A 57,671-nucleotide genomic window follows, 5' to 3' on the forward strand; every position below is an offset into this window, starting at 1 on the left:
GAGACCAACAATTTCCACACGATCTAAAATAAGAGGTTCCGGCAAAGAACGCTCCGCAAGTGCCCCATAAACAAAGCCCAGCAGGAGACTCGCTGCCAGCAATGGAATCTCCGGACGAAACAGTCTCCCAAAAAAATCACGAGGACGCCAAAAAAGTAGGCGTACCCCTAACAGAATAAGAATCCCAAAAATCCAAAAACGCCCTTGTACCGGAATGTAAGCCCCAGAAAGACCTCCCACCAAGAGAGCCACCGCTCGAATAATCCAAGGATCCCTCATGGTCCAACCGTCACTTGAGACGCCATCTTCTCGAAAGTCTTGGGACCAATACCAGAAACATTCTGTAAATCTTCAGCCTTAGCAAAAAGGCCATGTTCAGTCCGATATTGAATAATACGCGCCGCTAACGCCGGACCAACACCAGACAGTTTGTCCAGTTCAGCCGCTCCAGCAGTATTAATATTTATCTTTCCGCCCTCCGACACCGGAATACCAACCGGTGCAGAAGAAACAACTGGCACCGAACCCACCCCTCCAGGATCACTTGAATTTCCAGCCAGAGCAGGATCAGGAGGAATAACCACAGGCTTAAGCGGAACAGTAATCTTTTGACCATCCTTAAGCCTTTCAGCCGGATTCATACTCTCTAAATTCGCCTCAGGCAACAGTTGAACCTGCTTAAGAGCATCATCCAAACGAGCATCAGGCGCTAAATGAACAAGTCCCGGTTCTTCAACCGCCCCCGCAACATAAACAATAATCTCACGACTTGAATCCGCTTTTTGAACATAGGCATAGGTGCCATGAGGAAGAAAAAGCTTCCAAATAGCCAGAATTACCAACCCAACCAGCACAGACCACCAAGCATAGCGAAGCTTCCCTTCCATCATCCCATGCCCCCTGCCTCTATCAAATCATTATCTCATTAGTCTGCTTCAATTCCTCTTTATTCCTTCTTTTTCCTGCCGCGAAGACTCACTTATCCTGTCGTATTAGGTATTTTTAGAATTATGACTATGGGCTTGCTTGCTATTTACCAAGAAAATAATACTCACCCGCCCCATAAATACTGGCAAAATAAAAAAATCCCTATCTATTTCTAAATACGGATTCCAGTAATCATATGTTTGGAATTAATCTCAATCCCCCAACTCACCCCCCAACCCCTGAACATGAAGGCGCACATGAATGTGCTGTCTCCCTCTTCGTCCTCAGACCAGGACGCAGTGTCTCAAGCGCCCCCGACGTCTCTAACTTAACAGAATAACCAACTTATCCAATCGACCCCATAAACAGGACGGTGCACATCTATGTGCCGTCTCCCTCTCCGTTCTCCGTCCCCAGACCAGGACGCAGTGTCACAAGAGCGCGACGTTTTTACGTAAGCAGCCAAGCAAACTTCCGTTTAAGCGACCGACCCCAAATACGGGGCAGTGTACAAGGATGTACACTGCCGCCAGTGAGCCAGGGACGGCTCATCTGGCATGATAGTCTCCAGTGGAGATTATCGCCGTAGGCGGGTTCTTTAAAATGATACTATCGCCGAAGGATGAACCCCCGCTCCCCAAAGTCAGTCGCTTAAACGGTTAGTTTGCTCTGCGTCGTAAGCACCGAGCGCTTTGTGACACAAGTCCCCTATAATAACTCCGCCGTCCGCGTTGCCAACTCACTCCGCTCCCCACGAATCAACCGAACCTGACCATAAAAAGATTGCCCAGCTAACCGGTGAGCCAAATGGGCCAATCCATTACTCTCTTTATCCAAATAAGGATGATCGATTTGATCCGGATCCCCACAAAGCACAATCTTCGTTCCCTCACCCGCACGAGTAATAATTGTCTTCACCTCATGTGCGGAAAGATTTTGAGCCTCATCAATAATAATAAACTGATTAGGAATACTTCGCCCCCGGATATAAGTCAGTACTTCAATTTCAAGTTGCCTCTTCTTGATTAGAAGATCAATAGCACTCTCAACCACCGACTCACTGCCTCTTTCGCGTTCTTTATCACGCCGAGCCCGCAGTAAAAACTCAAGGTTATCATAAATAGGTTGCATATACGGACGCACTTTCTGATCCTTTTCTCCGGGAAGAAACCCAATATCCTTACCGAAGGGAACAATCGGGCGTGCACAAAGCATTCTAACATAGATTTCAGCGTGAACAGTTTGCTCTAAACCGCTCGCTAAAGCAAGTAACGTCTTCCCGGTACCTGCCGGCCCCATCAAATTAACTAATTTAATCTCTGGATTGTTGAGCATTTCCAGGGCCCAGGATTGCTCTAAATTTTTAGGTCTGATATCCCAAGGACCGAGACCCTTCCCCATTTGATAGACGAGCTTTTCCCCATCCACAGAGGTTACAAGCGGCAGGACACTGCCATCACTTAAAACTGCTTTTACGCATCGGTTTGGAGATAGCGGTGACTTTAATGGAATGTATTTGTTTTGGTAAAGTGCCCCAACATCGTGATCATCTAACGGCAGAGTTAATATCTCCTCCGTAATAGAAGGCAACGCCACTTTGTCATTATGATAATCATCCGTTAAAATCCCTAAAGCATCGGCTTTAACACGCATTGCGATATCTTTAGTGACTAGGATAACAGGGCGTTCTTCCTCCCGCGTTAAACTTAGGGAGACTGCTAAAATCCGATTGTCTGCCAGCCCTAAATCCGAGTTTATGGGCAAAATCTCATTAGAGTAATGATTTAACTCGATTCGAATCCTACCACCGTTTGGTAAGAGCACACCTTTGGAAAGTTGCCCCTTTTCCCGTAAACGATCTAGATAACGAATAGCCTCCCGAGCAGCTAGACCAATATTTTCTAAGAGGCGCTTCTTACTTTCTATTTCCTCTAAAACCACGTAAGGAATAATGACTTCGTTGTCTTGGAATTGAACTATAGCGTTTGGGTCGTGCAGTAATACACTTGAATCGAGTACATATACTTTTTGCAACTATATACACCCCTTCTTCAACTATCTCTTTATACTATATTCCAAATTTTTCTACAATCTCCATTATTGCCCCAGCGATATAGAATCCGAATCTCTCTAATACTATATTCCCTGCCTCACTAACCATTCGCAAAACAAATTTCATGACGCTCAAGCGAATTGGCATAAACCCGAAGACGGCCTCAAGATATCCCGCAGAGAAATATCAAATCGGCATAGTCAATCACACAAGCCGTGCCAAATATCGAACGGTCAAGACTAAAACAAGAATGCGAGAGCTTTCAAACCAAGAACCGCGTCATCCGCTTGGTTAATAAAATTGTAGCATATGGGTGTAAAGAATAACCTATCAATAGGTTAAAAAAATGTTAAGGATAATGAAAACTTGGCTGACGCCCACGAAGACACTGTCTTCGCACGTATTAGCCTTCTTGCAGACACTGTCTTCGCACGTGTTAACTTAGCAGAGAAGCCTCAGGCGAGGCGGCACCCTAGTTGCACTTATGCTAAGAAATTATATAACGCAAGTTTATACTTTCTGATAGTATAAAAAAGGGTCCGTTCTTTGCATTTTAATACAAAGAACGGACCCACCTGTCCAATCTTTATGCCTACTTCCCGTAAAGAAGGCTTTCAGCCTGTTTTATAAGGCTGTCTGGAACAACAACCGATCCACCTAACGCCCGAACCATAGGACGGTTACCTGCATCTCTAAGTTTTGTGAGGTAAGCCTCCGTTGCTGGGGGCAGAGTGCTAAGAGCAGGGTCAATCAGAAGGACTGGATCACCAGTCTTTGCAGCTAATGCACTTCCGGCAATCGCATCTCGATAATCAAACCCATTTGCTAAATAAATGATTTTTGGATTCGTTGAAAACTCGTTAAGGACAACGCCCGCAGTATCAAAGCGATCATTTCCTGCTAAACGTTTAATAGCAGCATTAGGGGCCAACTCTTTAATTTGAGCTTCTACGGACTGGGAAATCACAGACGCTCCGCCAACGATATATACCGTAGAAGGCTGATTACTGGAAATATAAGCTTTCGTTCTATCAGCAAGAGAGTTCTGAGAAACCAAGAGTGTAGGGTACTGTTTTGAACCTACCAGACTGGCAGAACTAAGTGCATCCGGAAAGCTTTCCCCTGAAACTATGACTACAGGCGTTCCTGGCTCTGCATTAGCCTTATCCACTACAGCCATACCTGTTTCGTAACGATCGAACCCGCTTATGCGTTCGATGTTTGCATGTCCGCCCTTAATGAGCTCTGTTTCGAACTCCGTACCAATCGCTACAGTTCCGCCAATAATAAGTATTTTTGTATCAGGTTTCGAATGTTTAGCAATATAATCAAATGCTTCTGAGGATTCTTCAACCGTAGCTCCTACTAGTAAAATCGGAGCATCGAACTTTTTGGACAAGATATTAGAAGATAACGCATCAGTATAGTTGAGACCGGATACTAGGATAATGTTATCGCATTGGCCGCTCTCATACTCTTCAGCAATGGTTCTTGCTGTTTTGTAGCTGTCTTGCCCACCCAAACGCATAGAGCCTTCCACAGTTCCTGCAGGCACCATAGATTTCATCAAATCCATATAATCAAACGAGTTGTTTTCATTTAATACCGGAATTTCAATCTCAACCGGGCGGTTGATTCCTGAAGTAACAGTACTAAAGCTCACCTTCAGATTTAAATTGCCTTTTACCTCTTCAGACGTACTCTCTTGTGACGTCAGATTATTCATCAATTGATTAATCTCGCCTAAATTTACTTCAAGATCAATGATCCCGCTATTTTTAACAACATATCCATTAACAATAGCATATTCTAACTTAATGCCTTGATCACCTAAAAAGGTTACATTGTCAAATTGATCCATAACCTTATTAAATTCAGTTAGAAACTCTTTTTTATTAGCATCAAAATCCTCGAAGGCTTTATCAAATTCGCTTAAGGTGTTTGCATCTTCCGGAAGTTGACTAAGCTCCAGTATCGAATGCATAAACTCCTTAACAAACATCATAGCCTCTTCGTCCTGAGTGAAATTATTGACCGTATATCGGATAAGCTCCTTTAATTGTGCGTCATTGATCTTCACTTCATAAAGTTTTGCCGACTTGCGGCCATCGTTGGTTTCTACATACTGACTTCCCTTGGAAACCACATTGACATCCGGATTAAAGCGTTTAGCATAACTAGTCAAAAAGTCAACCTGTTTTGATTGCATATTTTTAACAAATTCCGTAATCTGATTAAAGTTCATAGGTTCAGATGCACCCATATTAGAGGGATTCATCACCATATATTCCTTACCCGCAAATTGTGGCGGTAAAGATGCTGATGCGATTTGTGGAATTTTAATAATCTCTATGATTTTTGGAGTATCACCGGTCAAATCCGAGTCTACCCAAACAGGCATATTGAAGCTCATACCCTGTAAGTCCAAGTCCATGTCAACTTGTGATTTAGCCACAGTTTTTTCTTTATTAGTGCTGGTTTTAGTATCCAAACTTAGTTTAGCATTATTCATAAATGCCTTAGCCGTATCTACTTGTTGTTGGACATCAGGATCAAAATCCGAGCCACTTAATTGTAAGGTTATGGTTGTCTGCTGCTGCAGAGACGTCACATCTTGCATCTTCATGGAAGCATCAAATAGAACCTGCTGATTCTGACTGCACCCCGTTACTGCCAGCATTAATGTTAATAATCCCACAAGCCAAGTCATTTTCATCTTCGATCTCATTTTTTTCCTCCTTAAAACCACTATTATACATTTATAATTAGTTCTACGATAAAGCTCCAATCCCTCCTTATTCAGGAAATTTTTATTATAGACCAAAAATCCCACCATTACTATATATGCCATAGCCCTGCATCGATAGTATTTAAAAAGGGCAAGCTTGCCTCTGGCAAACTCACCCTTTTAGACTATTTTTTACTTAACAACAATGTTAACCAGCTTTCCCGGTACCGTAATGACTTTCACGATGGTTTTTCCGTGAGTCCATTCAGCAACTTTAGGCTGAGCAAGCACTAGTTTTTCCAAGTCAGCAGCCGAAATTTCCGCAGCCACTTGAATCCGTTCCCGAACTTTCCCGTTCACCTGAAGAATTACCGTCACTTCATCTTGTACGAGAGCCGCTTCATCCACAATAGGCCATGGCTGTAAATGAATGCTCTCTGTATGTCCAAGCTCCTGCCAAAGTTCCTCCGTAATATGCGGAGCAATCGGGGCAAGAAGTATGAGAATCCCTTCCAAAGCCTCTCGACCCACTGCAGCATCCGCTGTCGGTTGCTCCTTATAGATATACAGGGCATTAACCCATTCCATAATAGTACTAATGGCTGTATTAAAGTTGTAGCGCTTTCCGATGTCAACGGTTACCCTCTGGATAGCCATGTGTGTGTGGCGTCGCATTTCTTTACCAACTGCGTCTAATTTTCCCCATCTGTCCGTAGGGTCAGAAGAAGCCGAAGCCTTCTTATCTTGAACCTCTTTTAAAAGTGGCTCATATTGAGCAACCAAGCGCCAAATTCGATTTAGAAAACGATAACACCCTTCAACCCCTTGATCACTCCATTCCAGATCTCTCTCCGGTGGAGCAGCAAACAGAATGAATAAACGGGCCGTATCTGCCCCATATTTCCCAATAATTGCTCCAGGGCTAACGACATTCCCCTTCGATTTAGACATCTTTGAGCCATTCATACAAACCATACCTTGGGTTAGTAGGTTTTGGAAAGGTTCATCCGCTTCCAAGTAGCCAAAATCCCTCAAGCCCTTTGTAAAAAAGCGCGCATATAGCAGATGCAGAATCGCATGCTCTACCCCGCCAACATATTGATCGACATTCATCCACTGATTAACTGCCTTTTTAGAAAAAGCCTCCTCATCATTACGAGGGTCAGTATAACGAAGGAAATACCAAGAAGAACAGGCGAAGGTATCCATTGTATCCGTTTCACGCCGAGCATCGCCCCCGCACTTAGGGCATGTTGTTTCAATAAACGAGGGGGATGTAGCAAGCGGATTTTCCCCTGCTTTAAAGACGACATCAGGCGGCAACATTACCGGCAGCTGTTCTTCCGGAACTGGTAAAGTTCCACAGGAATCACAATAAATCATAGGAATAGGCGCTCCCCAATAACGTTGACGAGAAATCAGCCAATCACGCAGACGGAAATTAACCTTCCGCTGACCAATACCCAGGCGCTCTGCCTCATCGGCAATCCGTTCCAAAGCCTCATCACTGCCGAGTCCATCGAAGGCATCGGAATTAACCATAATCCCTTCCCCTGTGAAAGCCGCTTTGAGCGGTTGATCCTTCGCTTCAGGCGAGCTCCCGGGAGGCACAATAACTGTTTTAATTTCTAAGCTATACTTCCCAGCAAACTCGAAGTCCCTTTCATCATGAGCCGGCACGCCCATGACCGCTCCGGTTCCGTATTCTAGCAGAACATAGTTAGCAATCCAAATAGGCACTTTTTTACCACTCAGCGGATTTAGACAATGTGCCCCGATAAACAGCCCTTCCTTTTCTGCATCCGTAGAAGTTCGGGCAATTTCATTGAGACCTTTCATTTTTTCAATAAAAGCCAACACATCCGCCTCGTAGTCTGTCCCACTCACCAGTTCAAGGACGAGTGGGTGTTCCGGAGCCAAGACCAAATAGCTCACCCCAAAAAGAGTATCAACTCGGGTGGTATATACCGAGATCTTCTCAGGACGCTCTTCCAACGCAAAGTTCACTTCCACGCCTTCAGAACGGCCAATCCAGTTGCGTTGCATAGTTTTAACCTTTTCAGGCCATCCCGGCAACTTATCTAGATCCTGAAGCAAGACATCCGCATAATCCGTGATTTTGAAAAACCACTGTTCCAGACTTTTCTTTGTTACCAGCGTATCACACCGCTCACACCCGCCGTCCACAACTTGTTCATTAGCAAGCACTGTGGCACACGAAGGACACCAGTTAACGGCAGCCTTCTTCTTATACACCAAACCATGTTTATGAAACTCTAAAAACAACCACTGTGTCCATTTATAATAACCCGGATGACATGTCGCCATTTCCCGGTCCCAGTCATAGGAAATCCCCATCTCTTGGAGCTGGCGCCGCATATTCGCAATATTCTTCCAAGTCCAGTCTGCCGGAGGAGTCTGGTGCTTGATGGCGGCATTTTCCGCTGGCAGACCAAATGCGTCCCATCCGATGGGGTGAAGAACATTATGGCCGGTCATTCGCTTATAGCGAGCAATAACATCCGCTATAGAATAATTACGCACATGCCCCATATGCAAATCTCCCGAAGGATAAGGAAACATAGCTAAAGCATAATACTTCGGCTTTGAGGAATTTTCCTCCGTTTTATAAGCTTTGCTATCCACCCATTCTTTCTGCCACTTCGATTCGATCTCAGGAAACGAGTACCTCTCTTGCATAAAAAACCTTCCCCCTTAGAATAAGTCACTCACTGTTTATATTTTCTAATTTGAAATAAGTATTAGATTTATTTTATCCACTCATTAGTATTGCCGAAACATGTGGTCTGAACTAATATAAGAAACTTGGCTAGCACCAAGCCCCAAGCGCAGGCCATAGAAGGCAAGAAAAGCCTTCCAGAAAGTTATGTTCTCTGACTGGAGCAGTCAGTTTATACTTGTCCTGACACTATAAAAATCTCTCGTCCCTAAAGGGACGAGAGATCTACTCCCGTGGTACCACCCATTTTCATTAGTGCTTAAGCGATCTTAACGGCTCGCACCGGTGTTCATTGTAACCTGAACACAGCTCCAGGGCGAGTTCCTGAAGTTCCCAATAACGGCTTGCACCTCCCGCCGCCTCTCTTAAGAGGGTTCCACAGTACTGCTCCCTATCCTAGCATTTACGTGTTTAAATTATATGCTTATTAGGATTAATGCTCAACCGGACTCACAGACATGACTTCCGCATCTTTCCATAAACGTTCAAGCTGATAAAACTCCCGTTGATCCGGAGTCATAACATGAATCACTAAATCACCGCCACAATCCATCAAGACCCAGTTAGCCGTTGGCAATCCTTCAAGATGAACAACCGGTATTCCTATCTCCGGCAACTTTTCTTCCAAATGGTCAGTAATGGCTTTAACCTGAGTAGTCGTATTTCCAGTCACAATTAAGCAATAATCTGTAACCATGGAAATCCCCTTTAAACTCAGAAGGGTAATGTCCCCACCTTTTTTGTCTTCAACAAAATCGACAACCTTATCAAGAATTCTTTGATCCAGTTCCAATATTTAACCTCCTTTGTAAATCATCAAACGTCAATTGAGTTAATGGATGAATGGGGCGTTTGCTTTCTCTCAAATATATTAAAGTGTGTTCAACACAGGCCAACGTACCCTTTTCTAAATTATCATACAAGGATTGACGCAAAATGTCCACTTTTGGAAAATCACGATCACGTTCGGTTAGATCAGCACTGTAAATAAGCATCTCCAATGGTCCCATTCCCGGTCTTCCTAAAGTATGATTCTCAACAGCCGCTAAAACTTCTGCATCATCTAACCCATAATAATGTTCCAACCAATAAGCAGCCACCGGCCCGTGCAAAACATATGGGCTCTGCTCATCCTCAGGATAATGTAGCAAATTCCACCGTCGCGCGTACCTAAGTTGATTATTCAAAGAAACTTCTTTTGCTAAATCATGCACTAACCCTGCACAACGAGCCCTGACAGGATCCAATCCATGATGTCCAGCCAGTTGCTCTGCCCAATCTGCCACACCTAACGTATGCCTGAATCGCTCCTCTGAAAGAACACGGGCCGCCAGATCCCTTAGCACTTCAACCTGCAATATCACGTATCCCCGCTCCTCTTTTATCTCCACATTCTCTTTAACAATCTATTTTATCAAGTAAACGCTCACGATGCAAAATATTAAATGGGAGACCCCCACAAGCAGAGGTCTCCCTTACAGTCGCAGGGTTGTTACATTTGTTTTGGTTTAGCTTCGTTGACCGTTAATGGTCTTCCACCAAAATCTTTGCCATTTAGCTCTTCCGCCATACGTGCTGCATCCGTTTCCTCAACCTCGATAAACCCAAACCCCCGGGAACGGCCAGTTTCACGATCGGTAATAATCCGACTGCTTTCAACTTGACCATATTCACTAAAGAATTGACCAAGCTCTTCAGCTGTCGTATTCCACGGAAGATTTCCGACATAAAGTGTTGTTGGCATGATAACTGTCACCTCAATCTTGTATTAATCACTGATCGTTTTTAGTATGATCAAATCCAGACAGAGTATGCGAAATAAAAACAACGATTAATCACTAAAATAAAGCAGTTTATCGTATTTTTGTTGCATAAATTTATACACTTCATGAATCTGCATAAAGTCTATGCTGTTCAAGATAAAGACGCACAGTCTCAGGCAAAAGGTAACGAATGGGTTCTCTACGCCGGACCCTCGCTCGAATATCTGTTGAAGAAATCGCTAAGGCGGGAACTTCCAGATAATGAATTTTTCCCTGAGTCTCAGGATGTTCATGTTGAACTTTCAGAAAAAAATCACTTGCATCAAACCCTGGACGCGCTGCGCCAATATATTGAATCAACCTAAAGATTTCTTCCGCCTCACGCCAAGAAAAGATCTCTAACAGAGCATCTGATCCAGTGATAAAATAAAGCTCATGTTCTGGCCAGTCACGGCGTAAAACACGCAAGGTTTCAACCGTATAGGACGGCCCCTCCCTCTCAATTTCCACCCGAGAAATATCAAACGCCGAGTTATCTTGAATAGCTAGTTTCACCATCTCATAGCGCATTTCTGCTGCTGAAATGTCTTTTCTGTCTTTATGCGGAGGCGTCCCCGTCGGTATAAATAACACTTTGCTCAACTTAAACTCAGCACGTGCCATTTCCGCAGCAACCAAATGTCCATAATGAATCGGGTCAAAGGTTCCACCCATGATTCCCAGTCTATTCACTTTTTCTTTTGGATTATTCATTAGTTTTTCTCCATGGTCTAAAGCTGCTCAACTTCGGCGCTTAATTTATTGATAATTTATTATTTTTATGTAAAGTTCGCTGGCAGAGTACAATCTCTCTCATATGTATTATGCCATAGTATATCGGCTGTGTATACCAAGAACGAGGTTACTCTATTCAGCGACTGCCTGGGCACTTATTTACAAAGCTCCAAAAAATGTTCAATATTGCAACAAAAGATTACCACTCTTCTTAATTCATTTCTACCCTGTTCCGGCCGTTCGCTTTAGCTTGATACAGCTTTTCATCACTCTTTTGTATTATTTCACTTCCCGTCATATTGTCTTTTGAACTTTTATGAAAAATACCCATGCTGACGGTTATATGAATACTTTCTTTACCATCTGTATTAAAGCTTAGTCCTTCAATCTTTTTCCGGATTCTTTCACACATCTGCCATGTACCTTGTTTATCGATTTCGGGTAAAACAAGGCCAAATTCTTCTCCGCCATATCTGCTTACAATATCTCCTCTGCGCACTGAATTCTTTAAAATGTTAGCAAGTTCTTTCAAAACGATATTTCCTGAGGTATGCCCATATGTGTCATTAATTCTTTTGAAGTGATCGACATCGATCATGACAAATGCTATATCACCATCGTTTCTTTGTTGTTTGGCAAGTTCCTTCTCAAACAACTCAACTAGTAATGCATGGTTATATAAACCCGTTAACCTATCTTTCATCGCCAGTTCCTTTAATAGGTCCTGACTTTGTTTAAACCGCAGTGCTGATTGAATTCTGGCAATTACTTCTATTTCATCTATAGGCTTTTTTATATAGTCAAAGGCACCATACTCCAGAGCCTTTTTTACATCGATTCCTTCTGCTTTTGCTGTCACCATAATAATTGGAATGTCATTCACTTCATCATTTTCTTTTAACAACTTACAAACCTCAAAACCATCCAACCCAGGCATCATAATATCCAGCAGGATGACGTCCGGTAGAAATTTCAGAGTCATTTCAAGAACACTTAACCCATTATCCGTTGAGTACACGATGAAATCTTCATCTTCTAAAATATCCGTTAACAACTTTACATTCAGCTTATGATCATCGACGACCAATACTTTTCTTCCATTCAAATTACATAACTCCGATCAAATTTGTTTTCGAATCCGTTGTTATTGTACTCTCTTGATTTTCTTGAGAATTCTTAAAGTCAACATTTCCACTCGATAAATCTATAGGCAGATAAACAGTAAAACAACTTCCCATTCCCAGTGAACTTGTGACCTCAATTCTACCTCCAAGAAGTTCAACAAGATTTTTAGTTATGGATAGTCCAAGCCCTGTTCCTCCAACTTTACGGGTGTAAGAACCGTCCACTTGTCTGAACTCATCAAAGATTTTTTGGAGGTTTTCAGCGGCAATCCCAATCCCTTGATCTTTTACTTTTATACAATAATCATTCAAAATCCTATCAACTTGAATTTTTATTGTTCCCTTTTCGGAGTACTTTATGGCATTGCTTATGAGGTTAATCAGAATCTGTTTTATCTTAAGCCTATCACTTTTAATTATCATATTATTTTCAATTGACAAGATTTCACATTGGTATTCTAAGTTTTTAGATTCGACTAATGTTTTTGTCATATCATTTACTTCTACGATTGCATCATTTAAATTAAACGTTTCAATTTGGATGTTCATTTTCCCGGCTTCCATCTTAGAATAATCTAATAGATTGCTGATTAAGTCTAATAGATGATAGGCTTCTTCTTTAACAATTTTTAAGTTTTCGAGCTGCGTAGCCGGGAGGATATCTCCAGATTTCTTAATGACACGGGTGGTAAAACCAATAATTGAGTTAAGTGGAGTTCTTAATTCATGAGACACATTAGCTAAAAACTGGCCTTTTAACCTATTTGCCTCGTTAGCTTCATTCATTTGTACTTGTATAGCTTCATTCTTAACACATAATTCATCTTCTCTTGTTTGGATCGCAATCAGCATCAGATTAAAATTCTTAATTAACACATCTAAATCTTTATCGGTTGTCAATTGTATGGGTGTTTGATAATTATGTTTCGTGATGTTCTCGGTAGCGGCAATCAACATTTTAATTGGATTAGTTATAGATAATGAAGTAAAAATCGAGACCAAAATTGCCGAGATTGTTATGATCAATCCTCCGATAAGGATTGATAGATAGGTATTAAATTGTGTCGTTATCAAGTTCTCGCTTTTTTCTCCTAATAATTTCTTCCCTTCATTATTAATATCATCAAGAATAGCACTTAAATTATCTCTTAATTCCTTCCCTTTATCTGAGTGAAAAAGATCTTCTGCCTTTTCAGGGCCATTCGGAGGCAATCCCGGTATAAAATCAGGGGGTCCCTCTAAAAAGGAGTTCTGGAGTTGAACCCGAGTATTATTGTCCGATGAAAGTATTTCCATTCGCTTTTGGGCGAGGATATCCATTTGAAACCCCAACCATAGTCGATATGCTTTGGTGAGATCTTCCAACATTATCAATTGTGTCTCATTCCCAGAAACTAGCTGTTTGAGTTCATCATAATGTAATTGAAAATCCGATCTTCCTGTATTATAGGGTTCCAGGAATTTTTCGTCCCCGGTGATGATATACCCCCTTCCCCCTGCATCAATATTAAAAATGCATCTTAAAATCGCATCAGATTCTCGCAATGCCTGATAAGTAGAAAGGTTTGTCGCAACAACCTTAGACACTTTAGTAAAATTCATATATGTATAGCCAAGAACTATCAACATAAGCACTATGGAAATCCCAAAACCTGAGTATAGTTTTTGCCTGATCGTAAGCCTATTTGATATCACTCAGTCTCCCCCTAATGATTGTGATAATTTTAATTTTTTATTATAATCAATTAAAACAAGATTTTTCCAAAAATATAATTTTTATAATATTATACGTGTTATTGTTGTAAAACTCAATCTCATGTCATTATTTGTCGCTTCTAGGGACGAGTGGGACGAGGGGACGAGGGGACGAGGGGACGAGGGGACAGGTTTCTTGTCCCACAGACTGTTCAGTTTCTCGCTCTACAGCGTACATCTGTTCAAGGGTAGTATGGCAACTTCCCGCTACGACAGTACGACCGAATTTTCCCGTCCCCCTTTAAAGACAAAAATCTTATTTGTAATTCGGTCAACCGTGGAATGAGATTGGTATACAGTCAATATACAGTCAATAAACTATTTATAATGGAAAGGATGTGAATACACCTGGTTTATGGTTAGTGCGTAGGAAAGATCTACTGGGGGGGCGACTAACTGTCCCGCGTCCTTTGTACTTAGTCGAGTAGCTGAATCCTGCGAAACTGCCGCTTTGTTTAGTCGGCAAAGTGAAGTGCCGGATGTACGGTTTTTCTGGTATTTTGGAATCCAGGTAAAAGTATGCCATTTGGCTACATGGGGAAAATACTTTGGGTAGACCTGACGACGGGATTCATTCAGGAAGAGGAACTACAAGATGACCTTATCAAGAAGTATCTAACCGGTTATGGTTTGGGTGCGAAGATAATATTTGACAAACAGCTGCCTGGGGTAGATCCATTAAGTCCTGAAAATATTTTTGCTATAATGAGCGGCCTCTTAACCGGTTCTGGTGCATTTTTCTCGGGACGATGGATGATTATGGGGAAAAGTCCTCTGACAAATACTTGGGGCGACGCTAACTGTGGAGGATATTTTGCACCGGCAATAAAGTCCACCGGATATGACGGTATATTTTTTGTAGGCAAAAGTGAAAAACCAGTTTACTTGCTGATCGACGGTGATAATAAAGCACTTATTGATGCCACTGATTTATGGGGAAAGGATTCCAATGATACCATTGACGATTTAACGAACAGATATGGGGCTCACTTTAAAACAGCTTGCATCGGACCGGCCGGTGAAAAAATGTCCAAAATCTCTGGCGTCGTGACAGATAAAGGAAGGCTGGCAGCAAGAAGCGGATTAGGTGCAGTCATGGGCTCGAAAAACTTAAAAGCAGTATGTCTTGGTGGGAACAAAAATGTCAACATTTTCGATCCGCAAACAATAACAAAATTGACAGATGATTTTGCTCAACAGTTTTATACCTACAAGCATCCAATCAAAGACAAAATCTTAAATGAAGCGACTAATGTACCGCTATTATCCGGCGTTATACGTTATTTAAGCGAACATAATATGATGCCTATTAGTGGCGAGGTAGAAAAATACGCCATGAAAACATGGGGTACATCCGGCACAGTAGCTTACTCAGCCAACACCGGTGATTCGCCGGTTAAAAACTGGAAAGGAGTCGGTTATATCGATTTTCCCGGAAGGTTAACCCGAGAAATTTCCAACGATTCAGTAACTAACTATGAAACAGACAAGTATGGATGTTACAATTGTCCACTTTGTTGTGGAGGAAAAGTATCCATAAAAGAAGGCCCCTATCCTATTTCAGAAACCCATAAGCCTGAGTATGAGACAATTTGCGGCTTTGGGACACTGCTTCTCTGCAATGATATGCCCAGTATTATCAAAATTAACGATCTCTTAAACCGTGCCGGTATTGACACAATCAGCTGTGCAGCAACTGTTGCCTGGGCTTTTGAAGCCTACGAAAACAAAGTAATAACAACCGCTGATACAGATGGTTTGGAGTTAACCTGGGGTAATGACGAAGCGGTTGTAAAACTGGTAGAAAAAATAGCTGACGGGAAAAGCATTGGAAAACATCTCATGAACGGCGTCAAGTTTGCATCCGAACACTTTGGAAAAGGCTCAGAAGCGTATGCTATGCATGTTAGAGGACAAGAACTACCGATGCATGACCCACGTAATCCTGATGGTACCAGTCTGGGGGTTGGCTATGAAGCAGAGCCCACACCAGGCAGGCATACCAGTACACTGGACTGTTGCAGTTTGTATCGTCAACCTCAACCGAACAATAAGTTAACAGACAAGAACCTTCATCCTATGAAGAATAAGTGCACAGTTGCAGATCAGGGTGCAAGTTTAAGGGATGCCAGCTGCTTTATGGATCTTATCAATGGCTTTGGGCTTTGCGCTTTTGCTTTCGACGCAGAAGTTACGCCGCCGATCGTTGAATGGGCTAACGCCATGACAGGATGGAACTTAGACTTTGAGGAATATTTGCATATTGCACGAAGAATAAAAACTATGCGCCATTCATTCAATATTCGTGAAGGCATAAACCCTATAGAGTTTAAGATGCCGGATAGGGCAAGGGGTATCCCTCCTTTAGAGAAAGGACCCAATGCAAAGTTTCAAAATGATTTTGAAAAAGGAAAGATCAACTATTTCGACGCCATGGGATATGACTTAAAAACAGCTAAACCACTTCTTGAAACCCTTGATATGTTGGATTTACCTGAAGTTAAGAAGGCCTTATACAAGTAATATATTTTGCATAAACAAACAGTCTGAAACTTCTATCCAAGCTCCAGACTGTTTTGTCTATGCATATTAAATTTTAACTAATGGAGGTACAGTAATGACTTTACAAATTCTTATAGTCATCATTTTTATGGTTGCTTTTATCGGCAACTTGTATGCTGACAGACATAGTAACCTAAAACTGCTTAAAGGGCTGACAAAATCTCTCTTAGTCCCCTTAATCATTCTTTTCTATTTGATAAGCGCAGAGCATATTAATTATTTTATTGTCACTGCTTTATTTTTGGGGTTCCTCGGTGACGTCTCATTATTATGTACCAAAAAAATATTCTTTGCTATTGGTTTGCTTGCATTTCTTGTTGGCCATTTATTTTACACTCTGGCCTTTCTACAATCAACACAGTATTTCGAAATTGTTCCAATCTGGTTTTTTGCAATTTTAATCCCTTATATTTTATATGGCTTGGCTATTCTGAGGATACTTAGACCAAACCTGAAAGAGATGCTAGTTCCGGTAGTTGTTTATATGTGTGTCATACTGATAATGAGTTTCACCAGTTCAAGCCGTATTTGGAACGGTTTTACCCCCCAATTCTTATTACCCTTTATTGGTTCCTTATTTTTCATAGCCTCTGACTCTGTATTAGCCTATAACAACTTTAATGCGCCTTCAGCAAATTATGAGCAGTTTATCATGTTTACTTACATTTTAGCTCAGGTTTTGATTGTTGCCGGTTTTTTATATTAATGACATCCAATCTTGGCCAGTAGTTTCCTTTGAACAATCCAGTGAAAAAAGAGGCAGAATAGAAGATTTTTGTAAAGGCTGTGCGAAATATGTTTAAGAATAAGAACACGGGTGTAGGAAGATTGTTCTTCCTACACCCGTGTTAAATTTCTGTCCGTCCGCGCAATCAAGTCCGATCAGTTATCCTAACCGAACTGCCACCCCCGATGCAACCACTCGTTTCAAGTCCTAATCGTCGTGCTTCTCATTACACGATTTTAGTGGTCCACTCTTCCAGATTCCAGACATCCGTCACCCAGTCTTCGTAAAATTCCGGTTCGTGGGAAACGACGATTACTGTCCCTTTATATTCCATAATTGCTTTCTTGAGCTCAGCCTTAGCATCCACATCCAAATGATTGGTAGGCTCGTCAAGGACCAACCAGTTCACGTCTTTCAGCATCAGCTTACACAACCGAACTTTAGCATTCTCTCCCCCGCTCAAGACCATCATCTTACTGGAGATGTGTTCACTGGTCAAACCGCACCTGGCCAAGGCCCCACGCACTTCGGAATTTGTAAGTCCGGGGAATTCACCCCAAACTTCTTCCAACGCGGTCTTAGTATTTTTGCGACTGGATTCTTGCTCGAAATAACCCGGGTAAAGATAGTCTCCCAGCTCAACTTCACCGGATACAGGTTGAATATACCCCAGTAAAGTCTTTAGTAAGGTAGATTTTCCCAATCCGTTAACCCCGCGGATTGCAACCTTCTGCCCGCGTTCCAGTGCCAAATCCAAAGGCCGAGTCAAAGGCTCATCATAGCCCAGTACAATACCCCTAGCCTCAAAAATCATCTTACCTGGTGATCGAGCTTCCTTAAATCTAAACTTTGGTTGAATTCTCTCCCTTGGCCGCTCAATCAGATCCATTTTTTCCAGCTGTTTCTGCCGGCTTTTGGCCCGCCCGGTTGTTGAAATCCGTGCTTTATTGCGGGCAATAAAGTCCTCGAGTCGATCCACTTCTTTTTGTTGCTTATCATAGGCTTTAATTTCCTGGATCTTTCGAGTTTCTAGGAGTGCCATAAACTGCTCGTAGTTTCCGGTATAGCGTGTCAACAAGGCATTTTCCACGTGATAGATAACATTAATAACGCTATTCATAAACGGCACATCATGAGACACGAGGATAAACGCATTTTCATACTGATTAAGATAACGTTTGAGCCACTCAATATGCTCAACATCTAAAAAGTTAGTTGGCTCATCCAAAATTAAAATGCTAGGATTTTGAAGCAACAATTTGGTCAATAAAACCTTTGTCCTCTGGCCCCCGCTCAAATCTGCGACATCTTTTTCGAGGCCAATTTCTCCAAGACCCAATCCATTAGCAATCTCTTCAATCTTCGTATCAATCATATAAAAACCGTTGTGTTCTAAAATGCTCTGAATCTCTCCTACCTCTTCCAGGAGCTTATTCATTTCGCTTTCAGAAACATTGCCCATTCGGTTATACATTTCCAATGTTTCTGCTTCCAGATCATACATCCCTTGAAATGCCTCTTTGAGCACGTCGCGGATGGTCTTCCCTTTGGTTAAAACCGTATGCTGATCTAAATAGCCGACGGTTACCCGATTCGACCATTCCACTTTACCCTTGTCTGGCATAAGCTTGCCCGTAATAATATCCAGAAAGGTTGATTTTCCTTCCCCGTTCGCTCCCACTAAGCCAACGTGCTCACCTTTTAATAAGCGAAAACTAACATCCTCAAATATTTTACGTCCACCAAATCCATGGCTGACATTTTCAACACTTAATACGCTCATTTGACTTAACTTCTCTCCCTTAATTGTAACTATATTTATTTAATATAATTCTTATTTAACTTCCACCAAGCCTTTTCCATGGAACCTAAAGCGGCTAAAACCAGGTTACTTGTCAAACATTCCACCGACTTTGCGTCGTTTGATGCCCTTCCTCTTCTCCCCAATTTTCTGAGTCGCTTTCATTGGGCCGCCTTGTTGGGAACTCTTCAGCTTTTTTTCTTCAACTAACTTTTTCATCAGATCTAAGGTTTTCTCATCCATATTTTTATCCTCCAATTATTTTAAGGTAAATCGCTTAATCGAATCGGGCCTCGAGCATCGCGCCTCGTCTTATCCCTTGTTTTGTTCTATTTTTTCTGCCAACTCCGTCAAATACGTCCAACGTTCCAGTAAATCATCCAGTTTCTGTTCAAGGGTTTTTTGGAGTTTGACTAACTCTGTTAGCTTTCCAAAATCACTGCCAGAATCATTCATGTCTTGGTTGATTTTTTGCAACTCTTCTTCCGCTTGGGCAATCTGAGCATCAATCTGGGCATACTCTTGTTGCTCTTTATAGCTCATTTTCAGCGGACGCTCTTTTTTCTTCTCGGAACCTGCCTTATCTAAATCAGCATCCATGCCTCGGAATGTTTTTGCCAAAGAAGCTAATTTGACAGCCTGTTCTGCTTCTTGCTCTGCAGCGTACACCTGCTCACGATAGTCCGAGTAATTTCCGGCATACGACCGAATTTTCCCGTCCCCTTCAAAGGCAAAAATCTTATCTGTAACCCGATCCAGAAAATACCGGTCGTGAGAAACTGCAATTACGGCTCCCGGAAAATCATCCAGATAGCTTTCCAAGATAGTAAGAGTTTGAATATCTAAATCATTGGTCGGCTCATCCAACAAGAGAACATTTGGCGCTCCCATCAAGATCCGCAAAAGATACAACCTTCGTTTTTCCCCACCGGAGAGTTTACCGATCTGCGTCCACTGAACAGCAGGTGGAAATAAAAAGCGTTCCAGCATTTGAGAGGCGGTTATAAAACCGCCATCTGCCGTAGGGATCACTTCTGCAATGGCTTTAATCTCATCAATCACTCGACGCTCCGGATCCATATAGGTATTTTCCTGAGAAAAATATCCCACATTTACTGTCGAGCCCAGTTCTATACTGCCGCTATCCGGTGTCAGGTTGCCCACAATCAAGTTTAGCAATGTCGACTTGCCGCTCCCATTAGGGCCAATAATGCCTATCCGGTCATTTCTCAAGAGAATATAGCTGAAATTTTTAATGACCACACCCCGGTCGGGAAACTCTTTTCGCACTTCATTGCATTCTAGGATCTTCTTTCCTAAACGAGACGCCCCCGTGGGCATTTCAATCCGATCCCCATACTCCACAGGTTTATCAGCCTGCAACTTTTCAAAACGCTCAATCCTAGCCTTTTGCTTCGTGGTTCGGGCTTTAGCGCCTCTTCGCATCCAAGCAAGTTCATTGCGAAAGAGATTTTGGCGTTTTCTCTCAGTCGCTTCAACCTGCTCCTCCCGCTCCGCTTTTAACTCTAAAAAGCGACTATAGTTACCGGGATAAGGATACAGTTTACCCTGGTCTAACTCTAATACTCGCCCCACCACACGATCAAGAAAATACCGATCGTGGGTGATCATAACCAGGGCACCTTTGCGTTTATTAAGATACTGTTCCAGCCAATCTACGGTATCATTGTCAATGTGGTTTGTTGGCTCATCCAGCATCAGGATATCAGTAGGGTTAATGAGAGCACTTGCTAAAGCAACTCGTTTTCTCTGCCCACCCGAAAGAGTTCCCACTAAAGTATCAAACCTTGAAATCCCCAGCTTATTCAGGATGGTTTTGGCCTCATTTTCAAGTTGCCAAGCATCCAATTCATCCATCTGCTGGCCTAAATCAATCAATCTTTGTTGCAACTTCGGATCATCGGAATACTCATTTAGCTTTTCTAAGGCTAATTCATACTCTCGCAACAATTTCATAACCGGGGAATTTCCTTTGAAGACCTGCTGCAACACCGTCGCGGAGTCTTCGAATTCCGGATTTTGGGGGAGGTACTCTAAGCGGACACTATTTCCCGTGGTAACCTTGCCCTGATCTGGCCACTCGATACCTGCCAATATTTTAAGCAATGTAGACTTGCCCGTCCCATTGACTCCAATAATCCCTATTTTTTCCCCCTCGTCAATCCCGAAGGAAATATCCGTGAATAGAACCTTTTCACCATAACTTTTCGTCAAATTCTCAGCAGTTAAGACATTCATGCCGGCCCTCTTCTCCTTAGCAAAAGCTGTACAACACCTTATTATATCACAGTTCCGTAAACGATGCCGAATAAACCAACTAGACCACGCTGGCCATAGATGGCCGAGTGTCTCAGTTACTTTTTCTAACGGGTACTGAAAAGTCCCATAACTGAGCATCAATTTGGCACAGTCATGGGACTTTTATATAACTAGAATCCTGCTAAGAAACCTCTTCATCGGCTAATCCCTTTAAAACCTCATGGGCACTGCGACGTAAAGCTCCAACAATTTTCGCAGACTCAACTTCTAAATTTTCTCTCTCAATTGCGGCAATGGTGCTCTTTTCTTCCAGGGACTTTATACGTTGGCGACTTTCTTCAGACCCTTTAAGCATAAGATACATCTCATCTTGACGAGAACGCATAACATTCATGTCTGTCTTTAAACTACCTACATCTGTCCTTAAATCACTTACGTCTGTCTTTAAATCACTTACGTCTGTCTTTAAACCACTTACATCTGTCTTTAAACCACTTACGTCTGTCTTTAAACCACTTACGTCTGTCTTTAAATCACTTACGTCTGTCTTTAAACCACTTACATCTGTCTTTAAACCACTTACATCTGTCTTTAAACCACTTACGTCTGTCTTTAATATACTTACGTCTGTCTTTAGTATACTTACGTCACTCTTCAAACTACTTACGTCTGTCTTTATGACCTCAAGGACACCAAGAACTTTTCCGAACATCTCTCGAGTTTCTTGATCCACTTCTCTCCCCCCTAGATCTCAACTCTCTCTATTTGTCACTATTTTACAAGTCCAAAAGCGGTTTGTCCATCGATTTCTAATTTTTATTCTAATTGCCTCAAACTAACAAAGCTTAGCCAACTTTCTTTTGCACCATAATATCCAGAATAATTCGATCCACCTCATAGCTGGCATCATTAGCCAGTCGTCCAAGGTTTTCGATCGTCTGTTCAGCCGTTCTTTCAATAATGCCATCCGTGGCCTGAATAGTTTTACCCTCCACAGCCATGATCGCAGACTGAACAGCAGCACTCGTACAGGTCGATAACTTCAAAGCACACCCAGCCTTGGCTCCATCACAGAACATTCCGGTCGTATTGCCCTGCATATTCTGGATAGCCGACTTTATTTCTGCTTTTCCTCCTCCAAGCAAATAGGTAATACCGCAGCTTGCACCGGTCCCAGACGCGGTTGCACCACATAAAGCAGAAAGTCGGCCAATCTTTAACTTAATGTAAATTGCAATCAGATTACTTAACGTTACTGCACGAATCAGTTGCTCGCTCGATACCTGCAATTTTTCTCCTGTAGCTACAACAGGCAAAGTCGCCGAAATCCCTTGATTTCCGCTTCCGGAATTACTCATTACCGGCATAGTACATCCCGACATTCTAGCATCCGAGGCGCCGGCTGTCAGAGCCATAGCATGAGTTATTAAATCATCGGAAAGCATTCCTTTACCGACACTACTTTTAATCGTTTTTCCTACCTCTAAACCATACGCATTCGATAACCCCTCTAGCCCAACATTCGTATTGAGTTCAATGGCCTTCTTAATAATTGTCAGATCACTGATTTGCGCCCGCTGAACAAACTCCCATATAGAGTCTATCGTGATAAACGAATCTTCGCTTTTCCCACTGTCACTGATCCCAGCTACATCAGATTCATCTGCACTCAACCTGTTTATCAATAAATTCCCGTCCACTTCAACAAGTACAACCTGGGTATGTTCGTCTGCAACAACCACCCTTGCGTATGATTGTGGGGTCTTAACGATCACCTCAACATATAGCTTTTTCGAAGTATCTGCTATTCCCACCGTAACTTTCCCCTGCTCGATCATAGTTTTCGCGTTTTCTACATCCCGAGGAGTCAATCCTTCTAATACTTCAAGCCCTTTAGAAAAATCTCCTGCGATTACACCTAACACTGCGGCAAGATCGACTCCACAGCCCTGGGCACCGGGAATTGCCACAGCCATCGCATTCTTGAGCACATTAGCGCTGGCTAAAACTCTCACCGAAGTAATTATATCTCCTTTGACATGCTTTTTAGCTAGAGCAGCTGCAAAGGCAATTGCCATTGGTTCAGTACATCCAAGTGTTACGACAAGTTCCTTTTCTAAACGTTCTAAAAACTTCTTGTATTCCATATCGCAATTACCCCCTGTTTTTAACGAAGCTATCTCATTGATTAATTGTAAAAATTCATTCTAAGTTGTCTTAATCATTTGATTATAACCTATTTTGATTCTTTACGTTGTCTTTTAGATGATAATTATGATAAGCGAGTAAATAAAAAAAGCTAGCCCTTAGTTAACTGATAATTCAGAAACCAAAAACAGCCTCAAATTCAGATTTTAGACCGACTGGGATCATTCGAATTTTGATTCACTCAACCCTAAGAGCTTTGATACTTTGAGCTTAGATCAAGTTTACGACTGGAATAGAATTCGTTAATCAAGACATCTAATTTGCAACTTATACTCACAACTCTATGATCCGTTAGGTTTTTATCTGAAGCAATTTCATGCATTTTTAATCTTAATTCTTCGATTTGCTCATCTATTACCTGTTTCACAATCAAAAAACCTCGCTTCAACAAAATATCGAATCCTCCGCTATTCTAATATATTTTCTTGAGAACATCAACGATGTATAAGATAATCTTTTGTCGGAAAATGGAAAAAATATGTTTACTGTCAAAAATTATCCATTTTTAAAAAAAGATTAAATACTTCAAGCCATCTTTTACTCATTTATTATTGTAAAACGTCATTCCGTTGACACCCACATTAGGCCCTTACGCGATAATTATCATTATTTGCATCTATTTTGATAAGAAAAATAATTAAAAATAATAATATTTTCTGAAATATTTGTCAATTTAGGGCTTAAAATATCTGGATTTGGCATGAAGCTCGAAATCAAATAGAAGGACTGCTTGAAGTACCACCAAAGGGTGATATTAAGCAGATGCAGGGCATAAATCCTCCTGTTCTTCGTTTACGAATAGGAAAATATCGGGTATTATATGAGTATACTAATATTAATGACGAAGAAATTTTAATGATTAAAGATATCGGATCACGAGGGGACATTTACAAGTAAGGGAGATGATAATATGTCACAGTTTCAAAGCAAATTATTGATATGATTGATATGCTTCCTGAGTCGGAACAGGAGTTAGCATTCGAAATGATTAAAAGAAAATGGTCCTTGCATGGGACAGTGATTTCACAAAGCTGACGCCTCTGGAGAGAGAGAGATTAACCCAATCCGAAAAAGAAATAGCCAGTGGAGAAACCGTTAGCCATTCAGACATTGACTGGAATTAAACTTAAAGTAGTGACGCCCTTTACATAGTGACACTGCTCTGTCCCACGTTCAAACAAAAGAACGTGGGGCTTTTTTGTGTTTCCAAACAAATGAAAAGGAGTGAATCGGTTAGGATGTTGCAAACGAAGGATTTTTACAAACGTAAAATTCTCTCCAATTTTCAATAGCTGAAACTCGGGGCGAATTTTTAGAACTACACTATTTGTTCGACCGCTTACATAATTATCTTGCTTAGTGGTGCCATCAATTTCAAATAGTTTATCCCGAATTTGGAAAAGCTAATTTTTGAAAACAATAAAAGGAGGACATTGTAAATGTTATGTGCAGAGGTATCAATCTACCCTCAGAAAACGAATAACGCAAGCCAGATCATTACGGGTGCTATTCAAACGTTATCACAAGAAAATATTGAGTACAAAGTTGGTTCTCTAAGCACCCATATTGACGGAAATGATGATCAAGTATGGACTGGAATCAAGAAAGTTTTCGACGAGGCAAAAAACTCTGGCGAAGTAAGCATGGTAGTTACTATTTCTAACTCCGCCCACTAAAACTCAAACGAAATAATGAACAGTCCAGTAGAATCTGAATACTACTAAATCAATATATTTAGGCTTAGCAACGAATGCCAACCCTTAAACCTTTATATAGCAACTCAATCAAAGCCAGGGCTAACCCTTTTGGAGGGGTAGCCCTGGCTTTTTAAATCCATCCTTAGTTTCTAGAAACACCCATGTGAAGTGACTCTCTCCGCTCAGCGGCCACCTTAAGGTCTTTTAGATCTAGTTTTTAAAACTAATTATAAACTTTGACCTTAGCCCCCCCAAACCACTTTACCTCGCTTAATTACCGTCTCAACTGGGTTACTTCCAAAATGATACGGCAAGTAATTTAGATTCGGAATATCAAGAATAAGCACATCCCCCTGTTTCCCAACCTCTAGACTCCCCACTTGGTTTGCTCTGCCGATAGCATGGGCAGCATTAATCGTACACCCAGCCAAAGCTTCTTCAGGGGTAAGTCTGAGGTAGAGACAAGCCAGAGTTATAACAAGAGGCATGGATTCCGTAGGAGAAGATCCGGGATTTGAATCCGTAGCCAACGCTACAGGTGCCCCTGCACGTATCATCTCTCTCGCTCTGGCGTACGAATTCTTAGCAAGGTTAAACGAAGTTGCCGGAAGCAACACTGCAATTACACCTTGTCGTGCTAGAGCTGCGATTCCTTCATCCGAAGCTTGAAGTAAATGATCGGCACTAATAACACCCAGTTTTGCCGCTAATTCTGCCCCTCCCGCTGAAGCTAGTTCATCCGCATGCATTTTTAACTTAAAATTCAACTCTTTCGCCTTAACTAAAATCCGCTCACTTGATTCGAGACTAAAAACTCCAGGCTCGCAAAAAACATCACAGAATTCCGCCAGGTCTTCGGCAGCAACCTGCGGTAACATCACATCCACTATGTAGTTTGTAAACTCTTCTTCACTGTACCCCGATGGAACCGCATGCGCCCCCATAAACGTCGGAACCAAGTCAACCGCCTGTTCTCCATCTAATTCGTGTATAAGACGTAAAGCCCGCAATTCTTCATCCACCATCAGGCCATACCCGCTCTTTGCCTCAACCGTCGTCGTGCCCATGCTCAACATCGTCCGGAGCCGACGGCTTGTTTGCGCTTTAATTTCTTCATCAGTAGCCAACTTAGTACTTCGAACCGTAGAAAGAATCCCCCCGCCTTGCTTAAGTATCTCAAGATAAGGAACCCCTTTAAGCTTCAAAGACAATTCATTCTCACGAGAACCAGCATAGAGAACATGAGTGTGAGGATCGACAAACCCCGGGGTAACAACCTTACCCAGCGCACTTATTTGCCGCGTATCAGGTCCTGCCCACCCGCCAGCTCGAACTTCCTCTGTAGTGCCAACCGCAACAATCTTTCCCTCACGGATAGCAACAGCACCATCTTCAATCAAACCAATCTCAGACATACCTTCCCCACAGGCCGGACCGTCCGAGTAGCCCCTCAGCGTCGCCATCAATTGGGCGGAATGGATCAAGAGATCCGCATACATTACACAATCAGCTCCAATCAAGTCATTTAGGGTAACCTAAAAAAGATACGCAGTGGAAAAGCAGTGAACTCGTTCAACTAAAGTTGAACATGGGAATCTTAACATCGGATGAGACAAGAATGGAACTCAGAACAGTACTCCAAACTCTCTTGGCTATGTTACCCCTACCCTATTAGATATAGGATATTAGATATTTGGAGCTTGATCTTAAGTTGTTACTGACTTGGGCTTACCAAATTTCAAGCGGCTGTGAGCACAATTTTGCTGTTCGACACACATCTCACAGGTGATCGCGCAGGACAAGTTCGGCTTACTCAGCTTTTCTCCAACCGGAATAACAAGAGTATGAGATTTTATCGGAGACATCAACATCGTTTCCCCTAAAGATATGCCAAGCTCTCCCCCATCCAACAAAGTAAATAAGATTTTCTGAGCTTCCAGGGGAATTTGATAACCACCCGGACATAAATTATGCCCAGTCTGTAAGCCACGATCTGACACTTGCTTGACAACCATGCCCCTTAACAATTCTAAAGCTTCATCAAGCGCCACAGTCCCGCAACCGTCTAGAACCATCCCATCGAGCATCTCCCCATCTTGAAACAAACGGATTGATTCCTCTTCAAGCCGGGAACCGATAGTTTGGATAGCAATTAAAACCTCCTGAGCCCCCTCAAAGAACGAGGCAGCAGCCCCAACAGGATACTGATTTGCAATAAGAATTTCCCCTGGACCCGAAACCTCCACCGGTACATAACCATAAATACAGCGAGCATCAACAAGTCCTAACGCTTTGACTCGCATCTCCTCAATGGTTGACTTAAAATTCCGACTCCGTTCCGAGTCTGCATCCGGCATACCAATACGCCGATAAATCTCTGAAGTATCTAATTTTAAGTTATCCCACTTTATATATTCCATCACTTTATCCTCCCAGCTTAACGGAAGCAAAGGGACTATTCTCAGACTTCCTTCACTAATCGCTCAATCAACTCATCCTTCGGAATAAAAGGCACCGTAATATGCCCCAAACCCTTATACCGCTCATTGAACTCAATGCCAGTCTCAATAGAATGCTCGTTCCTGGCCCAAGCCCGCCGAGCAACCCCCCCGATTACATCCCACAAAAGCGCAGACTTTATAACCTCATCCACACGTCCACTCCCGTCAAGGACCAAGCCAAATCCTCCATTAATAGCTTTACCAATACCGACACCGCCGCCATTATGAAGAGAAACCATACTCATCCCTCGGGCGGCATCTCCGACGAAACTTTGCACAGCCATATCTGCCATGACATTGCTTCCATCTTTGATATTCGCCGTCTCCCTAAACGGAGAATCCGTTCCACTTACATCGTGATGATCTCGTCCCAGCATGACCGGGCCGATCTCTCCATTGCGAATCATCTCATTAAATTTAAGGGCAATCTTAATCCTGCCTTCGGCATCCTGATAAAGAATCCGAGCTTGAGTACCGACAACCAGTTTATTTTTCTCAGCATCCTTAATCCAAATATAGTTGTCCCGATCTTGACCCCTGCGGTTTGGATCAATACACCCCATGGCAGCCTCATCCGTTTTACGCAGATCTTCCTTTTTCCCGCTTAAACAAACCCATCTAAAAGGCCCATACCCATAATCAAACAGTTCTGGCCCCATAATATCTTCAACATAGGACGGGAAAATAAAGCCATCCTTCTCATCCACGCCATTTTTCGAAATCTCATTCACTCCGGCATCATAAACTGCCTTCATAAAAGAATTACCATAGTCGAAGAAATAAGTGCCTCTTTCTACCAACGTCCGAATCAATTCAAACTGCCGAACCAAGCTCTGATCCACAAGCCTTTTGAACTCAGCCCGGTCGGTTGCCAGTAACCTGGTTCGCTCCTCGAAAGAGATCCCTTGTGGGCAGTATCCGCCTTCATAGGCAACATGACAAGACGTCTGATCACTGAGCAAATCCACTTTAATCTCATGCTTTACCGCATACTCCAATAAATCGACAACGTTACCCTGATAAGCAATCGACATGGGCTCTTTTTTCTGCACATACTCAGCCGCAATCCGGAAGACTTCCTCTAGATCCGCAGACACTCTGCTTACCCACCCCTGCTCATGGCGAGTCTTGATTCTAGATTCATCCACTTCAGCGATAATCCCCACACCTCGGGCAATTTCCACAGATTTCCCCTGAGCCCCGCTCATCCCGCCAAGACCTGACGAGATAAAAAGATGCCCGCTTATATCCCCATCATGAGGAATTCCTAACTTCATTCGCCCAGCATTAAGCAACGTATTAAAGGTACCGTGCACAATCCCCTGAGGGCCAATGTACATCCAACCGCCGGCGGTCATCTGACCATAGTTAGCAACACCCATTTGCTCTGCGATTTCCCAATCCTTCTGATTGTCAAACATCCCGACCATTAAGGCATTCGTAATGATCACGCGCGGAGCTTCCGGACGAGAGGGGAATAATCCGACTGGATGCCCGGATTCCATGACTAGAGTCTGATGATCCGTCATCACTTCCAAATATTTTTTAATCAAACGATATTGCAGCCAGTTTTGACAGACACTTCCTGTTTCACCATAGGTAACAAGCTCATAAGGATAAAGTGCCACCTCAAAATCCAGGTTATTATCGATCATCACCTGAAAAGCCTTACCCTCTATACAGTTCCCCTGATACTCGTCGATAGGTTTACCGGATAATTTCCCTGCCGGACGATAACGATACGCATAAATCCTGCCCCTGGTCCTCAATTCTTCCAGAAACTCGGGTGCCAACTGTTCATGTAATTCTTCAGGAACATAGCGCAAAGCATTCTTAAGCGCAATTTTAGTTTGACTGGGAGACAGGCTAAACCCCCGATCCGGAGCCCGCCTAATCCCTTCCACAAATTCCTGCATCTCAGGCAATTCAGGATCCAGCTTAACAGCCATAGCTTGTGAGATTTCATAGTTACTGATCATCCAGCTCACTCCTCACTTAATATTTAGCAATTCCGAGACTCCCACTTCTCAAGTGGATGTTCCTTATTGGGGGTAGACTCCATCCTACGGCGCGAACGTATTCGTATGTGGATCTGCGCCTTCGGCGTAAGTCTATCCCCAGCGCAATTGTATTCGTTACGGGCCGTGTGCTTTCGGCGATAATCTATCCTCAGCGCAGTTGTATTCGTTACAGGCCGTGCGCTTTCGGCGATAGTCTCCACCGGAGACTATCGTACCGGAGACTATCGTACTGGAGACTTACGTCACCGAAAGTCTCGATGTTCAGCTTTAACCGAACGAGTTCAATTAAAAAACCTTGCTTTACCTTACTAATGAACCAAGCAGGAAAGTCCCAATTAATTCATATTTTCAGAAATAGGTACAGTTGCCCTTTAGGACTCCTGTACCTATCACGTATACGGATGTTTTCACCGTCGTCTTTATGCTCTAATTTCTAAAATTCAAGTCTAACTAACGCTATACCGATCCCACTAATCATAGCCTTTAAGCAATTATGCGTCGACACAGCTCTGTTGCCGATGCGGCATCCGCAGCATATCCATCAGCGCCGATTTCATCAGCAAAACTTTGGGAAATAGGTGCCCCGCCAATAACGACCTTAACGGAATCACGCAAGCCCTCTTCTTTTAAAGCCTCAATCGTATCCTTCATCGAAAGCATGGTTGTTGTTAAAAGAGCGGACAAACCAATAACTTGAGGGGAATGCTCCTTAACAGCTTTTACAAAAGCAGCCGGATCTATGTCTACACCCAAATCAATAATTTCAAATCCGGCACTTTCCATCATCATAACAACCAGCTTTTTACCGATGTCGTGAAGATCGCCCTTAACTGTCCCGATCACCACTTTACCGGCGGTAGGCATGTCTTTGTCAGCAATCAACGGTTTTAAGAGTTCAATACCTGTACTCATAGCCTTAGCAGACATCATAACCTCTGGAACATACATATCCCCTGCTTTGAAACGAACTCCGACCACATTCATGCCCGCCATTAATCCCTGATTAATAATCTCCAGGGGATCATTGCCGTTATCAATCATTTTCTGGGTTAAATCCTTCGCCCCATTATAATTTCCATTAATCACGAGTTCAGCCAAGCTGGTAAAATCACTCATTAAGATTTCCTCCTCAAATATTGGTTTATCCCCTCACCCAAAGTAATCTATTAATACTATCACGTATTTTTCTTCAAGTATTAAATGCCTGTTAGCCGTCACAGGCTATCTGCCGGAAGTGAGTACACCTGACATTATATAAAAATGTCCCAAAATGATCAACTAACCTAAATTAAGCTTTCTCCCCAACTCTTTCCTTAGCTTTTCGGAGAATTTCACCGATTTGTGCCCTTACATCCTCGGTGACGGGCTTAGGCTGGTAAGTTTCCAAGACTTGTTTGATCTGGTCCCTGGCGCGTTCGATCATTGTCTTACTGCCGCTGGCTGTCCAATTTTCATAATTGTTAAAGTCCGAGAGATCAGGAAACCAGTTATCCCTAAAATGCTTGGCCGTATGGTCATCCCCAAGGAAGTTTCCTCCCGGGCCAACCCGCATGATGGACTCTACACCCAAGGACTCTTTATCAGTATTGATCCCTTTCAGTAACCGGCGGGTCCTGCCAATAACCTCGTTCGAAATAACCAGCAACTCTAAGGAACCCGTTATGCCAAACTCCATATAGAAAACATCATGCATAATATTGCACCCTTGAAGGGCTCCCATTAAGGTGAACATCGTTGACTCCGCGATAGCCTGTTCGTCACAAACCTTAGAATTACTACACCCGGCATAGCCCCAAGAGGGAAGTTGGTAGTAATGAGCCAGATCAACAGCGCCCCCTTGAAAGAGTACCGCTTCAGGAGTTCCATAAACCGCCTGCATCGTTCGCATATCAAGTGGCGAATTTCCATAACCGTAAATAAACGGAGCCCCCGGAGCCTTTAACTGGTGAATAATTAAGCCGCTCAACGCTTCCGCATTAGCCTGTACCAACGCCCCTGCAATTGTAGTAGGTACAGAAGCACCCGCCACACCACCGCAGGCAAAATTCGCGGGAACCCCATTTTCAGCAGCAATTAACAGTTTTTCGATGGACTCCTTCGGATGTTGAAGAGGTGAGGTGGGTTCAGTATAAATCATAAACAGAGGCTTCTGACGCAAGCGCTCCTTCCCACCCACAGCACAGGCTGCCATTTCAATAATATCTAGAAGAGTATCCCCATCTTCAGCAATCACTACCTGAGGTTTCTCCGTATTTTGAACCATAATGGCATATTGTTCACGATTAATCATACGAGGGTCTACATCGGACAATAAACCCATCGACATGACAAAATCAATATTCGGTAATTTGTCACACAGTCTAATAGCATTAGCGACATCTTCTTGACGCCAACTCCGCCGCTCTAAAGTGAAGGGATCCAGGTAATTGAGGGTATCAGACCCGGTCCCGAAGTAAACATTGGCCCCTTCAAGATGAAGCGCCGCCTCTCCCTTGCGGTTATACAGAGTCACACGCGAAGGAGCCGACTGCAATGCTTGCTTGATTAGAAAACTTGGGAAATAAACCCGATTACCGTTTTCCACATGTGCCCCGGCTTGCCGAAGCAATTCCACTGCCTCCTCATGGTGAATCACCATGCCTGTGTCTTCAAGAACTTGACAACTTGCGAGATGAATCTCCTCTGCTTGTTTTTCCGTGAGTGTCCGAAAGAACAGTCCGTTTCCGTGCGAGCTTCCAACTCCCATTGAGTGTAACCCCTTTCATTTGTTCCTGCCAGCGGATATGCCCCTTCGGCATAAGTCTAGCCTCAGATGCAATTGTATTCGTTACGGGCCGTGCGCCTTCGGCGATAGTCTATCCTCAGCGCAATCGTATTCGTTACGGGCCGTGCGCCTTCGGCGATAAGTCTATCCTCAGCGCAATCGTATTCGTTACGGGCCTTGCGCCTTCGGCGATAAGTCTATCCTCAGCGCAATTGTATTCGTTACGGGCCGTGCGCCTTCGGCGATAAGTCTATCCTCAGCGCAATCGTATTCGTTACGGGCCTTGCGCCTTCGGCGATAGTCTATCCTCAGCGCAATCGTATTCGTTACGGGCCTTGCGCCTTCGGCGATAGTCTCCACTGGAGACTATCGTACTGGAGACTATCGTACCGGAGACTATCGTACCGGAGACTATCGTACCGGAGACTATCGTACCGGAGACTATCGTACCGGAGACTTATGCCACCGAAGTCTCGATGTTCAGCTTTAGCTGAACGAGTTCACTAGTTTTCTTTTACTTCTTGCTTTTAACTTTTTCCGTCTCAGCAATAATCTCATTTAACCCCTCACGGATTGCTCCATCCAACAGTTCCGAGGTATGGGTGGCCACGATGTGCTTGGTTAATTCCTCAGCCTTGTCTTCCATCGATTTAGACCCCTGCTCTTCCCAGATCTCCCAGAATGAGCTATTGAACTGTTTAGACGACCAAATCTCTTCACGGAAGTGTTTAAACGTATGTTCATGGCTAACGTAGTTCCCGCCAGGTCCCACTTCATCGATCACATCCACAGCCATGGTCTCTTCATCAATTCGAGTTCCTCTCCCCATGTAACGGGCATTATCCATATAATCATTACACATAGTAAGGAAAGTCAGGGAACCAGTTTTTCCGCCTTCCAAATAGCCCACATCATGGACCAGGTTAGCACCCATTAACTGAGCCATCAAAATCCCATTTCCGGCTTCCATGCCAGCCTGAGCATCAGGTATCGGGGAATTAACACACCCAGCCTCCGTAAAGTTTGGAATTCCATAAAACTGTGACAATTGAGTCATAATAGCGTAATTCATCATCGTCTCCGGAGATCCATACAAGGTCGCAGTGGTCTTCATGTCCATAGGAGTAGCACCGCCGCCGATAATAATCGGAGCTCCCTTTTGTTTTAGTTGAGCCATAACCACCCCTGCCAGAGCTTCTGCATTCATCAAAACGATGGTTCCGGCTTTCGTAACCGGTGTAGTAGCCCCGGACAAAACTCCCGGAGTATATACAACGGGCACTCCATATTCAAAGCAAGCAAACATCTTGCCCACTCCGTCATTCGTGTGTACCAAGGGGGAGATCGGCTCTGAATAAAGAATCATAAACGGATTTTTTCTCAGTTCCTCTTTACCGCCAGCCACTAAAGCAGCCATCTCTAATTGCGCCCGCATATTGATTTCATCATGGGCAGTAACGATCATGGGTTTTGTAGTATTCGTAACCATTGCTTCTAACTGATGCAGATCGCTCACTTTTGAGTTCGTGTCCGCAGCAATGGCATAACTCATCACAAAATCATAATTAGGAAGAAAATCCATGACTCGGCAAGCCCGTTCGACATCCCTCTTACCGGAGCGTCTCCGCTTACCCGTTTCTAAATCTATCGTATAAGGCAGATCTGAGCCTGTCCCGAAATAGGTGCGATTCTTTTCCAAGGGCATAACCCGTTGTCCCTTCCGATTAGCAACCACAATTTTGCGCGGTGCTAAGCGCAGGCATTCCTCAACCAGCCAACTGGGAATTCGAACTCGATTCTCATTGACAATACATCCGGCATCTTTTAATAACTGTAACGCTTCCGGGTGATCAACTTTAACTCCGGTTCGTTCTAAGACTTCTAAAGTTGCAAAATGAATTTCCTCGATCTGTCCCTCACTCACCCAGCGTAATAATGGCGTTGTTTGTTCTATACTATTGGAACGAATCTTTCTCATTCATGTTACCTGGTTAATAAAACTTGGACAAAACCTAACCTTATCCTTTCGTAATTCTTGATGTATTGTTTATTAGCTCTCCAAGTTTTGAACATAATTTGTCGGTCTTAGTGTATCTCCAGAGTTATCTCAAATACCTGACAACGAAATCTTGACTGAAAGCTAAGTCTCAGCAAAGACGGCCGCCTTAGTTGCCCTCATACTCTGTCCATGACGGCCTATACACTTCGAGTAAGGTATCTCTATAACTATAGCTGTAAATATTGCAAGATTTATGCCATCCCTTAAACTGGGAGTGGATTTCTCTTTTTAATCAATACTTACTATTAATATATCGGTATCCTAAAGGGTTTTCTTAACTTTTAAAATTAAGAGTTTAGCCACTCTATAAACAGGCAAAAAACAAAGTGCTAAAATATTTTGCACTTCTACTATCTTCTTACTCCGCCTCACTGTTGCGCTTGCACAAACGCATAAATCTTTTGCTATGCTAAAATTTATTGCTGTTAATTTATTGTTTTTCGTTCAATCACAGAAATAGCCTTAGCAGGGCAGGCCTCTTCACAAATCCCGCATCCCCAACACTTGGTCAGGTCAAACTCAACCTTGCTCCGACGTTTACCCTTGACCATCACTTCCGCCTCTCCTATATAAAAAGCCCCAAAATTACAACGCTTGGCGCAAGCACCACAATGCGAACACTTAGAGTCATCCCTCTGAACCAGGATTTGACTCACCGGAAATACACCCTTGGTTCCTTTTTCTTGAGCCAAACGCAAGGGATAACAACAGCAGGAGCAACAATTGCAGATATAAGTCGGTCCCTTAATCCGCCAGTCGCTGTTCACTTGATGCATTAGACCTTTCTTATGAGCCGCCTTTACCAGTTCCTTGGCTTCTTCCTTCGTAAGGGACCGCCCGAAGGTCCGATCAGTTATCGAATCATTAAAGGTTAAACAGGTTTCTGTCGGCTTAACACAATGGCTTGCTAACTTACGACAATTACACGGAACTACCCTGATATCACTCACGGACTCAAGTACTTCATCAAGGTCTTCAATCAATAAAAACTGCTCCGGAGCCCTGTCTACCACTTCCTTATTGATAAGCGAATCCAGATAGGAATTCATCTTCCCTGCATAAACCTGATAACACCACTGATCCAAAGCCTTCCGCAAATCCTTGTCAATCAAAGGATAGCTTTCATCAAACTTACACACATAATCTAAGAGCTCATAAAAATCGGCTCCAAAATAAACAAGCTCCCCATCAAGCTCTTCCCTATGAACAATATGTTTATCATAACAGGCATCCAATAAAACCTGGGCATCTTCAAAAGAACAATCCAACCTTGCAACAATTTCCGAGACAGAACACTTTTCACCATTAAGCCCAACCACAAGACCCATCTCGCCCTCAGATACAAACCGATCCATATGCAAAACAACGAATTCCGGTACACCAAACAAAGACACAAACCGATCAATCACAGCCATCAAACTTCCTGCCTTTCACGTTGAAAAAGTTATAAAGCCACTCTATACCCCTTGCAAATATATGGAGTATAAAGTGGCAATTTAATCAAGTCCGAGACTCCCACTTCTTCAAGTGGGTGTTCCATATTCTACTTCGGTGACGACAATTACTTTAACAACCCTTTACTCTTTAAGAACGTCGTTGAAACTTCATCAATGGACTTCTTCTCAACATCGGCTTGCATGTTCAGTTCAGTAATAGTTAGAGTGTCTAACACGGAGCTTAACTTCTTAAGATCGGCGGCCAAAGTAGGATAAGCATCCACAATTTGCTGACGAACGACAGGGGCAGCATTATAGACCGGGAATGCCTTTTTATCGTCTTCAAGCATAACAAGCTTATCTGTAACAATCCTTGGTTCTGTAGTGAAGGCCAAAGCCAGATCCCCTTTTTGATTTTTAAGAGTTTCATAGTTTAAACCCATCGCTACATTAACAAAATCACCTTTAGGCATCTTGAAATCATATACCTTTTCAAAAGAAGGCAGTCCATCCGCTCTTCCTTCCCATTCAGGGAAGCCAACGAACTTTAAGGTTTCTCCCTTTTTCACTTGGGCAACATAGTCCGAAATAGTTTTAAGCTTATACTTTTCTGCAACATCCGGACGAACTACGATTCCATAAGTATCATTGAGCGGAGCATATTCTAACCAGGCAATTCCATTCTTAGCATCCCATTCTTTGATGAGTTTGTAGCTTTCCTCAGCCTCAAACACGGGAGCATGCTCCATCAAATTCATAACACCTGTTCCAGTGTACTCCCAATATAGATCAATTTGCCCGGAAGTAAGAGCCGGTCTGATTACCGCTAACTCACCAAGGCCCATTTTATTTTCAACGGGATACCCTAATCCTTCTAGATACTGAAGACTCAGTGTTCCTAAAATTGCCGCTTCAGTGAAGGTCTTAGACGAAATTTTAATGGTTGGTCCTTCTTTTCCCTTATCTGGAGCAGTTCCGGCAGTAGGCGTCTTTGCGCAACCGAACACCCCTCCCAAAGCTAATGTCAGGGACAAGACTGCAACGAGAAATAGTGATTTCTTCTTCATGTACATACCCCTTCCTTTCAACTATTTGTGCTAATTATACATCTTTTCATTTCATAATATTACCAAAGGCTTTTTATATGTCCTACCCCCTCCTTTTTTTGCCCTTTTAAAAACCGTCCCTCGTTCCCCTCAAGCACCTTTGCATGAAGATCCAAAGAGCTCCTAAAATCATATCCAACCCCGTCAATCAGTTAAAAAGATAGACGGAAGGACGCCCCTAGGCAAAGTAGAATACCCACCCCGACCTGAAACCAGAGGATTGACTTAGCCAAACCTACTCCGCCCCCATACCAGGAGGAGTAATTCGATGCTCAAGATAATTAATCATCCTGTCTAAAAATATAGCCATCAGCGCCCCGAGCCCTGCCCCAACCAGCAGATACTCAGGCCGGAAGAGCGCTAACCCGCCCATAATCAGATTGCCCAAGCCTCCTGCTCCAATAAGAGAAGCTAATGTACCTATACTTACAACATAAACAGTCGCCGTCCGGATACCGCTCAAAATGATCGGCACAGCCAAGGGAAGCTCCACTTCTAAAAGAATCCTTCGCTGAGACATCCCCATACCGCTGGCTGCTTCCTTCACATCCGAGCTAACCCCTAATAAACCGGCAATTGTATTCCTAACGATAGGCAATAAACTCTGAAATAAAAGAGCAACTATAGCGGGCTTCATGCCCAAACCGAGAATCGGCAAGGCCAAGGCAATAACCGCAATCCCCGGCACAGCTTGTAAAAGGTTAAGTATATTAAGGGTAACAAGACCGAACTTTTTAAATTTCGGACGGCTTAGGAAGATCCCCAGCGGTACTGAAATCAGGATTGCAAGTGTTATGGTGATAACAACAATCAGGGAATGCTCCCACAAAGCCTCAGGTGCCTTCTCGAAAAGAGCAAACCTGAAATTCTCCCACTTCATTTACTCACCCTCTTTCCGATAAACATGCTTCCTAATCCCTTTGAAAGAGAGCATCCCGCATAATTCCTCGCCCTTCAGAATCCCAAGATAATCCGTATCATATTCCAGTAATAAAGAGAGTGCATCCGGGAAAGGAGTCGTCGTTTGGACAAAAGCCTTTTCCCTCCTAAGGACTCGTTTCCGCAGCCCCTCTATATCCCTCCCGAACTCTTCCGTATCAGAAACCGTAATTTGCCCGCAAGCCTTGCCCTCGTCATTTAAGAGGAAGGCCACCTGGGCCCCGGCATCCTTCATTTTCTGGGCAACATTATGTAACTCATTCCCCTTCACGACACAACCAATGGGTTGCATGGCATCTTCAGCCAGATATAAATTTAATTTTTTCACAACCCGATCACGGCCAATAAAATCTTCGACAAACTCGTTAATCGGATTCGTTAAAATCTCTTCCGGAGTCCCAAATTGAACTAATTTTCCAGCGTCAAAAATGGCAATCCTATCTCCCATTTTTATGGCTTCGTTAATATCATGAGTAACAAAAACGATGGTCTTCTTAATCTCTTTCTGTAAACGAAGCAATTCATCCTGCAAATGCGTCCGTGCAATCGGGTCGACTGCCCCGAAAGGCTCATCCATCAGCATGATGGGCGGATCGACAGCCATCGCCCTGGCGACTCCCACTCTCTGCATTTGCCCCCCGCTTAGCTGGGCCGGATACTTGCCCCTTGTTTTTTCCAGGTCAAGTCCCATCATGACAATAAGCTCATCAACACGTTTCCTAATCTTCTCCTTCGGCCATTTATACAGACGAGGCACGATGGCAATATTTTCAGCAATCGTACGGTGCGGCAAAAGTCCAATCTGTTGAATGACATAGCCAATCCCCATCCGCAGTTGGTCTGGATCAGTACGAGTTACATCTTCTCCGTTAATTTTGACGATCCCGGATGTAGGCTCGATCATTCGGTTAATCATACGCAAAATTGTACTTTTTCCACAGCCTGAGGGTCCGACTAAGACACAGATCTCTCCCTTAGGAATAGAGAGAAATAATTTATCGACAGCCGGCATTGCTTGACCTGGGTACTGCTTCGTAATTTGCTCTAATTCAATCATCGGAATCCTCCTCTGCAAACTCTATCCCGTCCTCAGTTCGACCTAACTATGCTGATGAGGAGTTAGCGACTAATTCTTAATCCTTTAGGAACAATCCTTTTCTCCACCAACCCAAGAATAGTATCTAAACCGATGGCAATCACCGAGATAATCAGGGCGCCTGTCACCATCATAGGAGTATTAGAACGGATAAGGCCCTCTTGAATAAAACGCCCTAAATTACGCTCCCCAATATAGGTAGCAATTGCCGCAATGCCAGTGGTCATTACCACAGTAATTCGAAAACCCGCAAAAATAATGGGCATACCTAAAGGCACAAGAATTTCGATGAGAATCCTTCTTGTGCCCATACCCATCCCCCTAGCCGCCTCGATCACATTGCGATCCACGTTTTTAACCCCGTCATAAACGCTGCGAATCAAGGGCATCATCGCGTAGAGAACCAACGCCAGCAGAGCTGACTTTCGACCTAAGCCAAACATGGGAATAGTTACTAAAATAGCAAACATAGACAAACTGGGAATACAAAATATCGTGTTCGCCAGAGCCAAGACCCTAGCTGCCCATTTATCGCTTTTTGTCAATAAAAGTCCCACAGGTACCCAAATCGCTAAAGAAATCCCTACCGCCAACAAGACCAAGGTAAAATGATTTTCGGAGTATTCCATAATAGTCTTGGAATTCTTCATTAGAAAACTAGTAAAATCTGATAAGGTCACTCGCCATCACCTCACTTTCTTTCGTTATTCTAATAAAGAATCTGCCCCTTCAAAGAGGTGGGAACTTGATAATTCAAAATAAAGCGTTAAATCTAATAATTGTTGCAAGAACCATGCCTAATTCCTTACAATTGAGAGTTTATGGCCTTTTTCCTTACCGAACAAAAGCTAGGCGCCAAATTAATTTGCTGATATAGGACAGGAAGTCCTTGCCAGAAGCAGTTTTAGGACAAGTGCATATTATTATTGCCTGCCTAAGAATTATGCATCCCCAGCTTTTTCATGCGGTATTGGAGATTTTGCCGAGCAATTCCAATGGATTCAGCCGCCCTGGTGATATTCCAGTCATGGCTTTTCAAAGCTTCCCAAAGCACTTGCTTTTCAACCTCACGCAAAACATGACTCAGAGTGCTGGACCCCTTCTTATAGAATTCAGAAAAGGTTCCATCCTGACTCAGAAACTTCGCTCTAAGATAATGTGGCAAATGGTCAACGGTTATAACCTTTCGTCCATCCAGCATATTCATAGCGCTTTCAATAATATGCTCCAATTCCCGTACATTTCCGGGCCACAGATATCTAAGAAATATATCCTTTAACTCAGCAGCAATCTGAACCTCACCTAAACCATATATTTTTTGATAGCGATTTAAAAACCAATGGATTAATGCTTCAATATCTTCCGCCCTGTCTTTCAAAGGTGGAATAAAAAGGGTCATCACCGCTAAACGATAAAAAAGATCCTTACGCAAACTGCCATTGTTCACCGATTCCCACGGATCAACATTTGTAGAACTGATAACTCGGCAGTGCACCGGAATCTCCATGGTCCCGCCCACCCGTCTGACCATTCTTTCTTGAACTACCCGCAAAATCTTAGCCTGCAGGGCAATACTCATACAATTAAGTTCATCTAAAAACAAAGTCCCATTTCCAGCCTGTTGAAATAAGCCCTTAGAGTCTACCGCTCCAGTAAAAGCCCCCTTAGCCGTTCCAAAAAGAATACTTTCCAGCAAGGTTTCCGGAATAGCCGCACAGTTAATCGCTACAAAAGGCTCATTTTTGCGGGCGCTGTGATTGTGAATCGCTTGAACCAGCAATTCCTTACCTGTTCCTGTCTCGCCAAAGACTAAGATGAATCCATCAGCTACCGCTGCTTTTTTTGCCGAAGCAACCAGATTGTGCATAGCAGGACTGGCATAAACGATTGATTCAAACGTATAGCGAGTTCCATTACTGCTCCGATTCTCTTGCCCTTCCAGACCGATTTGGTCGTGCAATTGCATCGTCTTCGTCAGCAATTCTTTAAACTTGGTAATATCTTTACATACAGAATAGACCGCAACAACCTCATCGTCTTCTATCACGGGAAATGTGCTGGCTATAATAGTGACCTCTTTACCTTTGTTCGTAAAATAAGTCTTATGCTTCTCCAAAACCGGTTCACGAGTTAAAACAACGCTCAAGTGTTCGCTGCTTTCCACAGTAACAGCATCATACACTTCATTTAAATACTTTCCGACAACGTGTTCGGATAACAACTCTTCTAACTTAGCCATTTCAGAATTATAAAAGATTATCTTACCCTCAGGGTCGGTAACAATAACCCCTTCGTCAATTGAATTAAAGAGATGCCTGAAAACTTGGTCCATAACACGAGGCATACTCCTACCCCCTAGTTTTCTACCTTTTTTCGTTAATTCTTCAAGCAACGACAATATCCTCTTTTTTGATAATCCCTTTATGGTTTAGGGAGTAAATCCTCCAGAAGATCGTAAGCTAAGCCCCGAATAGCCTGACGTTTATACTCTTGCGAAGCACGGCCTGGAATCGCTCGGTCAACTGCATCTGTTAAATGGTCGGCAACTTCCTCAGCAAAATCCGAATTAACCTGCTTGCCTTGTAATCCCCGCTCCAATTCCTCTAAACGAAAGGGGATGGGTCCCAAAGCTCCCACAGCCCATCTTGAGGAAAGAATTTTTTGGTCCTCTGGGTCATATTCCACCATTGCCGCCATATTCAACCGGGCAATTGAGACCGCAGTACGACTTCCAATTTTCCCAAAAGCACTAATAATTCCTGCTCTCCCCTGGGATTTCCAGATTGGAAAATCGATCTCTGTTATCAATTCCTTCTTCTGCAAACCTTGACCGTCTCCCCCTTGGAACTGAGCAAAGGGCACTCTCCGCACACCCTGTGGTCCGGCAATATTGACCCACGCTTCCAGAACCAGCAAAGCAGGCAAACTGTCTCCGGCGGGCGAGGCGTTCGCAATATTTCCGCCTATAGTAGCCCTGTTTCGAATTTGAGCAGACCCTACCTGAGATGCCGCCTGGCTCAAACACCGAGCCTTCCCACTCAGCAAATCACTTTCACTGATTTGGGTAAAGGTTGTCCCGCTCCCGATCCTCACCCTTCCCTCAACTTCCTCAATGAATTTCAGTTCCGGAATCAAGGAAAGATCCATAAGCCAAGCAGGTCGTATCTGCCCCCCTTGTAACTTAATGACAAGATCAGTGCCACCACTTATAAAAACGACGTCCTCATTAATTCGAGAAATAGTCTCAATACCTTCCACAACTGTCGCCGGACAAACAAACTCACATTTCGTCATCCTAAAAACTCCTCTATTTCTCCTACTTACAGAACATGAAGGGAACATGGTGGTTCTTGTCCAACCACGATTCTTGAACTTAATTGTTCTAAATATTCGATATTTAGTACGCGTATCCCTTCCTTATTGTCAGCAAAAGTTTAACCTCAACTGTATTCAATCTGGCTAAATATATAACATTTTCCACAACATGAAGGATATAACTCCTATATCCTACCGAAATTATCTGATGGAATGGAGGAGTTGCTAATTGGAAAGCAAAATAACAACAGTTCATTTATACATATTTATTGATAAGTAAGTACACAATACAGTTAGGATCAGTAATGTAAACGCATGTTTTGATGGATAAGTCTGTACTATATGATATTGGCAAGCCGATAGTAACTTAAAATATACACAAATATATCTCTATTAGAAAATTTATCATAAAGGGGAATACTATCATGAGCAACTATAACGCAGTATTAGCAAGAAATACGGAAAATGCTCCAAAAGGTATCGGTCCATATTCACAAACTGTAGCTTTCTCTCATTACAATAATCTTTCAGCTCAATTACCCATCGATCCAAAATCCGGCAAGTTGGTAGCTGGTGGTGCAAAAGAGCAGGCTGAACAGTGCTTTAAAAATATCAAAGCAATTGTAGACAGCATCAACCATGTTATGAGCGATGTTGTTAGAATCACTGTATTCGTTAAGAATATTAAAGATATTGATGCTGTAGACGAAGTTTATAAAACATTCTTCCCAGGCTATGTTCCTACACGGACGAATGTCGCAGTTGCAGCTTTGCCTATGGATGCTTTGGTGCAAATTGAAGCACTTGTTTCAAACGGTGAAGGTACAATTCCAAACGCACCACAAGCAGGCGACCTCATAAAGCTTACAAATAACACGGCTAATGCGCCAACATGTCCTCTATCTACGCAAGTTGTAGCTTTTTCTCATTACAATAATCTTTCAGCTCAATTACCTATCGATCCAAAATCCGGTAGAGTGGTAGCCGGTGGTGTAAAAGAGCAGGCTGGACAGTGCTTAAAGAATATCAAGGCAATTTTAGAAAGTATCGACGTTCCTTTTGACGATATTGTTAAAATTAATATCTTCCTCAAAAACCTCTCGGATATTGAAGCCGTAAACGAAGTTTATACAACATTTTTCCCAGACTCGGCTATCGCCAGGACCGCAGCCTATGTCCCTGCACGGACAACAGTTGCAGCTTCAGCTTTACCTATGGATGCTTTGATACAAATTGAAGCAGTGGTGTCACACGGAGATGGTACACCCCCACAAGCTGTTGAAGACAGGCATGGACTCATCATAGAAGCAAACAATACGGAAAATGCACCAAAAAGTTCTCTATATACACAAACTGTAGCTTTTTCTCATTACAATCATATTTCAGCTCAATTACCTCTAAACCCCAAAACTGGTGAAATGGTAGCTGGTGGTGTAAAAGAGCAGGCTGGACAGTGCTTAAAAAATATCAAGGCAATTGTAGAAAGTCTCGACCACGTTATGGACGATGTGGTTAAAGTAAATATCTTCCTTAAAAATATCGCAGATATTAATGCTGTAGACGAAGTTTACACAACATTCTTCCCAAGCGGTGTTCCTGCACGAAGAACAGTTGGCGTATCAGCTTTACCTAAAGATGCTTTAGTCCAAATCGATGCAGTTGTATCAAACGCTGAAGGAACACCTCCAAAAGCATAACAGGCATTTGTTTGTAAATACAGGAACGATCTCAAATGAAAATTGAGACAGCTTCCGTTTTTTAATAGCGCAAATGAAAAAGCATCGAGATTTTAGCCGATTATGGCAGAAATCTTGATGCTTTTTTAGTTTCCGGGCATAACAAAAAAACTGGGTTAGCTTGCGAATCTATGCGATTGAATTTTTATAGAGATTGACAGTCGCTTAAAGGAATTGGAAGATGAATAAACAGATAATAGCTCACACAAAAATGCCCTATAGCATAGACTGTCAAAAAGTCTACTCTATAGGGCATATATATTGTTTTCCGATCTCTTTTTCCTATCTCGGCAACTCTATAACCGGCTTATCCTTGGAAGGCTTGTACAGCAAGAAATTACGACCAATTACTTGTACCAGTTCAGACCCGGTCTGATCAGCGAGTTCAGTCGCCACAGATTTCGGCTCCTCCATACAATTTTGCAAAACTCGTCCCTTTATCAGCTCCCGAGCTTCTATGGTTTGGTTCGTTTGGATGATGACTGATTCTGTAATTCCACCCTTCCCCACTTGAAGAATCGGCACCATTTCATTCCCCATGGCCCGTAAATAACGCTTTTGTTTTCCTGTTAACACGGAAATCTTCCCCCTAAAATCAATCTTTACTCATATCTCAAGGCCGCCATCGGTTCGAGTTTGGCCGCTTTTAAAGCCGGATAAAAACCGAAGAAGAGTCCCACTCCAATCGAGAAGGACACGGCAAATATTATCGCCCAGCCGGACAAAAGCGGTGGCCAGTTCAAAAGGTGAGACGCTATCAGCGCACTCCCTACCCCTAAAGCGATACCCAGAATCCCACCAATGAGAGATAAAACAATAGCCTCTAATAAAAATTGCAATAAAATGTCACGCTCTTTGGCCCCCACAGCTTTGCGCAGTCCAATTTCCCGCGTGCGTTCTGTCACAGAAACCAACATAATGTTCATAATTCCGATTCCTCCCACTAAGAGGGAGATTCCAGCAACCAAACCGATAAAGCTGGTTAGTATCCGCATAATCGTATTAGCTGATTGCACCAGTTGCTGTACATTAAAAACTTCATATTGATTGGTTGTCCCATGGCGCACGTTCAAAATACGCTTAGCATTATCAATCGTACTTGCCAAATCCGCTTCTCGGTAAGTCGCACCTTCCAACTGGTCTACTCGCCGCGATTGAAAGACATCCGACCAGGTTCCCCAGGGCATATAGGCATACGCATTCTGTGGACCTACATTAAATTGGGCAAAGGCTGAGGTATCCTTAGCCAAAACCCCAATCACTCGACAAGGAACACTGCGGACAATAACCTGCTGTCCCAAAGGATTTCCTGCCCCAAATAGATTTTCTCCCAAGGTCTGATCAATCACCACCACGCGACGGTCTGCCGCAAACTCCTCCTCAGTGAAGAATCGCCCTCTGGCAATATCCCGGTTGCGCAAGTCCGCAAATTCAGGAGTAGTTCCCACGACCATAGCTGAAGAACGCTTTTGATTCACCTCTAGGGCAGTGTATTCAATACTCGTGGGAATCAATATCTTGACTTGGGGCAAGGCTCGTTTCAAGCTTTCTCCATCCTGCAGACTTAAGCGTTCCCCCTCATTTTGTCCGCTGTTGCCAACTGACTTAGCGTACAATACAAACAAGTTAACCCCGCTTTTCTCCATTTCCTGCATAATGGCAGCCTTGCCTCCCAGACCGATGGTGACCACAGCGATCACAGCGGCAATCCCAATAATAATCCCCAGCATCGTCAGTCCCGAGCGAAGTTTATTGGTTCTCAAGCTAAAAAGTGCTCCGCGCAGTCCTTCAATAAGGCTCATACGCCTCCACTTCCCGCCTCAGGGACGACCTGCATTCCTTCCGAAAAATCATTGGAGGGATTTAAAACCACCTGGTCTCCAGAATTTAAGCCGGAGGTGATTTCCTGGTGTGTGTCATTCCCAATCCCAAGCTTGACTTCTGTTTTCTCAAGACGGCCAGCCTGGATTCGGTAAACATAGTTTTTGTTTCCTTCTTGAAAAAGGGCCTCTTGTGGAACAGCTAAGACCCCTTCCTTAGTCGCCACAATAATTTCGATGGTCACAGTAAAACCAGGCTTCAGTTCAAGCGGAGCTTTCTCTAAACGAATTTTTATCCCTACTGTTGGAGAAGCGCTTCCCTGAATGCTAGTCTTCGAGACTGCCGTCGGGGCAATCTCAACAATCGTCCCTTGAACAGACGCGTCTCCCAGCATCTTACTTGAAATGCTAACTTTCCCGCCGACTTGAACCTTTCCCGCATCAATTTCGTTCAGTTGTGCCTCGACATTCATTTGGGTTAGATCAGCCACCACTACTAACGGCACCTGCACAGAAGACAAGTTACCCTCTTGAGCATTCACTTCAACCACAGTACCCGCCATACTAGCTTTATGAATTAGTTGACCCTGTTGCACCTGAGCAACTTTCAACATTTCCTGAGCCTGCTTTAAGGCAGCCTTACTCTGTGCCAAGGCTCCCTCCGCCTGCCTTATGACGACCGGACTTACCAAGCTTTCCTGAGGAGTACTATTCTGTTCGCTTAAAAACTGAGGAAGCAGCGAACTTACAACACCTGCCCCATCCGCAGAACTATCGGGTGAAAGACCAGCTGTACTCGCAGCACTTTGGGCCTTCTTCAGCTCGTCCAAATTGGCCTGAGCGGTACTTACAACCGTCTGAGCTGCCTCGACACTCACCTTCGCCTGGGCCACTTGGGCATCGACCAGCGTAGTATCCAGCGCAACAAGAGTCTGTCCCGCCTGGACAGAATCCCCCACCTTCACAGCCACCTTCGCTACACGACCGGGAGTTAGAACACGGACTTCCTGGCTGGACACCGGAACCACGCTCCCCGTCGCAAAGACGTTTTCCTGCATCGAAATCGGAGTGACCACTCCAGCTTTGACCTGCAGTGGACCCTGAGGCTTCCCCCAAAACCACCAAACACCAAAGGCTAACGCAAGAACTAAGAGCATTGCCCCAATCATCCACCAGAGACGTTTCGTCACATTGTTACCCCCAAACCAACGAAAATGCCTAAGACCTAACTACTACACCCAATCAAATTTAACCCCAGCAATATCAACTTTATCCCCTTCTTTGATTCCTTCCGCCCGTAAAGCGTCATCAATCCCCATCACCTTTAAAATGTTTTGGAAACGATAGACACTGGCCTCTCGGTCAAAAAAGGTCATCTTAACATGCTTTTCAATTTCCGGACCTTCAACAATAAAGAGGTCCTCTTCTTTACGAATTTCGAAACGCTTGTCCGGATCAGCCTTCGTAACCCGGTGTTCTGTGGGAAGACTTAAAATTTGCGGAGCTGAGATATCCGGCAAGATCTTAGCAATGTGATAGACCAGGTCTTGCAGACCCTCCCCCGTTGCCGCAGATACCGCAAAGATTTCGCGACTTCCCTCAACCGCTTCCTTAAGACGCTGCAAATGCTCTTCAGCTCCCGGAATATCCATCTTATTGGCAACAATAACCACCGGCCGTTCCGCAAGCACAGGACTATAGAGCCGCAGTTCATCCTGAATAATTTTCAAATCCTCGAGCGGATCTCGTTCTTCCGAGCCGGAGATATCTAACACATGCAGAATCAAGCGTGTTCGCTCTGTATGGCGTAAAAACTCGTGACCCAATCCGGCCCCCGTATGAGCACCCTCGATCAGCCCCGGAATATCTGCCATAACAAAGCTTTCCCCATCCTCAACATCCACTACCCCCAAATTCGGAACTAAGGTAGTAAAGTGATAATCGGCAATCTTGGGCTTCGCAGCAGACACCTTCGAAATAATCGTGGATTTTCCTACATTAGGGAACCCGACCAACCCAACGTCAGCTAAGAGTTTCAACTCCAAACGCAGCCAATGTTCCACGCCCGGTTCTCCATTTTCCGCCAAGGTGGGTGCTTTATTGGTATTGCTCATAAAACGAGCATTCCCCCTGCCGCCACGACCGCCTGCCGCCACAACGACTCGCTGTCCATGTTCAGTAATGTCAGCAATCGTTTCCCCGGTTCCGTCATCGAAGACCACTGTACCCACAGGAATACGCAAGACAGTGTCCGTACCGCTCCGACCGCTCATATTCTTCGCCTGCCCATGGTCCCCTCGGTCACCCTTATAATGCCGCTTATAGCGAAAGTCCACCAAGGTCCTTAAACCCTCATCTCCCACAAACACAATACTGCCCCCGCGCCCGCCATCACCGCCGCTCGGGCCGCCTTCAGGGACATATTTTTCTCGACGAAAAGCGACAGCTCCTGCTCCGCCATCCCCGCCTTTAACATAAATCTTCGCCTGATCATAAAACATAAATGATTCTCCTTACGCACAAACAATCTAAACTCTGGCCTGCCCAGGCTTACTCAGCTGCTCTGATTCAATCTTATTAATTGATCACAGAGCACTGTCTCCTCATCGGATAATATAAACTGACAAGCTAAGCCACCCGGTTCATCAAATAAGTACACTTCAGCATTCAAGTCTTTTAAAGCCCTGGACTGAATAACTATTGCCATGCATTCATTAGTGTACCCGTATAACCCTTCCACATATTCTTCCTGCCAATGATCTTTCCAAAACTCTTTTTGTTTCATCTCTTCAGGAAAATCAATCGTAGCCATAACCTTTTCCTGACTGAGACGAATCATAAGACCCAACAGAATCGCCCCTAAATAAGGTTCTGGAATTTGCGCTATCTTTTGCTCCTCCTGCGATGCAGAAGCCGTCTGCTGCATGTATAAAAGGGCCTCGGCCGATCGATTAAGCTGTAAATTACCCATAATTACCTGCCAGTGATTCATGAAATCATGTCTTTGCAGGCGATACCACTGTAACAACTCTGACAAAAGAACTCTATCTAACTTTGACATAGTCATCGTTTTCCTCTCATCCCGCCACTTTATTTTGCTACAGAACCGTGATTTGTTATGTACTCATATACAGTCAGTTGATACTTTCTGTCTATACACGAAAAACCCCTGGGTTTTCCCAGGGGTAATGTAAGAGACAGCTTATTGGGCAATAGCCACCGGTGTTTTTGGGCGCTCAGCATAAATACTAACTTGTTTGTGCAATCGATCTTTATGCTCAAATTTCACATAACCATCGATCAAAGCAAACAAGGTGTCATCTTTACCCAGACCACAGTTTTTGGCGGGATGAAACTTCGTACCGCGTTGACGTACGATAATCGTACCTGCAGTAACGAATTGGCCGTCGCCACGTTTTAAGCCGAGGCGTTGAGCATTACTGTCCCGACCGTTACGCGAGCTACCTACCCCTTTTTTATGGGCAAACAATTGAAGATTCATTTTTAGCATGGAGTCCACCTCCTTCGATCAATAAATATATAATTCTGACTGTAAGCCGTCTGTATTTGTTCGATACCTAACATCATCGTTTGCAGAATCCACTGAGCCTTCTCTAAATCTTGCTCTGAAACCCCCATAAGCTGGCAGGTGATGTGTCCATCCCCCTCCTGTACTTTAGGAGCAACCGGCAAGAAATGCTCTAACCCATTGACAGCCGCGATACTCAGTGCAGAAACACCCGCACATACAATATCCCGACCCTCCTCTGCAAAACCAGCATGTCCGGACAGCTCGAATTCACGAATCTGCCCCTGATCATCTGACCATACTACAAGACGAATACCGTCTTGGTGCTTACGCTTGGAGTGCTTCGACAAGAACTTTTGTGTAGGGTTGACGATGTCCTTGTTTGCGTCGATAGTTCTTCTTGGATTTGAATTTGAAGACAATAATCTTCTCCCCTTTACCGTGCTCCACAACCTTCAGCACTGCTGTAGCACCTGCTACAACTGGGGTTCCAACATTCACTGAACCGTCTTTTTCCACGAGGAGAACCTGATCAATCGTTACGGCATCTCCTACATTAGCATCAAGTTTTTCAACGTAAATAACGTCGCCTTCTTGAACGCGGAACTGCTTACCACCGGTTTCAATTACTGCGTACATTTTATTACACCTCCCATGCCCTAGACTCGCCATTGCAGGTCGGTTTTTTATGTAAAAACCTGTTGATACCTGATTCGAGCGGTTGCGGTGAGAAGTCACCACATTTAAGTATTTTAGCATTTGAGCACTAGTGTTGTCAACCTTTAGCATATATTATTGTTCTTATTTTGCAGGCATTTCCTTAGCCCCTTTAATTTCAGAACCTTTTTACATTATTGTAACAAAAGATCGAAATAATGTAACAGAAAGATTATATCTTATAAAATATATATCTTCTTGCCGAAAATTTAAGTTTAAGACAGAAAACAAATATTAGGATATGACTAATCGGAGATGTCTATTGAAGGAAAACACGAAACAGCTGCCGAATATAAATATACCATAAATTGTAAGGAGTGATATTATATGCCTTGGAAGCAATATAAAGACTCCCCATTTCGTTTACCAACTCGCCAAGAAATTTTGATCATTGGAGGATCGGTTGCAATCTGCTTACTAGTGATAGCTTATTTCGCCTTAACTTCTTGACCTAAGACTATCTGTTCATATATTTAACGCCGAACTCTTAATTCTTATTTCTTATTTCTTATTTCTTATCTCTTATCTCTTATCTCTTATCTCTTATCTCTTATCTCTTATCTCTTATCTCTTATCTCTTATCTCTTATCTCTTAAACCTTACTCTTTAATTCTCAACTCTCAACAACTCTTAACTCTTTTAACTCTCTCTCTTAACTCTCTTAACTCTCTTAACTCTCTTAACTCTCAACCCTACTATATAATATCTACTATTAATACCTACCTAAGACGCCCAGAAAACTTTTTTACCCAATAGACACAAGTGACAACCGCCATGTAAATTGCAAACGCAACCAAGAAACCCCAAAGACCTTCCACAATATCCTGAAATTCCATATTGCCGCGACCGGTTACCTTTTGCCCAATCTCAATGGCAAAAACAAAAACCACCAAAACAGTAAACGTATATATAAACGAAATTGCCGTCAGGCTATACTTAACCAAATACTTAAATAGCTTATGCACCAAGACAAAAAGAAGGATTCCAATAATCCCTATGACCAAAAAATGAAGTTGTTTGTCGTTGAGGCTAAGACCTAAGAACTTCGTCAACCAAATTAATTTATCGTGGAAGTAGTTTATGATGCCAGTAATGAATTTTAAAGCGGTACTCAATATTCTTTTTCCTCCAAGAACTTCTTCATAACACTGAGCCCTTCAAGGGCTTATTTTTGATTCCTATTATATATTATTAAATTCCCAGACTCCAACTTCCTCAAGTGGGTGTCCTTAAATTATATCCACATCATACTATATCCATAACATCATTAAACATCTTTTTCCTCCTGTCACTAATATGGTACAATAACTTTGCCCACAAAAATTCAAAGCATAGTAAAGGGGGAAATGCACCTTGGAATCATTAATAGCAATTATTATTTACATGGTAGGGATGCTGGGTATCGGGTACTACTCCTACAAACGCACTACCGACCTCTCAGATTACATGTTGGGGGGACGAAATCTTGGGCCTGCCGTAACGGCATTAAGTGCCGGAGCCTCAGATATGAGCGGTTGGCTCATGTTAGGGCTTCCCGGCGCCATGTTTACCCAAGGAATCAGCGCCGCTTGGATCGTCATTGGTCTTACACTCGGAGCTTACTGCAATTGGCTTTATGTTGCTCCACGTCTGCGCGCCTACACAGAGCTTGCTAACAACTCCATCACAATCCCGGCCTATATAGGTAACCGATTTGAAGACAGTTCTAGAGTCTTGCGGCTTGTCTCAGGCCTTGTCATTATTGTCTTTTTCACCTTCTATGTCTCTTCAGGCCTCGTTTCAGGGGCAGTTCTATTTCAAAACTCCTTTAATGTAGATTATCATGCCGGACTTTGGGTTGTCGGCGGAGTCGTCGTAGCTTATACCTTATTCGGAGGTTTCTTAGCCGTCAGTATCACCGACTTTGTCCAAGGCCTTATCATGGTCACTACCCTAATAATGGTTCCCCTCGTAACAATTCAAGCTACAGGAGGATTTGAACATTCCATCAATACTATCCACAGCATCAATCCGGCCTACCTGGACTTCTTCAAAGGCACAACCGTTCTAGGTATTATCTCCCTCTTCGGTTGGGGTTTAGGCTATTTTGGACAGCCACACATCATCATTCGTTTCATGGCCATCTCTTCAATTAAAGAGATAGTAAAAGCTCGTCGAATCGGCATGATTTGGATGGTTTTCTCCGTCGTTGGCGCTATGTTTACCGGATTGCTCGGGATCGCTTACTTTGCCAACAAGGGCATTACACTTGCCGATCCGGAAACCGTCTTCCTCGAGTTAGGCAAATTGCTCTTTCATCCGATTATTACCGGTTTCCTCCTAGCCGCAATCTTAGCCGCTATTATGAGTACCATCTCTTCCCAACTCCTTGTCACCTCAAGCTCTTTGACAGAAGATCTGTACAGCCTGTTTCGCCGCAAAGCGACCGACAAAGAACTGGTCTTGGTGGGTCGTTTATGCGTTTTCATTGTGGCGGTCGTCGCCACACTGATTGCCTATCAGCGCAGTGACACCATTCTCGGCTTAGTGGGTTATGCCTGGGCAGGCTTCGGTTCAGCCTTTGGACCAGTCATTCTTTTAAGCTTGTATTGGAAAAGGATGAACAAATGGGGTGCTTTAGCCGGAATGATTGCCGGTTCCGCCACAGTAATTATCTGGACCCGCTTCCCCTTCCTAAAAAACGCCCTTTATGAGCTGGTCCCGGGATTTTTCGCCTGCCTAATTGCCATCGTCGCGGTTAGCTTACTCACGGCCAAACCATCAGAAAAGATGCAAGCCGAGTTTGAACAATGTAAACTAAATACTAATCGAATTTAGGACTATCCATGAGAAATAAACAGTTAAAAAAAGAGGGACGGCTCTTTGCTCCATTTACGGAACAAAGAACCGTCCTCTTTTGTCTCTTTTATCTCTTTTATCTCTTTTATCTCTCTTGTCTTTTTGTCACTTTTGCCTAAGAACGCCCCCCTTGTCCCTAACCTACTCCGAATACTTTACTCTATAACGTATCCTGCTCCCATATTTCTGGGAAACTAGCAACCCTTTGCTTTCGAGCTTAAGGACAAACGCTCTGATAGTTGCATAAGCGGAGTTTTTATAATCCTTTTCCAACTGCTTGGTTGAAAATTCATTAGTCCCGTATGCAGACAGTACATAATGAAATAAATCCTTCTCCTTAGCAGTAATTTCACCTGTTTTAAGCAGATTATTGAATTCTTCGATTACCTTTGTGGGCTCCTCTCTTTTCTGAAACTTAGTAAAAACATTACTTATAAAGAAGCTCACAAAGGGCGTCGCATCTACGGTTTTGGAAAGCTTTGAATTAGACGAAATCAGAGTGAACGCCTTATAGTACAAACTCTTACTTTCGTTGATATAGGACGAAAACGGAATAAACAAGGAAGAGGTATAGCCTTTTTGTACCAGATACCATAGTTGTAGCAATCGAGACATTCTTCCATTGCCGTCAAAATAGGGGTGCAGATAGGCAAAATAGTAATGAATTATAATTGATTTCAAAACCTGATCTAAGCTATCGTCGCAATGGATATACTCGATCATATTCGCAATGTACTTTGGAAGTTGCTGATGATCCAGCCCCTGATGCTCTATCTTTTGCCCAACCACATACACTGCTTCGTGACGATATTTCCTATCCAACATCAATCTATCCTTGTCGTCTAAAAAATCCCCCACCGCAAGTCTGTACAGTTGATATAGATTTTCCTCTGTAATTTTATTCGAACGATCCGCTATGAAATCTAAGCCCCGCTTAATACCATAAGCTTTGTTATCATTACCTGTTTCAGGCGCTGCGCCATTTAAAATTCTCCTTACGCTCTCCCTTGAGGATACAATCTGCTCAATGGAAAGCGTGGAAATAATCTCATCCTCCATTGCCTGTATGCTGTACTTTTCAACTGAATAAGAGGCCGAGAGCGTCTTTGTCATCTGTATCGTCATGTTGATTTTGGAAGGAAGCAGCACAATGGAATTGCCCTTAAAATCCAGCAAAGGGAGCTTATGATAAAAACTCCCATTAAGGGTATCTAAATATCCCACCAGATTATCCTCTCCAAATTTATACTTAAGCTTAGTAAAATCCAGTGCATTTTTATCGTTGAACATCTCTGTAAAGGTTTTTAATTCCATATCGTCCTCCAGATAGTGATATAATTTAGTATCAATAACTATCAATTACAGTATATCACAAAATGTTAAGTATAAACCTAAAAGACAATGATAACGCCCCACTATAACTAGAGGAAGCGTTTCTCATTGTCTTTTCTAACTTGTGTCTATCTATCTTTCTATCTTTCTATCTCTACTTCTTTCCAAACACCACTTCTAACTTATTAATCTCACCCTTCGGTTGATCTCCTTTGATCACAAGTTCCGCTTCTACCACAAAGTTCCCGTGAGAGTTCTGAATATCCCCCTCTAGATTCCACTTCGGCCAGTCAGAATCTCCGATGAGAACTGTATCTGGTATCACCTTCCCATTAACCTTGATATTCTCAAGCCTTACGACGGAATCGGACTCCCGATTCAAGAGCATAAACTGAATCGCATCGAAATCCGCATCCTTTATAGTACTATACTCTGCCTGGTACTCATATTCAGCATTGAGCTCAACCCAAACCTTGCCATCCTCTGCATCATATCCGAAACGCACTTTATTGCGCTCTTCCCACTCCCCGAGAGGCTTTTCATCATCCGTCGTCGTACCGCGGTAGAAATCGATTTGAGTACGATTAGTCGTGCCCAGCTTTTCTTGAGCATTGGTTAAATAGACTTCGGCACCACTCGCTAAGTTATTGAAATTTAATAACCTAAGAGCTCCATACGTTGTGTCTAGATCCCGACTGGCAGTATTGAGATTAATCGACTCTGTATCGTCATCGTCTTCGTCCACCACTTCTAGGCCCTCAATAGAATAATTGAGTCGTTTAACAATATTTCCGCCACGGTTAATTACATTAATTCTAACGGAATCTCCGTTGGCTAAACTTCCATTGTCTTCCTCACTAGCAATTTCATAATCAAAGACCGGGTTATTGTCAATGATTTTGATGACTTCGCCTTCTCCATCATCCCCTTGTAGCTGAACCTCGAACCGACTCCATTTAGCCTTCATATCGGAATTGTGATAGCTTTTTTTATTCTCATGCCCCTTAATCTTGAAGTCCTCCACTCCGTTAGCTTGGACTGCCGCCGGAAGGGCCAAGAATGTAACCAAGGCTATTGGTACTAATTTTCGAATAATCTTTTTCAACTGTTCTACCTCCCCATAAATATCATCGAGGCCTTAATTTAGACGAACCAAATATTGCCTCTCATTAAGTAATTCGCAGGTCAGGAAGGTATTTAGGGGGGTTCTCGGGGATCTTTTTACCTTTATTATCCAACAAATTACGACAAAGTGAACCCCCGGGTTCGGGATCTAATACTACTGACCGAAGCCGGGGGTGAGTTTATGAAGTTTATTCTTCTTGATTTTTATGATCAAAGATTTTCGTTAATCCCCATTTGTAGCCATGATACAAAAGAATCGGAATCCATAAGAACCAAAATGAGTACCATGTCGTCTTATTTGTTAAGTCAGCAAAATAGGTCAAGTAAAGTCCACAGATATATAATGTTGCCGACGAAATTAATTTAGCTATAAGTTTGGCTTTTAGATAAGTAGGTTTACTATTACTAAGATAGCTATATGAAAAACTAGGTTTGAATTTTTGAATAACCGCAAGGAGTAAAAGTATACTTGCCATAATAAAAATCATAGTTATATTAGTAACATGGCCTTGTCTAATATATTCCTCAAAAGTCAATATCTTTAATCACCCCCCTTTATTTTAGCATCTGAAAATGCTAAAAACAATCCACAAGAAGCAGGATGGCCCGCTTCTTGTGGAAGATACAGAAATAGCACTGAATAAGTTTCCCTAACTACAGTTGGGATGCTCATCATAATAAAGGGGCGGCGATCGAGTATTAGATACTAAATAGGCAGCGCTAAAACCTAAATTCTAGCACGGCCTTCTCCACTATTCGTCTATCTTTCCTTACCCCCTGATTTGTCTCCTTTGTCACGTTCTTTCGGAGCCTTCGCTTGAGTTTTCTCTCCCTCTGGCTTCTTAGATGCGTTATCTAAACTTGCATCTTTTTCTTTTGGCGCACTCTCTTGTTTTGCCTTAAGCTTAGCTTCTTGCAGTTCTTTCTGCTCTATCAGTTTTTGTTCCTGAGCTTTCGCTTCATCTTTAGCTTTCGCTTCATCTTTGGCTTTAGCTTCATCTTTAGCTTTAGCTTTAGCTTTAGCTTCAGGCACATTTAGTTCAACTTTCAGCTCTTCTTTAGCTAAACTTTCACTTTCGTCTTTTGATTCTAGTTTTTGCTCCTGCTGCTTGGTCGACTTAAGTTCTGCTTTAGCTTCTGATTTTACTTTCAATACTTTACTTTTCTCCGCATCAGCATCCGGTAAAGCACTCGTTGTTAAAGCCATAGTATTAAGTGTTTCACCCGAGGCAACTGCAAGTCCCTCCAATTCCTCTGACTGATCATCCTCCGCTTCAAGAGTTTGATCGAGGTTTTCTAAAGCCGCTTGATCTTCCTCGCTTAATTCACTGTCCTCTAACCCTTTGGTCGCTTTCCTTAATTCTTTAGCGACCATTTGTTGATCCTTTTTATCCATCTTAGTGATACTTTTTTCCATTGAACGGACAACGTTTAATGCTACCTTTTGAGCAGCTTGGGGAGGAAGCTTTTCTAAGAGCCCGCCCAAGGTTTGAATATTATTGGCATGAGTTTTACTCAGCGCAGTCTCAAGTTTTTCCGAAGTCTCGGAATCTGTTTCAGTAAGTAAAGCTAGAAAAGCCTGTGCTTCAGCAATCTTTTCCGTATATGCAGTGATTGCACCTTCAGCTTCTTCAGTATCTCCCTGCTCGATCAAGGCCCCAGCTTCTGCAATTCTCTCTAGGGCTTGTTCCTCTAGCAGCTCTGTTTTCTTTACTGGATCAAATGTAAGAGCTACTTGAAGTTTCTCGATCAGTGTCATTAACCAATAAACAGGAGAATCCGGAAGTGTACCAGGTGAAACAACCTCTCCATTTTCATCAAGGATCGGAGGAAGCTCCTCCTCAGCATTTTCTGAGCCGTCAGGAACCTCACCAGCGTCAGTTTCTGTGGTATTTTCAGGTTCGGTATTACCCTCTGTCTCTTCAGTTACTTCAGGATCAGTGGTCGCTTCAGTATCCGATGCAGGTTCACTTACCTTATTCTCCACGACGGGGGCAGTTTCCAAATTTGAAACGGATGCATTCAGGTCCGCATCCGTCTCTGCTAGAGCTAGCGAGGCAGAAAGGGGCATGACACAGAGTGCTAAGGTTAATGCTAAGGCAAGTTTTTTCTTTAGTATATTCAATCCAATTCACTCCTTCTTAAGCCCATTAGGAAATCTGTCCTATTTTCGCATTATACTCTCCACTAAATGCTCC

Annotated in this window: 49 protein-coding genes and 2 other annotated features (1 of these 51 only partly in view); of the genes, 6 read left to right on the forward strand and 43 right to left on the reverse strand. The window is 43.1% G+C overall.

The genetic code is table 11. From position 1 onward, the window contains the following. The 11 genes from M8E35_RS05895 to M8E35_RS05945 form a co-directional block, all read right to left on the reverse strand. Positions 1–279, reverse strand: the beginning of a protein-coding gene (locus M8E35_RS05895; protein ID WP_252467896.1) for a DNA internalization-related competence protein ComEC/Rec2. It extends 2,181 nt beyond the left edge of the window; only the first 279 of its 2,460 coding nucleotides appear in the window; it begins with the start codon at positions 277–279; its stop codon lies beyond the left edge, outside the window. Further along, complete coding sequence (locus M8E35_RS05900; RefSeq protein WP_252468127.1) at positions 276–887, reverse strand: ComEA family DNA-binding protein; 612 nt, start codon at positions 885–887, stop codon at positions 276–278. Before M8E35_RS05900 ends, M8E35_RS05895 begins: the two co-directional genes overlap by 4 nt. A 748-nt stretch (positions 888–1,635) precedes the next feature. Continuing rightward, entirely contained in the window at positions 1,636–2,961 is a 1,326-nt protein-coding gene (locus M8E35_RS05905) for a PhoH family protein (RefSeq protein ID WP_252467897.1), read from the reverse strand. 611 nt (positions 2,962–3,572) lie between these two features. Continuing rightward, the gene (locus tag M8E35_RS05910; RefSeq protein WP_252467898.1) at positions 3,573–5,708 is read right to left on the reverse strand and encodes a cell wall-binding repeat-containing protein; all 2,136 of its coding nucleotides are present in this window, start codon (positions 5,706–5,708) and stop codon (positions 3,573–3,575) included. A gap of 192 nt (positions 5,709–5,900) precedes the next feature. Then, positions 5,901–8,408, reverse strand: a complete 2,508-nt coding sequence (gene leuS, locus M8E35_RS05915) for a leucine--tRNA ligase (protein WP_252467900.1) — start codon at positions 8,406–8,408, stop codon at positions 5,901–5,903. 249 nt (positions 8,409–8,657) lie between these two features. Beyond that, positions 8,658–8,855 (reverse strand) — a binding site (T-box leader). 26 nt (positions 8,856–8,881) lie between these two features. Beyond that, positions 8,882–9,241: a ribosome silencing factor gene (rsfS, locus tag M8E35_RS05920; RefSeq protein WP_252467902.1), complete on the reverse strand. Its 360-nt coding sequence runs from the start codon at positions 9,239–9,241 to the stop codon at positions 8,882–8,884. After that, positions 9,216–9,812 (reverse strand): bis(5'-nucleosyl)-tetraphosphatase (symmetrical) YqeK, encoded by a 597-nt coding sequence (gene yqeK / locus M8E35_RS05925; protein WP_252467904.1) that lies wholly within the window; start codon positions 9,810–9,812, stop codon positions 9,216–9,218. Before yqeK ends, rsfS begins: the two co-directional genes overlap by 26 nt. Before the next feature lie 128 nt (positions 9,813–9,940). Next, positions 9,941–10,192: an RNA recognition motif domain-containing protein gene (locus M8E35_RS05930; protein ID WP_229245670.1), complete on the reverse strand. Its 252-nt coding sequence runs from the start codon at positions 10,190–10,192 to the stop codon at positions 9,941–9,943. Between the two features lie 142 nt (positions 10,193–10,334). Beyond that, positions 10,335–10,964, reverse strand: a complete 630-nt coding sequence (nadD, locus tag M8E35_RS05935; protein WP_252467906.1) for a nicotinate-nucleotide adenylyltransferase — start codon at positions 10,962–10,964, stop codon at positions 10,335–10,337. 232 nt (positions 10,965–11,196) lie between these two features. Further along, positions 11,197–12,090 (reverse strand): diguanylate cyclase, encoded by an 894-nt coding sequence (locus M8E35_RS05940; RefSeq protein WP_252467907.1) that lies wholly within the window; start codon positions 12,088–12,090, stop codon positions 11,197–11,199. A 1-nt stretch (position 12,091) separates the two neighbouring features. After that, positions 12,092–13,804 (reverse strand): ATP-binding protein, encoded by a 1,713-nt coding sequence (locus M8E35_RS05945; RefSeq protein WP_252467908.1) that lies wholly within the window; start codon positions 13,802–13,804, stop codon positions 12,092–12,094. 579 nt (positions 13,805–14,383) lie between these two features. Between M8E35_RS05945 and M8E35_RS05950 the strand changes: the two genes are divergently transcribed. Together M8E35_RS05950 and M8E35_RS05955 are read left to right on the forward strand one after the other, a co-directional pair. Next, entirely contained in the window at positions 14,384–16,387 is a 2,004-nt protein-coding gene (locus M8E35_RS05950) for an aldehyde ferredoxin oxidoreductase family protein (protein WP_252467909.1), read from the forward strand. Positions 16,388–16,481: 94 nt separating this feature from the next. Further along, the gene (locus tag M8E35_RS05955; protein ID WP_252467910.1) at positions 16,482–17,132 is read left to right on the forward strand and encodes a lysoplasmalogenase; all 651 of its coding nucleotides are present in this window, start codon (positions 16,482–16,484) and stop codon (positions 17,130–17,132) included. Between the two features lie 247 nt (positions 17,133–17,379). Here M8E35_RS05955 and M8E35_RS05960 read toward each other — a convergent pair whose 3' ends face one another. The 6 genes from M8E35_RS05960 to M8E35_RS05985 form a co-directional block, all read right to left on the reverse strand. Continuing rightward, positions 17,380–18,936: an ABC-F family ATP-binding cassette domain-containing protein gene (locus tag M8E35_RS05960; RefSeq protein WP_252467911.1), complete on the reverse strand. Its 1,557-nt coding sequence runs from the start codon at positions 18,934–18,936 to the stop codon at positions 17,380–17,382. A gap of 105 nt (positions 18,937–19,041) precedes the next feature. Next, the gene (locus tag M8E35_RS05965; protein ID WP_200797872.1) at positions 19,042–19,197 is read right to left on the reverse strand and encodes a hypothetical protein; all 156 of its coding nucleotides are present in this window, start codon (positions 19,195–19,197) and stop codon (positions 19,042–19,044) included. A gap of 69 nt (positions 19,198–19,266) precedes the next feature. After that, the gene (locus tag M8E35_RS05970) at positions 19,267–21,213 is read right to left on the reverse strand and encodes an ABC-F family ATP-binding cassette domain-containing protein (protein WP_252467912.1); all 1,947 of its coding nucleotides are present in this window, start codon (positions 21,211–21,213) and stop codon (positions 19,267–19,269) included. A 202-nt stretch (positions 21,214–21,415) separates the two neighbouring features. Then, positions 21,416–21,967, reverse strand: coding sequence for a hypothetical protein (locus M8E35_RS05975; protein ID WP_252467913.1), 552 nt, complete (start codon positions 21,965–21,967; stop codon positions 21,416–21,418). 112 nt (positions 21,968–22,079) lie between these two features. Continuing rightward, positions 22,080–23,381 (reverse strand): L-cysteine desulfidase family protein, encoded by a 1,302-nt coding sequence (locus M8E35_RS05980; RefSeq protein ID WP_252467914.1) that lies wholly within the window; start codon positions 23,379–23,381, stop codon positions 22,080–22,082. Between the two features lie 248 nt (positions 23,382–23,629). Beyond that, entirely contained in the window at positions 23,630–23,833 is a 204-nt protein-coding gene (locus M8E35_RS05985) for an aspartyl-phosphate phosphatase Spo0E family protein (RefSeq protein WP_252467915.1), read from the reverse strand. A gap of 326 nt (positions 23,834–24,159) precedes the next feature. Between M8E35_RS05985 and M8E35_RS05990 the strand changes: the two genes are divergently transcribed. Both M8E35_RS05990 and M8E35_RS05995 read left to right on the forward strand, forming a co-directional pair. Then, on the forward strand, positions 24,160–24,339 hold the full coding sequence (locus tag M8E35_RS05990; RefSeq protein WP_301998163.1) for a type II toxin-antitoxin system RelE family toxin: 180 nt from the start codon (positions 24,160–24,162) through the stop codon (positions 24,337–24,339). A gap of 542 nt (positions 24,340–24,881) precedes the next feature. Further along, positions 24,882–25,118, forward strand: coding sequence for a YkoF family thiamine/hydroxymethylpyrimidine-binding protein (locus M8E35_RS05995; RefSeq protein ID WP_252467919.1), 237 nt, complete (start codon positions 24,882–24,884; stop codon positions 25,116–25,118). A 263-nt stretch (positions 25,119–25,381) separates the two neighbouring features. On the opposite strand, the gene hutI is transcribed toward M8E35_RS05995, so the two are convergent. The 13 genes from hutI to M8E35_RS06060 form a co-directional block, all read right to left on the reverse strand. Then, positions 25,382–26,638: an imidazolonepropionase gene (gene hutI, locus M8E35_RS06000; RefSeq protein ID WP_252467920.1), complete on the reverse strand. Its 1,257-nt coding sequence runs from the start codon at positions 26,636–26,638 to the stop codon at positions 25,382–25,384. A gap of 207 nt (positions 26,639–26,845) precedes the next feature. After that, on the reverse strand, positions 26,846–27,559 hold the full coding sequence (locus tag M8E35_RS06005; RefSeq protein ID WP_252467921.1) for a vitamin B12 dependent methionine synthase: 714 nt from the start codon (positions 27,557–27,559) through the stop codon (positions 26,846–26,848). A 41-nt stretch (positions 27,560–27,600) separates the two neighbouring features. Further along, a complete protein-coding gene (gene hutU, locus M8E35_RS06010) occupies positions 27,601–29,619 on the reverse strand; it encodes a urocanate hydratase (RefSeq protein WP_252467922.1) in 2,019 nt (672 codons plus the stop codon). Between the two features lie 525 nt (positions 29,620–30,144). Further along, the gene (locus tag M8E35_RS06015) at positions 30,145–30,777 is read right to left on the reverse strand and encodes a cobalamin B12-binding domain-containing protein (RefSeq protein ID WP_229245697.1); all 633 of its coding nucleotides are present in this window, start codon (positions 30,775–30,777) and stop codon (positions 30,145–30,147) included. A gap of 172 nt (positions 30,778–30,949) precedes the next feature. Beyond that, positions 30,950–32,407 (reverse strand): trimethylamine methyltransferase family protein, encoded by a 1,458-nt coding sequence (locus tag M8E35_RS06020; RefSeq protein ID WP_252467923.1) that lies wholly within the window; start codon positions 32,405–32,407, stop codon positions 30,950–30,952. A 532-nt stretch (positions 32,408–32,939) separates the two neighbouring features. Further along, positions 32,940–34,403 (reverse strand): trimethylamine methyltransferase family protein, encoded by a 1,464-nt coding sequence (locus M8E35_RS06025; RefSeq protein ID WP_252467924.1) that lies wholly within the window; start codon positions 34,401–34,403, stop codon positions 32,940–32,942. Between the two features lie 506 nt (positions 34,404–34,909). Beyond that, the gene (locus tag M8E35_RS06030; protein ID WP_252467925.1) at positions 34,910–35,899 is read right to left on the reverse strand and encodes an ATP-binding protein; all 990 of its coding nucleotides are present in this window, start codon (positions 35,897–35,899) and stop codon (positions 34,910–34,912) included. A gap of 146 nt (positions 35,900–36,045) precedes the next feature. Continuing rightward, entirely contained in the window at positions 36,046–36,993 is a 948-nt protein-coding gene (locus tag M8E35_RS06035; RefSeq protein WP_508012092.1) for a glycine betaine ABC transporter substrate-binding protein, read from the reverse strand. A 268-nt stretch (positions 36,994–37,261) separates the two neighbouring features. Beyond that, positions 37,262–37,906 (reverse strand): ABC transporter permease, encoded by a 645-nt coding sequence (locus M8E35_RS06040; protein ID WP_073028747.1) that lies wholly within the window; start codon positions 37,904–37,906, stop codon positions 37,262–37,264. After that, a complete protein-coding gene (locus M8E35_RS06045; RefSeq protein WP_252467927.1) occupies positions 37,907–39,022 on the reverse strand; it encodes a betaine/proline/choline family ABC transporter ATP-binding protein in 1,116 nt (371 codons plus the stop codon). Positions 39,023–39,084: 62 nt separating this feature from the next. Next, positions 39,085–39,741, reverse strand: a complete 657-nt coding sequence (locus tag M8E35_RS06050) for an ABC transporter permease (RefSeq protein WP_073028750.1) — start codon at positions 39,739–39,741, stop codon at positions 39,085–39,087. A gap of 254 nt (positions 39,742–39,995) precedes the next feature. Further along, a complete protein-coding gene (locus tag M8E35_RS06055) occupies positions 39,996–41,405 on the reverse strand; it encodes a sigma-54 interaction domain-containing protein (RefSeq protein WP_252467928.1) in 1,410 nt (469 codons plus the stop codon). 77 nt (positions 41,406–41,482) lie between these two features. Continuing rightward, a complete protein-coding gene (locus M8E35_RS06060; protein ID WP_252467929.1) occupies positions 41,483–42,355 on the reverse strand; it encodes an FAD binding domain-containing protein in 873 nt (290 codons plus the stop codon). A gap of 446 nt (positions 42,356–42,801) precedes the next feature. Here M8E35_RS06060 and M8E35_RS06065 point away from each other — a divergent pair, with 446 nt between their 5' ends. After that, positions 42,802–44,073, forward strand: coding sequence for a RidA family protein (locus tag M8E35_RS06065; RefSeq protein WP_252467930.1), 1,272 nt, complete (start codon positions 42,802–42,804; stop codon positions 44,071–44,073). 321 nt (positions 44,074–44,394) lie between these two features. Here the strand turns inward: M8E35_RS06065 and yhbY are convergent, their stop codons facing one another. The 9 genes from yhbY to M8E35_RS06110 form a co-directional block, all read right to left on the reverse strand. Continuing rightward, positions 44,395–44,688 carry a ribosome assembly RNA-binding protein YhbY gene (gene yhbY / locus M8E35_RS06070; protein WP_252467932.1) on the reverse strand — a complete coding sequence of 98 codons (294 nt, stop codon included), beginning with the start codon at positions 44,686–44,688 and terminating at the stop codon, positions 44,395–44,397. A gap of 26 nt (positions 44,689–44,714) precedes the next feature. Continuing rightward, entirely contained in the window at positions 44,715–45,914 is a 1,200-nt protein-coding gene (locus M8E35_RS06075; RefSeq protein WP_252467934.1) for an ABC transporter permease, read from the reverse strand. After that, the gene (locus tag M8E35_RS06080; RefSeq protein WP_252467936.1) at positions 45,911–47,122 is read right to left on the reverse strand and encodes an efflux RND transporter periplasmic adaptor subunit; all 1,212 of its coding nucleotides are present in this window, start codon (positions 47,120–47,122) and stop codon (positions 45,911–45,913) included. The genes M8E35_RS06075 and M8E35_RS06080 overlap by 4 nt, the downstream gene beginning before the upstream one ends. A gap of 42 nt (positions 47,123–47,164) precedes the next feature. Next, on the reverse strand, positions 47,165–48,433 hold the full coding sequence (obgE, locus tag M8E35_RS06085) for a GTPase ObgE (protein WP_252467938.1): 1,269 nt from the start codon (positions 48,431–48,433) through the stop codon (positions 47,165–47,167). A gap of 53 nt (positions 48,434–48,486) precedes the next feature. Continuing rightward, positions 48,487–48,993, reverse strand: coding sequence for a Spo0B domain-containing protein (locus tag M8E35_RS06090; protein WP_252467940.1), 507 nt, complete (start codon positions 48,991–48,993; stop codon positions 48,487–48,489). 141 nt (positions 48,994–49,134) lie between these two features. Beyond that, positions 49,135–49,443, reverse strand: a complete 309-nt coding sequence (rpmA, locus tag M8E35_RS06095) for a 50S ribosomal protein L27 (RefSeq protein ID WP_073028764.1) — start codon at positions 49,441–49,443, stop codon at positions 49,135–49,137. Then, entirely contained in the window at positions 49,437–49,811 is a 375-nt protein-coding gene (locus M8E35_RS06100) for a ribosomal-processing cysteine protease Prp (RefSeq protein ID WP_289710698.1), read from the reverse strand. The genes rpmA and M8E35_RS06100 overlap by 7 nt, the downstream gene beginning before the upstream one ends. After that, complete coding sequence (gene rplU, locus M8E35_RS06105) at positions 49,789–50,100, reverse strand: 50S ribosomal protein L21 (RefSeq protein ID WP_252467941.1); 312 nt, start codon at positions 50,098–50,100, stop codon at positions 49,789–49,791. The genes M8E35_RS06100 and rplU overlap by 23 nt, the downstream gene beginning before the upstream one ends. 12 nt (positions 50,101–50,112) lie before the next feature. Beyond that, positions 50,113–50,194 (reverse strand) — a sequence feature (ribosomal protein L21 leader region). A gap of 703 nt (positions 50,195–50,897) precedes the next feature. After that, entirely contained in the window at positions 50,898–51,293 is a 396-nt protein-coding gene (locus M8E35_RS06110) for a hypothetical protein (protein ID WP_252467942.1), read from the reverse strand. Between the two features lie 238 nt (positions 51,294–51,531). On the opposite strand from M8E35_RS06110, the gene putP reads away from it, so the two are divergent. Then, positions 51,532–52,995 (forward strand): sodium/proline symporter PutP, encoded by a 1,464-nt coding sequence (putP, locus tag M8E35_RS06115; RefSeq protein WP_289710699.1) that lies wholly within the window; start codon positions 51,532–51,534, stop codon positions 52,993–52,995. Between the two features lie 162 nt (positions 52,996–53,157). On the opposite strand, the gene M8E35_RS06120 is transcribed toward putP, so the two are convergent. The 4 genes from M8E35_RS06120 to M8E35_RS06135 all read right to left on the reverse strand — a co-directional run bounded on the left by M8E35_RS06120 (position 53,158) and on the right by M8E35_RS06135 (position 57,598). Beyond that, positions 53,158–54,330, reverse strand: a complete 1,173-nt coding sequence (locus M8E35_RS06120) for a Fic family protein (protein WP_252467943.1) — start codon at positions 54,328–54,330, stop codon at positions 53,158–53,160. A 172-nt stretch (positions 54,331–54,502) separates the two neighbouring features. Beyond that, positions 54,503–55,453, reverse strand: a complete 951-nt coding sequence (locus M8E35_RS06125; protein ID WP_252467944.1) for a hypothetical protein — start codon at positions 55,451–55,453, stop codon at positions 54,503–54,505. Between the two features lie 208 nt (positions 55,454–55,661). Beyond that, a complete protein-coding gene (locus M8E35_RS06130; RefSeq protein WP_252467945.1) occupies positions 55,662–56,009 on the reverse strand; it encodes a hypothetical protein in 348 nt (115 codons plus the stop codon). A 224-nt stretch (positions 56,010–56,233) separates the two neighbouring features. Further along, a complete protein-coding gene (locus tag M8E35_RS06135; RefSeq protein WP_252467946.1) occupies positions 56,234–57,598 on the reverse strand; it encodes a DUF5667 domain-containing protein in 1,365 nt (454 codons plus the stop codon). Between the last annotated feature and the right edge of the window lie 73 nt (positions 57,599–57,671).

It is taken from the genome of Desulfosporosinus nitroreducens (genome assembly GCF_023897015.1).
Taxonomy (GTDB): Bacteria; Bacillota; Desulfitobacteriia; order Desulfitobacteriales; family Desulfitobacteriaceae; genus Desulfosporosinus; species Desulfosporosinus nitroreducens.

What these genes read in the sequence shown, in the direction of transcription:
- M8E35_RS06075 (WP_252467934.1), bottom strand. Translation starts at nt 45,914, where the DNA reads ATGAGCCTTATTGAAGGACTGCGCGGAGCACTTTTTAGCTTGAGAACC.
- rpmA (WP_073028764.1), bottom strand. Translation starts at nt 49,443, where the DNA reads ATGCTAAAAATGAATCTTCAATTGTTTGCCCATAAAAAAGGGGTAGGT.
- M8E35_RS06030 (WP_252467925.1), bottom strand. Translation starts at nt 35,899, where the DNA reads ATGGCTGTGATTGATCGGTTTGTGTCTTTGTTTGGTGTACCGGAATTC.
- M8E35_RS06055 (WP_252467928.1), bottom strand. Translation starts at nt 41,405, where the DNA reads ATGCCTCGTGTTATGGACCAAGTTTTCAGGCATCTCTTTAATTCAATT.
- nadD (WP_252467906.1), bottom strand. Translation starts at nt 10,964, where the DNA reads ATGAATAATCCAAAAGAAAAAGTGAATAGACTGGGAATCATGGGTGGA.
- M8E35_RS06090 (WP_252467940.1), bottom strand. Translation starts at nt 48,993, where the DNA reads ATGTCAAAGTTAGATAGAGTTCTTTTGTCAGAGTTGTTACAGTGGTAT.
- M8E35_RS06045 (WP_252467927.1), bottom strand. Translation starts at nt 39,022, where the DNA reads ATGATTGAATTAGAGCAAATTACGAAGCAGTACCCAGGTCAAGCAATG.
- M8E35_RS05970 (WP_252467912.1), bottom strand. Translation starts at nt 21,213, where the DNA reads ATGAATGTCTTAACTGCTGAGAATTTGACGAAAAGTTATGGTGAAAAG.
- M8E35_RS06060 (WP_252467929.1), bottom strand. Translation starts at nt 42,355, where the DNA reads ATGACGAAATGTGAGTTTGTTTGTCCGGCGACAGTTGTGGAAGGTATT.
- M8E35_RS06035 (WP_508012092.1), bottom strand. Translation starts at nt 36,993, where the DNA reads ATGTACATGAAGAAGAAATCACTATTTCTCGTTGCAGTCTTGTCCCTG.
- M8E35_RS06065 (WP_252467930.1), top strand. Translation starts at nt 42,802, where the DNA reads ATGAGCAACTATAACGCAGTATTAGCAAGAAATACGGAAAATGCTCCA.
- M8E35_RS05980 (WP_252467914.1), bottom strand. Translation starts at nt 23,381, where the DNA reads ATGGAATACAAGAAGTTTTTAGAACGTTTAGAAAAGGAACTTGTCGTA.
- obgE (WP_252467938.1), bottom strand. Translation starts at nt 48,433, where the DNA reads ATGTTTTATGATCAGGCGAAGATTTATGTTAAAGGCGGGGATGGCGGA.
- M8E35_RS05950 (WP_252467909.1), top strand. Translation starts at nt 14,384, where the DNA reads ATGCCATTTGGCTACATGGGGAAAATACTTTGGGTAGACCTGACGACG.
- M8E35_RS05995 (WP_252467919.1), top strand. Translation starts at nt 24,882, where the DNA reads ATGTTATGTGCAGAGGTATCAATCTACCCTCAGAAAACGAATAACGCA.
- M8E35_RS05965 (WP_200797872.1), bottom strand. Translation starts at nt 19,197, where the DNA reads ATGGATGAGAAAACCTTAGATCTGATGAAAAAGTTAGTTGAAGAAAAA.
- M8E35_RS05900 (WP_252468127.1), bottom strand. Translation starts at nt 887, where the DNA reads ATGGAAGGGAAGCTTCGCTATGCTTGGTGGTCTGTGCTGGTTGGGTTG.
- M8E35_RS05955 (WP_252467910.1), top strand. Translation starts at nt 16,482, where the DNA reads ATGACTTTACAAATTCTTATAGTCATCATTTTTATGGTTGCTTTTATC.
- rplU (WP_252467941.1), bottom strand. Translation starts at nt 50,100, where the DNA reads ATGTACGCAGTAATTGAAACCGGTGGTAAGCAGTTCCGCGTTCAAGAA.
- M8E35_RS06020 (WP_252467923.1), bottom strand. Translation starts at nt 32,407, where the DNA reads ATGGGAGTTGGAAGCTCGCACGGAAACGGACTGTTCTTTCGGACACTC.
- M8E35_RS06120 (WP_252467943.1), bottom strand. Translation starts at nt 54,330, where the DNA reads ATGGAATTAAAAACCTTTACAGAGATGTTCAACGATAAAAATGCACTG.
- M8E35_RS05910 (WP_252467898.1), bottom strand. Translation starts at nt 5,708, where the DNA reads ATGAGATCGAAGATGAAAATGACTTGGCTTGTGGGATTATTAACATTA.
- M8E35_RS06005 (WP_252467921.1), bottom strand. Translation starts at nt 27,559, where the DNA reads ATGGAATATATAAAGTGGGATAACTTAAAATTAGATACTTCAGAGATT.
- M8E35_RS06015 (WP_229245697.1), bottom strand. Translation starts at nt 30,777, where the DNA reads ATGAGTGATTTTACCAGCTTGGCTGAACTCGTGATTAATGGAAATTAT.
- M8E35_RS06025 (WP_252467924.1), bottom strand. Translation starts at nt 34,403, where the DNA reads ATGAGAAAGATTCGTTCCAATAGTATAGAACAAACAACGCCATTATTA.
- hutI (WP_252467920.1), bottom strand. Translation starts at nt 26,638, where the DNA reads ATGTATGCGGATCTCTTGATCCATTCCGCCCAATTGATGGCGACGCTG.
- M8E35_RS05960 (WP_252467911.1), bottom strand. Translation starts at nt 18,936, where the DNA reads ATGAGCGTATTAAGTGTTGAAAATGTCAGCCATGGATTTGGTGGACGT.
- leuS (WP_252467900.1), bottom strand. Translation starts at nt 8,408, where the DNA reads ATGCAAGAGAGGTACTCGTTTCCTGAGATCGAATCGAAGTGGCAGAAA.
- hutU (WP_252467922.1), bottom strand. Translation starts at nt 29,619, where the DNA reads ATGATCAGTAACTATGAAATCTCACAAGCTATGGCTGTTAAGCTGGAT.
- M8E35_RS06040 (WP_073028747.1), bottom strand. Translation starts at nt 37,906, where the DNA reads ATGAAGTGGGAGAATTTCAGGTTTGCTCTTTTCGAGAAGGCACCTGAG.
- M8E35_RS05930 (WP_229245670.1), bottom strand. Translation starts at nt 10,192, where the DNA reads ATGCCAACAACACTTTATGTCGGAAATCTTCCGTGGAATACGACAGCT.